The following is a 56799-nucleotide window of genomic DNA, read 5'->3' on the forward strand; positions in this document are numbered from 1 at the left end:
GCTGGCCGAGCTGGTCGAGAACGCGGTCTCGTTCTCCTCGCGGGACACCAAGGTCGTCATCTCCAGCAGCCGCATCGACACCGGCTCGCTGATGTTGTCGGTCACCGACCACGGGATCGGCATGAGCGCCGAGGAGCTGGCCGAGGCCAACTGGCGGCTGGCGAATCCGCCCGTCGTGGACGTGTCGGTGTCGCGGCGCATGGGCCTGTTCGTGGTCGGCCGGCTGGCGCTGCGGCACAGCATCCGGGTCCAGCTGCGCATGCAGGACATCGGCGGGCTGACCGCCATGGTGCTGATCCCGCCCGCGCTGCTCACGGCGGTGTCGGGCGCGGTGCCGGGCGCGGTGCCCGTGCCGGCGCGCATCCCGGTGCCCAGGCAGGCCCACCCGCCGACGCCGGCCGCGCCCTTCCCGGGGCATCCGTCCTTCGGGACCCTGCCGCCCGCCGACCCCTTCCCGGGGCATCCCTCGCTGGACATCGTGCCCGCGGCGCCGGAGCCGTCGTCCTGGTTCAGGTCGTCGCACACGCACTCGGTCGAGCAACTGCCACCTGACCTGGGTGGACCGGCGGACTCCTACCCTTCGTTCGCCACCCCGCCGGCGCCGTCCAAGGACGAGGAGTTCCTGCCCATCTACTCCGCCGTCGAGGAGAGCAGCTGGTTCACCAAGTCCACGCCCACGGCCGACCATCGCGACCCGGCCTGGTCCTCGCCCGCCGATCAGGGCTGGCATGCGGCAGGCGCGGCCGCGGAACCGGCGCAGAACGGCACGACCAACTCCGGCTTGCCGAAGCGGACCCCGAGAGCGAACCTGGTACCGGGCACCGCGAGTCCGAAACCCCCGCCCGCTCCCGCTCCTCCGGTGTCGCCTGATCGGCTGCGCAACAGGCTGGCCAGCTACCAGCAGGGCGTGCGCAAGGGTCGCGCCGAGCTGGAGGAGGACTCATGAAGGAGCTCAGCCAGGCAGCCAGGGACATGAACTGGCTGGTCAGCAGCTTCGTCGACGAGGTCCCAGGGGTGGCGCACGCCGTGGTGGTGTCCGCCGACGGGCTGCCGATGGCGTACTCCAAGGGCTTCCCACAAGACCGCGCCGACCAGCTCGCCGCGATCGCGGCCGGGCTCGTCAGCCTCACGCAGGGATCGGCGCGGGTGTTCGAGGGCGGAGGGGTCACTCAGACACTGGTTGAGATGCAACGCGGCCTGCTGCTGGTCATGTCGATCAGCGACGGATCCTGCCTGGCGGTGCTGGCCGCGCCCGACTGCGACATGGGCCTGGTGGCCTACCAGATGACGATCCTGGTCGAGCGCGCCGGGCAGGTGCTCACACCTGCCGTGCGGGCGGAACTGTCGGCGGCGCGTCCGTGATGGATCCCGCTGTGGCCGGACAGACAGGGTGATGGGAGTAGACGTTGGCATCGTGGCACAACGATGAGCCGGAGCGCAGCTCGCTCGTCCGGATGTACGCCGTCACCGGTGGCAGGACGACTCCTCGTACGGAGCTCGCCATGGAGGCCCTGGTATCGTCGGCCACCTCGGCACGACTCGGCATGACGTACACCCGTGAATATCGCGCGATCAGCGAGCTGTGCCGGCAGGTGCGCTCCGTGGCGGAGATCTCCGCGCTGCTGAGCGTTCCTCTCGGAGTGGCGAGGGTGCTGGTCGCCGACATGGAGGCGGACGGGCTGGTCAGGGTGTACCAGCCGCAGCTGGACGCGGGCCTCCCCGACAGGGGCCTGCTCGAAAGGGTATTGAGTGGACTTCGCAGGCTCTAGCCGGCTCACCTCGACGAAGATCGTCGTGGCGGGTGGGTTCGGTGTAGGGAAGACCACGTTCGTGGGCTCCGTGTCCGAGATCATGCCGCTGACCACGGAGGCGGTGATGACGGACGCGTCCGAGGGCATCGACGACCTCGGGCTCACGCCGGGCAAGACCACCACCACCGTGGCCATGGACTTCGGGCGGCTCTCGCTGGACCAGGATCTGATCCTCTATCTGTTCGGCACGCCGGGGCAGCACCGGTTCTGGTTCATGTGGGACGACCTCGTGCGCGGCGCCATCGGGGCCGTGGTGCTGGTGGACTCGCGGCGGCTGGCCGACAGCTTCCCGGCCATCGACTACTTCGAGGAGTCCGGAATCCCGTTCGTCATCGGGCTCAACGGCTGGGACGGGGTGTTCCCGCACAGCGAGAGCGAGGTGCGGGAGGCGCTCACGCTCTCCCCGCACATTCCGATCATCCCCACCGACGCGCGGGCGCGGCCGGCGGTCAAGAACACCCTCATCTCGCTCGTCGAGCACGCGCTCGCCGCGCGGGCCCACTGACCCCTATCGGGCGGCCCACCACTTCCCGGCGACCAGCTCGGCCACCAGCGTCTCGGTGAGCAGGGCGACGTCCGGGTCGTCGTCGTGCGCGTACCTGACGGCGGCCCTGGCGTCCTTGACCTCCGCGCCCACGGTGACCACCGTGGAGCCGCGTTCGCGCACCCAGTCCATGGCCTGCTCGGTGTAGCGGGAGCCGGGGTAGAGCAGGGCGCGGTAGTCGAGGGTCTTGGTGAGGTAGACGTCCACGTGTGACCAGTCGCCCGTCTCGCACGCGTCGGCGGGGCGGCGCGGGCCCTCGCGGAACATCAGCGCCGACTGCTCGGCCGACGACAGCCGCTCGGCGGGGGCGATGGTGTAGACGCCGCGGTCGCCGTCCAGCAGCTCCATGGTCATCGGCAGCCATTCGTCCCTCCTGTCCAGGAGGTCCGTCGTGGCCTCGGCGGCCCGCTCCAGCAGCTCCGGCAGGTCGCGGCCCGTCCCGGTGAGGTGGGCCTCCAGGGCCAGGAGGAGGGCCAGGGTGTGCTGGAACGTACGGCAGGCGACGCCGCCGCGCTCCTCGCCCGCGCGCATGTCGACCACCAGGTCGGCCTGCTCGGCGAGAGGGGAGCCCTGGACGTTGGTGAGCGCCGCCAGGTAGGACGGGCCGCCCGTGTAGCGTTCCACGGCGTCGAGGGTCTCCCTGCTCGACCCACTGGCCGAGATGGGGACGACCAGGGTGTCCGCGGCGGCCGGGTAGGTGGCCTCCGCCGAGGCGTAGTCCGCGTACGCGTCCACGCCCGCCCGGCGCAGGCGCAGCGCCGCCACGCCCGCGGCGTACCGGGAGCTGCCCATGCCCAGGAAGAGCACCCTGGTCAGGCCCGAGGGGAGCGCCGCGAACGGGTTCTCCTCCCTCAGGGCGGCGGCCAGGCCCCTGAGCGCCGCCGGCTTGGCCTCCAGGTCGGACAGGTAGAGCTCGGAATTCACGTGATGTTCTCCTCTTGGTACCAGGTACGCAGGACGCCCATGGGGGCGTAGCGCCAGCGGGGCAGGTGGCGGGCGGCGTAGATGAGCTCGCGGCACTCCTGCTCCACCTCGAACGGACGGACCAGCCTCTCGTCCAGCAGGTCCGGCCGGTCCTTCTCGGCCAGGCGGGCCTTGTAGGCGGCCAGCAGCCCGGCGCGGGCCTTCGCGGCCCAGGCCGCCGCCGCGCCGGGGTCGGCGTCCCTCCGCTTGATCGCGACCTGGGCGACGTGCTCGATGCTCGTGGTGAGCTGGGCCACGTCCCTGGCGGCCGGCTGGCACGGGTCGGCGTCGGTGACGGTGGGGTTGCCGTCGAAGTCGATCACCGCGTAGCCGTTCCGCCATTTGAGGATCTGGCCCACGTGGAGGTCGCCGTGGATCCTGATGAGGGGTCCGGTGATCGGCTCCCGGAGGGAGGCCAGCTCGCGCCGGATCGCCGGGGTCCGCGTCGCCAGCCACGCGCCGTCCTCGCCGTCCGTGAGCTCGAGGGCCTCCGCGAGCGCGGCCTGCGCCCTGGCCGCCGTACCCGCGGCACCGGGCGCCGGCACGGGGAGCGTGGCAAGGGCGAGGTGCAGGTCGGCGGCGAGGCGGCCGAGCACGGGGGCGAAGTCCGTGGCGCCGGCCTCGGCGTCGTCGACGCACCACTCCCAGCCGTCGCGGGCCTGCGGAAGATAGCCCGTCACCAGGGCCAGGAGCTGCTCGTTCCCCTCCACCGCACGGGTCAGGGCCGCGTAAGGGGGCGCTGTGTCGTTGAACCCCGCCTCAACGAGGTGAGCGAAGACCTCTGGGGTGGGGTGGGGCAGCGGGACGGGAGGGGTGAGCCACTTGACGACCACCTTCTCGTCCACGACCACCGAGTAGTTCGTCTGGTCCACGTGCGGGCCGAAATCCCGCTCACCTGGGGCCCCAGTGTGGAGATCTCCAAGGCTGTACGAGAGGGTTGGCAGCGGGAGGAAGCGCCGCACCGCGAACGGCTGTGGCACCTCACCCTCCAGCAGCGCGAGGAGTGCGGCGCTGACACCCCGGTCTCGGGCCGTGAGGGGCCTCTCACCGAGAGAGAGCAGCCGATCAGCTATTGAATCCCAATTCAACTCGTAGACCAAACTTCCTGGTAGCAATGTCATCAAAAGTCTTGCTCATGTTGATTTACCCTGCAACACTCCTGCTCTGGTCTGCTGTGTCCGGTAAGGTCGCGCGACCCCTCAAACTGCACAAATTTCAGAAGGAGTAGCGGCCGTGCCCCGTATCCGGTTCACCCGTCGTCTCCCGGCTGCCCTCACGGCGGCCGGCCTCGCGCTCGCCGTCGCGGCGTGCGGCGGTGAGTCGTCGACCAGCTCAGAAGGCACGGCCCCCGCGGCGGCCGACCAGCTCAAGCCGAACGCGGACCTGTCGCAGCAGTCGCTCCAGATCACCGTGTGGGCCGACTACACGCCCAAGGAGCTGCCGGAGAAGGTCAAGGCGAAGCTCAAGGTCAAGGACGTCAAGGTCGCCCTGCACGACACCAACGAGGTCGCGATGACCAAGCTCACCGCCCCCGGTGACAGCGGCATCGACGTGGCGTTCGTGTCGGGCCAGTACGCCCAGGCCCTCAACGCGGCCGGCCTGCTGGAGCCGATCCACCCCGAGCTGATCCCCAACCTGGCCAACCTCTACCCGGAGGCCACGCAGCTCTCCTACGACAAGGGCAACAAGTACTCGGTGCCCTACACCTGGGGCACGACCGGCATCTGCTACCGCTCCGACCTGGTGAAGTCCGAGCCGACGAGTTGGAACGATCTGCTCAAGCCCCCGGCCTGGGCCGACAAGAAGGTCACCATGATGACCACCGAGCGCTGGCTCGCGCTGCCCGCGCTCAAGGCGCTCGGCTACTCGGTCAACACCGACAAGGACGACGAGATCGCGAAGGTCAAGGACCTCCTCGTCGCGCAGAAGCCCCACCTGCTCACCTACGACGACACCACCTTCGGCGACAAGCTGAAGTCCGGCGAGGCCGTCATGGTCGAGGCGTGGGACGGCTGGTGCCCGACCACGGATCCGAAGAACAACATCAAGTTCGTGGTGCCGAAGGAGGGCAGCGACCTCTGGGTGGACACCATGGTGATCATGAAGTCCTCCAAGAACAAGGAGGCCGCGCACGCCCTGATCAACTACATCCTCGACCCCGAGATCCACAGCTGGGCCGCCGAGAACATCAACTACAAGGTCCCGAACAAGGCGGCCATGGACCGGGTGCAGGTGCCCAAGGGCTCGCTGCTCGGCATCAAGCCCGCCGAGCTGCTCGACGGTGAGTCGATCATCGACCTGGGTCAGGCGTCGACCAAGTACACGCGCCTGTCGACCGAAATCACGGCACAGCAGTAAACAGTGAAGTCTGAGGTCAAGGCCCGGTCGGCGTCCACTTCCAGAGGACGCCGGCTGGGCGCGTTCGTTTTCCTGTCACCCGGTGTGACGTACCTGATCGTGCTGCTGCTGGTGCCGCTCGTGCTGGTGCTCAGCAACACGGTGTTCCAGCGCGGCCGCTTCGGCGGCGTCGTCTACGAGTTCACCACCGAGAACTTCGAGCGCCTGGTCGATCCGCTCTACCTCGGCGTGGTGGTCACCTCGCTGAAGATCGCGACCCTGACGACGCTGATCGCGCTGCTGATCGGCTATCCGACGGCCTACCTGATCGCCCAGCTGCCGCCGAAGTGGAAGACGGTGGCGCTGGTCGCCATCGTGCTGCCGTTCTGGACGAACTTCATCATCCGCGTGTACGCCTGGATCATCCTGCTGAGCGGCCCCGGCGTGATCAACTCGCTGCTGGGCACGGACATGGAGCTGCTGTACAAGCAGGGCACGATCGTCACCGGGCTGCTCTACTCGTACCTGCCGCTCATGGTGCTGCCGCTCTACTCCGCCATCGAGCGGCTCGACCCGCAGCTCAGGGAGGCCTCGGCCAACCTGGGGGCCTCGGCGTTCACCACGTTCAGGAAGGTCACGCTGCCGCTGACGGTCCCGGGGGTGATGACCGGGTGCCTGTTCGTGTTCGTGCCGAGCTTCGGCAACTTCGTCATCCCCGAGATACTCGGCGGCAGCAAGTCGATCATGGTGGGCAACCTGATCCGCGACCAGTTCCTGAAGGCGCGCGACTGGCCGTTCGGCTCGACGCTCGCGCTGGCGCTCATCGCCGTGCTGATCGTGCTGCTCCTCGTCCAGGCCAGGGTGGCGCGCCGTGCGTAGGTCAAAGCTCCTGTACGTCCCGTTCTGGGCCACGTACGTCTTCCTCTACCTGCCGATCGTCGTGCTCGTCGTCATGTCGTTCAACTCCGGCAAGTCGGCGTACACGTACGAGGGCTTCAGCTTCAAGTGGTACGGCGAGCTGATCAACGACGAGCGGGTCAGGGACGGCCTGGTCAACACGCTGATCGTGGCCACCGGCTCCACCGCGATCGCCACCGTGCTCGGCACGCTGCTGGCCGTCGGGCTGGCCCGGCACACCAGGTCCAAGACCCTGGACGCCATCGCGCTCATGCCGGCGGTGCTGCCCGACCTGGTGCTCGCGATCGGCCTGCTGCTGTTCTACGGCCTGATCCAGCTCACGCTCGGCCTGTACTCGGTGATCCTCGCCCACGGCCTGTTCGCGATGGCGTTCGTGGCCGCGGTGGTGCGCACCAGGCTGACCAACTCCGACACCTCGCTGGAGGAGGCCTCGCGGGATCTGGGCGCGGGGCCGGTCACCACGTTCATGAAGATCACGCTTCCGCAGCTGGCGCCGGGCATCGTCGCCGGCGCGCTGCTGGCGTTCACGCTGTCGCTGGACGAGTTCGTGATCGCCTTCTTCACGATCGGCAACAGCGACCAGACGCTGCCGATCGTGATCTATTCGATGATCCGTTTCGGGGTCACCCCGAAGATCAACGCGCTGGCCGCGATCCTGCTCCTCGTGAGCTTCACGGCGGTGATCGCCGGGCAGCGCATGACGAAGATCGGGGAGAGACGTGCTCAGGATTGACGGGATCACCCGCAGGTTCGGGGAGGTCACGGCGCTCGACGAGGTGTCGCTGGAGATCGGCCAGGGTGAGTTCTTCGCCCTGCTCGGCCCTTCGGGCTGCGGCAAGACCACGTTGCTGCGCATCATCGCCGGGTTCGAGACGCCCGACCGCGGCACGGTGACGCTGGACGGCGAGAACCTGCTGGCCAAGCAGCCGAACCGGCGGCCGATCAGCCTCATGTTCCAGTCGTACGCGCTGTTCCCCCACATGACCGTGGCCAAGAACGTGGCCTACGGCCTGGAGCGCGAACGCCTGCCCCGCCAGGAGGTGAAGCAGCGCGTCGGCGAGGTGCTGGAGACCGTCGGGCTGTCGGCGCACGCGGGCCGCAAGCCCGCCCAGCTCTCCGGCGGCCAGCGGCAGCGGGTCGCACTGGCGCGTTCCATCGTCAAGCGGCCCCGCCTGCTGCTGCTCGACGAGCCGCTGTCGGCCCTGGACAAGAAGGTCCGCGCCGACATGCAGCTGGAGCTCAAGCGGCTGCAGCACGAGGTGGGCATCACGTTCGTGGTGGTCACGCACGACCAGGAGGAGGCCATGTCGCTGGCCGACCGCATCGCGGTCTTCGACAGCGGCAAGGTGCGGCAGGTGGACGAGCCGATCGCGCTCTACGAGCGGCCCCGCACGCCGTTCGTGGCCGACTTCGTCGGCGCCAACAACCTCTTCCACGGCACCGCCAGCGGTCTCGACGGCATCAAGACCGACGACTTCGGCATGCTGGCCGGCGCCCCGCTCGAAGAGATCGAGGCGGGCGCCAAGGCGCTGCTGGCGATCCGGCCCGAGAAGGTCGAGCTGGCCGGCGAGAGCGCCACCCGCGGCCTCAAGGGCAGCGTCCTGGACGTCAGCTTCTACGGAGGCGTGTCGCACATCTCCGTGGAGGTGCCGGGCCACGCCAAGCCGGTGCTGGTCGCCGTGCAGGGCGCGAGCACGGTGAAGGCCGGCGCGAAGGTCAAGGTGCGCTGGAAGGCCGAGGACGCGGTCATCATGGCGGTCGACCGGTGAGCTCAGTGGGCCAGGTCGTTGCCCGTGGCAGCGCGGGCGTACGAGAGGATCAGCTCGGCCGCCTCGGCCGGGCCGATCACCGGGTGCCTGGCCGTGATGCGGTAGCCGTAGGCGTCCTCCAGCGCCACCAGGTTGCGGGCGATCGTCAGCGAGTCGGCGCTAAGCCTGAACACCCCGAGCGCGGCGCCGGTGTCCAGGACCGCCTGGTACATCGAGACCTGGCGATCGTAGAGGGAGGTGAGCAGCACGCCGTAGACCCGGTTGCGGCCCGCGGCCCCGCCCAGCTCGTTGAGCAGGCGGACATCGGGGTCGAGCGACCCGGTGGGCAGTCCCGACTTGATCGTGAGGACCAGCTTCTCGACCGGATTGGTGAGGGTGGCGAGCTGCCGCACGCGCTGCTCGTAGAAGCGCTCCATGCCCGCGTGCTGCGCCTCGACCAGCAGTTCGCTGAGGTCGGGGTAGTGATAGAGCACCGCGCCGGAGGTCAGACCGGCCTCCTCGGCGACGTGCGAGAGCTGTACGCCGTCGATGCCGTGACGGATGATGGCCCTGCGCGCGGCCTCGATCAAGTCGATGCGCCGGTCACTACGGCTCTTACGCTGAGCCACCCCCACCGCCTTCACTCGTTTGGCTGCTGTTCAGTTAGCCGTGACCATAGTGCCCGTTACTTGACCTTCACGCTAGATGAGTTCTTGAATTCCTCTTCAAATTGATGAGTTTCCCCGGAGTCTCGATGTCTCTCACCATCCTGTTCATGCCTGAAAGCGCCTACGGGCCGACCAACAACTCGATCGGCATCGGCGACATCCTCCGCCGCCGCGGCCACCGCGTCGTCTTCGCCGCGGAGGCGTCGTGGAAGGGCAAGCTCGAAGCGCTCGGCTTCGAGGAGGACCTCGTCGACCTCGCCCCGCCGGCCGAGGACGCCGAGGAGGAGCAGGACCCGGGGCAGTTCTGGAAGGACTTCATCCGCGAGACCGCCCCCGAGTACCGCAAGAGCACTCTGGAGCAGCTCGACACCGTCACCAAGCCGATCTGGGACTCGCTGATCGACGGCGTCAAGTACTGCGAGCCGCAGCTCAAGGCGATCATCGAGCGCGTCAACCCCGACGTGATCGTCGAGGACAACGTGATCACCTTCCCGGCGCTGCTCACCGCCGGCAAGAAGTTCGTCCGCATCGTCTCCTGCAACCCGCTGGAGGTGCGCGGCGAGAACATCGCGCCGGTCTTCTCGGGCCTGCCGGCCGACGACCGCTCGGAGTGGGAGGCCTTCCGCGCCGAGTACGACCGCACCCACCGCGAGGTCTGGACCGCCTTCAACGAGTGGTGCGTCGAGCAGGGCACCGAGCCGCTGCCCGACCTCGACTTCATCCACGAGGGCGACCTCAACCTCTACGTCTACCCCGAGATCCTCGACTACGCCGACGCCCGCCCGCTCGGCGACTCCTGGCACCGGCTCGACTCGTCCGTCCGGGAGACGGATGACGCCTTCACGCTGCCCTTCGAGCGCGGGGAGGGCTCGCTGGTCTACTTCTCGCTCGGCTCGCTGGGCTCCTCCGACGTGGAGCTGATGCAGCGGGTCATCGACGTGCTGGCCACCACGCCGCACCAGTACATCGTCTCCAAGGGCCCGCTGCACGAGGAGATCAAGCTCGCCGACAACATGTGGGGCGCGGAGTTCCTCCCGCAGACCAAGATCATCCCACTGTGTGACCTGGTCATCACGCACGGCGGCAACAACACGACCACCGAGGCGCTGCACTTCGGCAAGCCGATGATCCTGCTGCCGCTCTTCTGGGACCAGTACGACAATGCCCAGCGGGTCGACGAGCTGGGCTATGGTGTCAGGCTCTCCACCTACACCTTCACCGACGACGAACTGAAGGGGGCGGTCGAGCGGCTGCTCGGGGACACCGAGCTGCGCGCCCGGCTCGCCGCCGCGGGCGAGGAGATCAGGCGTCGCGACGGTCTGCGCAAGGCCGCCGACCTGATCGAGCAGCTCGGCCAGTGAGGACATGACTTTCCATGCGTGAACTGATCAACCCCGCCACCGGGCTCCCGTGCGCCGAAATCCCTGACACGCCGGTGGAGGGCGTGGCGGCGGCCGTCGATCGGGCCCGCACGGCCTTCGAGGAGTGGTCGCAGACCACCCCGGCCGACCGGGCGCGGCTGCTGCTGCGGGTGGCCGACCTGGTGGAGGCCGACGCCGAGGAGCTGACCAGGCTCGAGGTGGAGGAGACGGGCAAGCCCGCGGCGGTGTTCAGGGACGGCGAGCTGCCGTTCGCCGCCGACAACCTGCGCTTCTTCGCCGGGGCCGCCCGTTCTCTCGAAGGCTCGGGCGCCGGTGTCTTCAGCCCCGGCTACACCTCGGTCCTGCTGCGCCGTCCCGTCGGGGTGGTGGGGTCGATCGCGCCGTGGAACTTCCCGTTCGTCATGGCCGTCTGGAAGGTCGGCCCGGCGGTGGCCGCGGGCAATGCCGTGGTGATCAAGCCGGCGCCCCAGACCCCGCGTACGACGTTGCGGCTGGCCGAGCTGTTCGCCAAGGCGGGCGCGCCCGACGGGCTCGTCCAGGCGATCACCGGGGACGCCGAGGCCGGTCAGGCGCTGGTCACCCACCCGGGCGTGGACATGGTCAGCGTCACCGGCTCCACCGAGACCGGCCGGTCGGTCATGACCGGGGCCGCGGCCACGCTCAAGCGGGTGCACCTCGAGCTCGGAGGCAAGGCGCCCGCGCTGGTCTTCGAGGACGCCGACCTCGCGGAGATGGCCCACGGGGTGGCGATGGGGGCGACGTACAACACGGGGCAGGACTGCACGGCCGCCACCCGCGTCTACGTAGCCCGCGAGGTGTACGCGGACGCGATCGAGGCACTGCGGGCAACTCTTGCCAAAATTACCGTCGGTGACCCCTGGGACCCGGCCACGGACATCGGCCCGCTGATCTCGGCCGCGCACCGGGACCGGGTGCACGGGTTCGTCTCCAGGGCCGGCGGGCGCGTGCTCCACGGAGGCGCGCCGATCGAGGGCCCCGGTTTCTTCTACCCGCCCACGCTCGTGACCGACGTGGCCCAGGACAGCGAGATCGTCCAGGGGGAGCTTTTCGGACCCGTACTCGTGGCGCTACCGTTCGACGGCGAGGACGAGGCGGTCAAACTGGCCAACGACACGCGGTACGGTCTGGCTTCGTCGGTGTGGTCGCGTGACGTCTCCAGGGCCATGCGCGTGTCGCACCGGCTCGATGTGGGCGTGACCTGGGTGAACGACCACCTGCCCATCGCCAGCGAGGCGCCGCACGGCGGGGTGAAGGGCAGCGGGTTTGGCAAGGACATGAGCCAGGAGGCGGTGCAGGAGTATTCGGTGACGCGGCACCTGATGGTGAAGCACGCGGCACCCGCTGAGCGGGATTCGTTCCGGCCCGCCTGAAGACGTGTACGGCGCTATGTTGCCCAAAGTGACCCTTTGGGCACGTGTGATGGGATATGTTCGGTTGGCCGATCTGGTACGGGTTGTGTTCCAATTACCCAGCCGGAACGAATCCCATGCGCCACACGCGTGTCTGATTTCTTTCGAGCACGTACCGGCGAGAGGTTGCGAGACTCAGTGAGGACGAAAGACCCCAGGCACACGAGGTCAGGGGAGTACACAGGCGGACGTTTCCGGCTGGGGAACTGGCGTGTGCGCTCTAGGCTGGTCGCGCTCATCCTCATCCCCACGGTGGTGGGTGTGCTGCTCGCCGGCGTGCAGCTGGCCAACGCCATCGGCACCAGCGCCGAATACCGCCGGCTCACCCAGGTCGCCGAGCTGGTGCAGCGCATCGGCGCGCTCAACCACGAGCTCGGCAAGGAGCGCACGCTCACCGCGTGGTACGTCGCCGACCGCAGCAGAGGCCAGCGCCTCGTCCAGCTCAAGACGCAGCGGCAGGCGACGGACACGGCCAAGAAGCAGGTGCTGAGCGCGGCCAACTCCATCGACGCCGCGCACTCCGCACGTGTGCGTGAGGGCGTCCTGAACATGCGCCGGTGGCTCGACGGTCTCGACAGCCTCCGCGAGTCGATGGTCTCGAACGTGCCGCCGCGTGCCGCCATCAGCACGTACACGACGATGATCGGCATCTTCTCCGCGATCGAGGCCGACCTGGGCGACGGCGTCAACGACGACACCCTCCAGGGTGACGTGGCCGCGCTCGGCTCGCTGCAGCGGGTCAAGGAGGAGATCTCGCGCCAGCAGATCATCCTCATCGTGGCGCTCGTCCAGCGGAAGCTGGACAACGACGACCTGTCGGACTTCCTGGGCTCCTGGAACAGGCAGCAGGCCGAGCTGGCCGCCTTCGAGCAGGAGGCCGACGCCAAGGACCTGGCCGCGTACCAGAAGGGCGTCAAGGGCCTGCAGATCGACCTCGCCGACGCCATGCGCCAGCGCGCGCTCGCCCAGATGCGCGAGTACAACGAGATCCGGGACCTCGACGTCACCACGCGCCGCGACCTCGGCAACTGGTACGAGTCGACCACCCTGTCCGGCAACGCCATGCGCAAGGTCGAGGACGGCCTGGCCACCAGGATCGTGGCCAGGACCCGGGAACTGAGCGACACCGAGCAGCGCAGCGCGATCATCTCCGGTGCGGTGATCCTGGTCCTGCTGCTCCTCGTCCTGGTCTTCACCACCCGCGTGGCCGGTTCGCTGGTCCGCCCGCTGCGCCGGCTGCGTGCCGAGGCGCTCCAGGTCGCCACGACCCGGCTGCCCGAGACCGTCCGCGTGCTGCGCGAGTCCGGCGAGGGCGCGCAGGTGCCCGAGACGCCTTCGGTCGGCATCAACACCCGCGACGAGATCGGTGAGGTCGCCCAGGCCTTCGACGAGGTCCACCGCGAGGCGATCCGGCTGGCCGGCGACGAGGCCAAGCTGCGGGCGAACGTCAACGCCATGTTCGTCAACCTCTCCCGCCGCAGCCAGACGCTGGTCGAGCGGCAGCTGCAGCTCATCGAGGGCCTGGAGCAGGGCGAGGAGGACGAGCAGCGGCTCGCGAACCTGTTCCGGCTCGACCACCTGGCCACCCGCATGCGCCGCAACAGCGAGAACCTCCTGGTCCTCGCCGGCCAGGAGGCCGCGCGCAAGTGGAGCGAGCCGGTGCCGCTGGTCGACATCGCCCGCGCCTCGCTGTCCGAGGTCGAGAACTACGAGCGGGTCCAGATCCAGATCCCGTCCGGCACGCTGATCGTCGGCCCGGCCGTCACCGACGCCGTCCACCTGCTCGCCGAGCTGATCGAGAACGCGATCTCGTTCTCCCCCCGCGAGAGCAAGGTCCACGTCACCAGCACCCCCGCCGAGGGCGGCGTGCTCGTGTCGATCAACGACCTGGGCATCGGGATGAACCAGGAGGAGCTGTCCGAGGCCAACTGGCGCCTGGCGAACCCGCCCGTCGTGGACGTGTCGGTCTCGCGGCGCATGGGCCTGTTCGTGGTCGGCCGCCTGGCCCTGCGCCACGGCATCCGCGTGCAGCTCAGCCCCCGGGAGACGGGCGGCCTGAGCGCGCTGGTGTTCATGCCGGACATGCTGATCAGCAACGGCCTCGGCGTGCCGCAGCAGGGCGGGCAGTACGAGGCGTTCACGGACTTCGACCCGAGCATGTTCGCCGAGCCGTCGCGGAACGGGTCCGGCTCCTACGGGGCGAATCCCTCCGGTGACGGTCCCGAGCACGTGGTGGACACGCAGTGGCCGGGGTCGCTGCCGGTGCCGGGGAGCGGCAACTGGGCTCCCTTCGGCGGTGACCAGCAGGCGCCGTTCAATGACCAGCCCGCGCCGTACAACGAGCAGCCCCCCGCGTACAACGAGCAGCCTGCCGCGTTCAACGACCGGCCCGCCGGGGACCGCCCGTTCGGTGAGCAGCCCTTCGGGGACCAGCCCTTCGGCGAGCAGCCTTTCGGGGAGCGGCAGTCGCCCTTCTCCGAGCAGCCGCAGAGCTCGCAGAACGGTGACCAGCCGCGCTGGCCGTCCTTCTCCGAGGAGCCCCCTCCGCCCGCGCAGCAGCCGTTCGGGGAGCAGCGCTGGCCGTCGTTCGCCGAGGAGACGCCGCCTCCCGCGCCGCAGTCCCAGTCGTTCGCGGAGAACCGGTGGCCTTCCTTCGCGGAGCAGCCGCCGCCCCTGCAGGAGGAGGAGCCGCGCTGGCCGTCGTTCGCGACCGAGCCGCCCAAGCAGCCGCAGGAGGAGCCGCGGTGGTCGTCCTTCGCCGACCCGATGCCGCGCAGGTCGCTGTTCGAGTCCGAGGACCGTCCGCAGCCGCAGTTCGGGGAGTCGTACCGCTCGCCGTTCGCGGATGATCCCAAGCCCGCCGACCAGTTCCAGCAGAACGGGCACGCCAACTACGACAGGTTCGGGCCCGGCGACTACTCCTCGCAGGACATGACCGGCCCGCTCCCCGTGGTGCGCAACTCGCCCATGGAGGAGCAGGGCGACGAGTTCCTGCCGATCTTCTCGTCGGTCGGGTCCGACTGGTTCCGGCGGCCGGAGCCCGAGGTGCTGCAGCAGCCCAGCGAGCCCGCTCCCTACGAGGCCGAGCCGGAGATCACGGCCGTGCACCCGGCCGTGCCCGCCGACCCGGCCCCGGCCGCTCCCGCGCAGTCCCCGTCGGGGCTGCCGCGGCGCACGCCCGGCGCGTCGGGGGCGGGGGCGACGTGGTCCTCGCCGGCGGACTCCGGCTTCCAGGCCGCGCAGGCCGCCGCGCAGCCCGCGCAGGGCGGCATGACGTCCTCGGGCCTGCCCCGTCGCGTGCCCAAGGCCAACCTGGTGCCCGGTACGGCCAGCCTCGCCGAGCCCCAGGCTTCGTCACCGGCACCGCAGATCTCACCCGAGCGGCTGCGCAGCCGGCTCTCCAGCTTCCAGCAGGGCGTCCGCCAGGGCCGAGCGTTCACCCGGGGCGAAGAGAATGAGGAGGACAAATGAGAGAAATGAGCCAGGGAGCGCGCGGCATCAGCTGGTTGATCACGGACTTCGTGAACAACGTGCCGGGCGTCGCCCACACGGTCGTGGTGTCGTCCGACGGTTTGCCGCTGGCCTTCTCCGAGGGTTTTCCCAAGGACCGGGCCGACCAGCTCGCCGCGGTGGCCTCCGGCGTGATCAGCCTGACCCAGGGCGCCGCGCGGGTCTTCGAGGGCGGTATGGTGACCCAGACCGTAATCGAGATGCAGCGCGGGCTCTTGATGATCATGTCCATCAGTGATGGGTCCTGTTTGGCGGTCCTGGCGGCTCCCGACTGTGACATGGGCCTGGTGGCATACCAGATGACCCTGCTGGTCGAGCGGGCGGGCCAGGTGCTGACGCCGGCCGTACGCGCCGAGCTGCAAGCGGCCCGCCCCCGCTAGCGGGGCGGTGACAGGAGATCATGGTGTCAGGTCAGGGTTGGGCTGGTGATAGCACTCCGCCGCATCCGGCGGCTCCCCGTCCGCAGAAGCAGAGCTCCCTGGTACGGCCCTATGCCGTGACCGGGGGGCGCACCGCTCCGCGGATGAAGTTCGCCATGGAGGCATTGGTGTCCTCCGTGACGTCGGAATACCAAGACATTTCCCTACTTAGTCCGGAGTATCAGGCGATTATTCAACTGACCCGGAACGTCCGGTCGGTTGCCGAGATCTCCGCCCTTTTACGCCAGCCCCTTGGCGTGGTCCGGGTGCTGATCGCCGACATGGCGTCCGAGGGCCTGATCCGCGTGCACCAGCCTGCGCTGGACGCCGGAAAGCCGGACCTCAACTTGCTCGAAAGGGTGCTCAGTGGACTTCGCAGGCTCTAGCCCCGGCCTAACCTCGACGAAGATCGTCGTGGCCGGGGGCTTCGGCGTGGGGAAGACGACGTTCGTGGGTGCGGTCTCGGAGATCCTGCCGCTCACCACCGAAGCGGTCATGACGGACGCCTCCGCGCACGTGGACGACGTCTCCCTCACACCGAACAAGACCACCACGACCGTGGCCATGGACTTCGGCCGGGTCTCGCTCGACCGCGATCTGATCCTCTACCTGTTCGGCACGCCCGGACAGCACCGCTTCTGGTTCATGTGGGACGACCTGGTACGCGGCGCCATCGGCGCGGTCGTCCTCGTGGACACGCGGCGCCTGGCGGACAGCTTCCCCGCGATCGACTATTTCGAAGAGGCGAAACTGCCGTTCGTGATCGGCATCAACGGCTGGGACGGGCAGTTCGGGCACGCGGAGGACGAGATCCGCGAGGCCCTGTCGATCGGCGGCCACATCCCGATCGTGCGCCTGGACGCCAGGCAGCGGGAGTCGGTGAAATCCACCCTGATCACCCTGGTGGAACACGCCCTGACCCGCCACATGCACAGCCCGGTGTAGGTGGGCCAGGCTCACCCACCCGTTGCCCATCTGGGTGGTTGACCCGCTGGACCCCGCCCCGAAATGCCTTCGCAATGGGGCGCTTCGCGCCGAAGGGCTCAGACGTTCTTGTCCTGGGCGCCTTCGGCGCACCCCACGCCTCCGGCGACTGGTAGGCCCACCCCTTGACCGACGAGGCGGTGGGCCGACTTCTGCCCACCTGTCTACTGGATCCGGCGAGCTTCGTTAGGTGATCGCGGTTGGGAGCCCTGCGAAACCCGCCAGGTCAATCGACGTGCTGAGTATCGCCCCTGACAACGAGTTCCAGTACGGGTGCAGGATCTCCTTGGTTGAGGGCCTGACACCTGACCAGAGACAGCCGCTCTCCGTATGCTCAGGCCCCGGCATGGCCCAGCGTGTACTTCGGAGTGTCCAGCCAGATCTGTTGGCCCTCCCGCGTGATGGCCATGCCGAACCGTTCCCGGCCTGGCTCGCCCCAGGAAACCCACTGTGCGAAAGCGTCGGTGATCTCATCCCACAGCGACCGATCGCCGAGCTGATATACGAGATGATCGCCGTCCGGGTCGTGAACCGCCGCCGCCCAGTGGGCAGGGTCGGCCGGATCGACCACGTACAGCACGAAACGGTCCCCCTCGTCAGCCTCGCGGATGTGCAGGCCGGTGAGAGCCGACATGGCCAGCCCCGCCCCCGCCGGCGCGTGCGCGATCGTGCGCGGGTCCACCCGGGTCGTGGACCGTCGGCCGCCGCCATCGTCGTCGGAGACAGGGGATCCGTCCTGCGAGCGCATCATCATGTACGACGTGTAGCCGGGGAACCGGCCAACCGCGACCCCGTCCGGCATGACCACGAGCCGGACGGACAAGTCGACGTCGAAGCCGGGCGAGAACGGCGCCGCGATCACGCCGCCCGGCCGGGTCTGCTCGACCCATGCATACGGGACGGTGTGGACGGCGCAGGTGACGTGGACCCGGTCGTACGGTGCTCCCTCGGCCCACCCGTCCGCCCCGTCACCGACGATCAGATGCGGGCGCACGCCGGCCGCGGCCAGCGTCCTTTCCGCCTGCTCGGCGACGGCCTGATCGACCTCGATCGACGTCACGATGCCGTGCTCGCCGACCAGGTGGGACAGCAGCGCCGCGGTCCAGCCCGTACCCGTGCCGATCTCCAGCACCCGATCACCCGGCTCCGGATCGAGGAGGGTGAGCAGATCGACGACGGTCCCCGGGGCGGAGCTGGAGGAGGTGGAGCGCCCGTCCATCTCGCGGATGTCGGTCGTGCCCCGGTCGAGTTGCGTCACGATGGCGTCCGGCCCGTACACCGTGGCCCACCAGGTGTCCGGGTCGGCGTCCTGGTCGATGAGGCGGGGGACGCCTCCGGTGAGAACGACCCCGATGGGGGGCACGAACCGATGCCGGGGCACGGCCCGCAACGCCTTGTCGATGGCGCCGCTGACCGGGCGGCGCTCGCTGATGGCGTCGATGAGGCCATCAATACGGGCACCCAGGTCGAAGGTCACTTGCCGTCCTTCTTGTCCTCGTTACCGCTGCCGCGCTTGCCCTCGCTGCCGTCTCCGTCGTTCTGGCTCTTCCTCTCCTTCGGGGGAGTGAACGGCTTCAGGCTGGGCTCCTCGCCCTTGTGCTTTCCCAAGCCGGCCTCCTTCGTCTAGACGAGTCGCTTTCCGTAATCATATGAATACGATCCGGGATGGGTACGGTGTAATGCCGGTTCCAGCCTTCGCCGATAGGCGACTGTCACCCCAAGGTGGTGGGCCGACTTCTGCTCACCCTCCTGCTGGACCAGACAGACTTCGTTGGACAGGGGCCGCAGGATGCGCTCCAGACCTCGCCGTCAGGTCAATCGACGTGCGGATAAGCGCCCTTCGGATAGTCGTTGAGCTGCCGCCATTGCGCGAGGTGGGTGTCCATCGCGTGAAGATCGTCCGGTTTCACCCATCGAACGTCGTTGGCCTCCGACCTGCCCCCCTATCGGCCGGCCGATCGGCATCGCCTCGTACTCCTGCCGGATCTCGCCGTCGCTGTAGGCGCCAATGTGGCCAGGGCCGGCGTAGATCCCCAGGATGCTCATCGGCTCGACTCGGACGCCTGTCCTTTCCACGGCTGCCCGCACGGCGCAGTGCGACGGCGTCTCCCCGATCTCATCAGGTAGAGCCGTCCAGGGATTGATGTTCACACGGGAACGACGGTGACCAAGCTTTCCAGTCCGACGAAGTCGTCGGTGTTGCGGGTGAAGAGCGGCAACCCTCTGCTGGAGGCGACTGCGGCGATCATGAGGTCCATTCGGCGAGGTCGCGGGTCACGCTTCGCCGCGAGCGTCAGTGCGACAAGGCTGCCGTAGCGAGCCGCCGCGTCGGCATCGAAGGGCAGAGGCTCGAAGTCGGTCACCGCAGCGCCCAGCTTCTCCATGCGCGCGACTCGGGTGGCCTGATCCTTGGCCATGGCCACACCTTGGTGAAGTTCGGCAAGCGTGATGGCTGTGAGCTCGGGATAAGCCGGCAAATCAGCGGGAGGGATCTCGGCGAGATCAATGTAAACGCACGTGTCTATCACTCCGGCACTGTGCCGCTCAGGCATCACGGCCCTCCCACGGGTCGTCGTCGATGCGGTCTTCGGAGCCGAAGAACTCGTCGGCCTCTCGACGCATCGCCGCGTAGTCCACGACTGGAAGTCTGCGATGCCTGGCGACGAGTTCTTCAGCACTCAAGCGCCGTCGGCGTGGAATCGGTCGCAACTCCGCGATCTCGACTCCGTTGCGGGTGATGTGAAAGACCTCGCCTGCCTCAACCTGATCCATGACAGCGGCGGAGTTATTGCGGAACTCCCGTTGGGTGATGATCTTCATCATGCGTCTATCGTAGCCTGACGTAGCCCCCTGTGCTACAAGCACCCACCGAATGTCGCCGGCCTCATCGTTGGCCTCCGGCTGCCCACCTATGGGGCGCGCGATCAGCATCACCTCGTAGTCCTGCCGGATCTCCCCGTCGCTGTAGGCGACGATGTGACCGGGATCGGAGCAGATCCCTAGGATGCCCACCGGCTCGACTCGGACGCCTGTCTCTTCCTCGGTCTCCCGCACGGCGCACTGGGAGGGCGTCTCCCCGATCTCCATCTTGCCCATCGGCAGAGCCCATTGGCCGGTGTCTCGCCGGCGCTGCATGAGGATGCGTCCCGCGTCGTCCACGGTCACCGTGCCACAGACCGGCACCAGGCTGTTCGCCTTCCGGGGCGCCCGGGTCGTTCCAGTACTCGACTCGTCCCATGAGCTGCCTTTCAGATCTCGACGCCGAGCCAGGGCACGGCCCCAGCCCAATCGCGCTCGAACGATGACATGTAATGGTCCGCTATCGTCCCGCCATCCAGGCGGCGGAAGAGAGAACCACCCAGCGCCGCCCAAGACGGTCATGGCCGTTAAAGGGTCTTCACGGTGCCGCCGTCGATGACGTGGTCCGCGCCCGTGATGTTGCCCGCCACCTCCGACAGCAAAAACGCGATCAGCGCCGCCACCTCCCGCGGCTCGGTGATGCGGCCCGTCGTGATGCCGAACGCCGCCGGGAGCCCCTCCAGGAACGTCGCGTGGTCCGCGCCCGCCAGGGCGGCCACCTTGCCGCCGAAGCCGTCGGGGTCGTCCCAGATCGCGGTACGGACGACACCGGGCGAGACGGTGTTGACCCGGACGCCCAGGGGGCCGAACTCCTCGGCGAGGGACTTGCCGAGTGCGGTCAGGGCGGCCTTGGCGGCGCTGTAGGCGACGGGGCCGGCGGCCGGCAGCCGGGAGTTGATGGACGAGACGTTCACCACCGAGCCGCGCCGCTCGATGAGGCTGGGCAGGGCGGCCCTGGTGGCGCGGACGGCGCTGAGCAGGTTGACGTCGAAGACGGCGGCCCACTCCGCGTCGCCGGTGTCGAGGAAGCCGACCGGCTCCACGGCGTCGCCGCCGCCGACGTTGTTGACCAGCAGGTCGATGCCGCCCAGCTCGGCGAGCGCGGTGTCCATGAAGGTGGAGACCCCGGCGGGGGTGCTCAGGTCGGCCGGCACCGCGATGGCGCCCGACTTCTCCAGCTCGGGCGTGATGGTGCGGGCGGCACCGACCACGCGTACCCCCTCGTCGATCAGGGTCTGTACGGTGGCTAGGCCGATGCCCCGGCTGGCGCCGGTGACGACGGCGGTCTTGGAGTCGAGTCCGAGCTTCATGATCTCTCCAATTTTCTTGAACTCAAGGTACAAAATGCGGGTGCGGTGAACCCCCGAAAAGGGGGTTGAGGTCAGAGGGAGTCGATGACCGCGTCGATCACCCTGGTGAGGCGGTCGGGGCTGTCGGCGACGCGCGCCAGCAGGCGCATGCCGACGACGGTGTTCAGCAGCAGGCTCCCGGCCGCCCGGGCGTCCCGGTCGGCGGCGATCTCGCCCGTGCGCCGGCCCTCCTCGACCAGCGCGCGGAAGGCGTCCTCGGTGCGCTCGAACATCCGCCGGACGAGCCGCGCCGCGCTCTCGTCCGCCCGGCCGAGCTCGGCCGCGGTGTTCACGGCCATGCAGCCGCGCCGGTCGGGGTCGGCCAGGTCCATCTCGGACAGGAGGCGCAGTGCCCTGCGCAACCTGTCCTTGACGGGGCCCGGCTCCTCCAGCATCTCGATCAGCGCGGCCGCCTGGTTGTCGCGATAGCGGCTCAGCGCCGCCTCGAACAGCGCGTGCTTGCTGCCGAAGGTGTTGTAGAGGCTGCCCTTGCCGATGCCGAGCTCGTCCACCAGATCCTGCGGCGTGGTGGCCGCATAGCCCTTGCGCCAGAACACTTGCATAGCGTGTTCGACGGCCACGTCCGGATCGAACTGCTTCGGCCTCCCCATGGCGGCGACGCTAGCAGTTTCTGGACCTGGAGGTCAAAATCAGTCGGCGGCCGGCAGCTCCGGCGGCGCGCCCGTCGCCAGCCATTGAGCGCGCCGCGTGATCGCGGCCGGCCAGCCGTCCGGCACCACGGTGAAGGCGCCCGCCCGCACCGCCGCGAGGGCCTGGTCCGCGATGTCGGCGGGGTCCTCGCCGTCGGGCGACATGCCGGTGCGGACCAGGGCCGGGCACAGCATCGTCACGCCGATCGGCGTGCCGGCCAGCGACAGCGCCGCCTGCTCGGCGAGGGCGACGACGGCGTGCTTGGAGGCCGCGTACGCGCCACCGGCGGGGAACGTGACGAGCCCCGCCAGCGAAGCCGTGATCAGGATGTGCGCGGGCCGGCCGGACGAGAGCAGCCGCGGGACGAACGCGCGCAACCCGTTGACCACGCCGCCGACGTTCACCGCGAAGACCCGCTCCCAGTCCTGCGGGCTCACCTCCCACGGCGCGCCGAGGTCCCGGCCGACGATGCCCGCGTTCAGGCAGACCAGGTCGGCCTCCGGTGCGGCGGCGGCCAGCGCCTCCATCTGCGCGGCGTCCGAGACGTCGGTCCGGATGGCCTCGGCCCCCAGCTCGGCCGCGGCTTCGGCGAGCGCCGTCTCGTTGACGTCGGCGAGCACGACCCGCGCCCCGTCCGAGCGGAGGCGGGTGGCCAGGGCCCTGCCGATCCCGCCGGCGGCGCCGGTGACGACGGCGTTGGTGAGGTTCATGAAGATGCTCCAAACATGGTCGACGAGTCCGCCGTCGCGGTGGGGGTGCACACGACCGCGTCGAAGGCCTGGTGCAGCGGGGTGTCCACGGTTGCGCTCTGCGACCGGATGCGGTCCAGCGGCGGCCCCGAACGCAGGTCGGTCAGGGTGACGACCCCGCCGAGCCCGGCGTCGACGAGGGCCCCTTCCACGCTGCCGGGAGCCGGGGCGTCGAGGCTGACGACGTTGAGCGTGAATCCGACCGGCGAGCCCTCGGCGGGGACGATCATCTCCGGCACCTGGCCGGCCGTGTGGGTCAGCGCCACGGCGCGGTAGCGCGGGCCGAGGTCACGCGCCAGGTAGTGGCCCATCGGCAGGGCGGCCAGGTGCCCGCCGAAGGTGACGGGGGTCTTCTGGATGTGGTTGTTGTGGGCCACCAGCACGACGCGCGCGCCGGTGCCGGCCCTGTCCAGCTGCCACCGTACGGCCGAGGCCATGTAGTGGTCGCGAGCCGACGTGTCGCCCGGCCGGCCCGCGCCGGCGAACAGGTCGTTCATCGCCCGCAGCATGTAGTCGGTGTGGCAGGCGGCATCCAGGTGACGGCGGGCGGTGTCGTATCGTTGCCGGTCGCCGCGGGAGACGTAGAGCGGTTCGAGCGCCCGCAGCCGCAGCGACAGCCGGGACAGGCCCGCCGTGAGGGAGTCCCGGAACGCCGGGTCGAGAGTGCCCCACGCGGGTGCCGACACGGCGGCCGAGCCGCCGGTGATCTCGCCGGCCGCGCGCAGGACGCCGGCCACGAAGTCGTCGAGGTCCGGGTCGACCTGCCGCAGGTACTCGGCGACCGGGTCGAGGTCCGGTCGCAGGGTGAGCGTGTTGGGCAGGTCGATCCCCACGATCCGGACGGGCCGCGACCTGCTCCGGTTGTAGTGGCGCAACCAGGTCAGCAGCTGGCCGAACACGCCGCGGGTGAGGGGCCCGGCCAGCCGGGAGAGGTCTCCCTCGTCGCCCTCGCCGGCGAGCCAGGCGTTGACGGCGGCGGCGTCCGCGGCCCCGAGCTCGAACGCCACGTCGGTGAACCCGCAGCGTTCGAGGAGGAAGCGCAGCAGTCGCGCGCGGGCGAGGTTGAACTCGCGGACGAAATGGGCGCCCTCGCCGACGGCCACGACCTGGGCGTCGCCGACCACGCCGCGCAGCGGTTCGAGATCGTCGAGGACGGGGTCGGCGGGGTCGAGGGTGTTGAGGACGGTCGTGTGCCCTGACAGGGGACGGGAAGTCATGGAAATGCACTCGTTTCTCGGTGGGTGCCGGAAGCCGGCGGTCAACGCGTCGAAGCACGCGGAACAGAGCGCTCGGCCGGCCCCGTGCCGACGGGTCGCCGGAAGCGCTGCTGCGTCCGCTTACGGACGCGGATCAGAGAAACAAGGTGCCCGGAACCATGCGGCCGATCATAGCGGAGCCGCAACACGCTCCGTCACCGCCGGCGTCGGTGCGTACGTTCATACTCAACCTCTTGACCTTGTCAGACGGGGTCGGTAATGATCAACCGCGACTCCCGCCGAAAGGTGCACACGTGCGATTCATCGCAGCCAAGACCGCGGTCTTATCCGCCGTCCTGACAGCAGTCCTCGTCGTTCCCCAGCCCGCCTCAGCCGCCGCCCAGCTCATCGGGAACGGCACCTTCGACAGCTCCACCGCCCCCTGGGCCGCGATCGGCCAGACGACCGTCGCGCTCGACGCCAAGCGGCTTCGGGTGGACGTGAAGGCCGTCGTCGCCAACCCCTGGGACGCGATGGTGGCCGCCCCGACCACCGCCGCCCTGAACCCGGGCAAGAGCTACACTCTCTCTTTCGACGCCTACTCCACCGTCGCCTTCAAGGCCACCGCGACGGTGCAGTACAAGGCCACGCCCAGCAGCAACCAGTCGCTGGCCACGGGCGTGCAGCTCACCACGTCGAGCAAGCGCTACAGCATCCCCTTCACGGCCGCGACGGCCGCGGACACGGCGGCCGAGGTGACGTTCCAGCTCGGCGGGTCCGGCGGGACGCCCGTGGTCCGGTTCGACAACGTGTCGCTGATGGAGACGCAGACGACGCGCCCGACCGCCCTGTTCGTGTGGAACCAGTCCAACCCGGCTAAATGGGTCACGGCCAATCCGAACGCCGCGCAGGCCGGACCCATCGGCTCGAACATCGCCAACAAGCCGATCTTCGAGTGGTTCGGCGGCTGGTTCGGTGACATCACCCAGGCCGTGGACACCTACGTCGGCGCGGCGCAGGCCCAGGACAAGCTGCCGATGCTGGTCGCGTACAACATCCCCAACCGGGACGCGTGCGCCGACCAATCGGGCGGCGGCGCGGGCGACGCGGCCGGCTACCACAACTGGATCACCGAGTTCGCCAAGGCCATCGGCACCAGGCACGCGATCGTCGTGCTGGAGCCCGACGCGGTCGCCGCCGCCGGTTGCGTGACCAAGGTCGGCAAGGACCCCGAGGACCAGTACAAGATGCTGCTGGACGCCACGCAGGTGCTCAAGGCCCAGGCACCCAACGCGTGGGTCTACCTGGACGCGGCCAACGCCACCTGGCACGCGCCCGAGGTCATCGCGCCGCTGCTGGTCAAGTCGGGCATCGCCAACACCCGCGGCTTCTCCGTGAACGTGTCCAACTACTTCTACACCGCCGACTCCGAGAGGTACGCCGTCGCGGTCAACGGTCAGCTGTCGGGCACCGTGGGCGGCAAGAAGTACGTGATCGACACCAGCCGCAACGGCAAGGGCCCCTACTCCGACAACACGCCCGAGGACAACTGGTGCAACCCGCCCGGCCGCCAGCTCGGCACCCCGCCGGCCAAGCAGACGAGCGGCGCCGAGTACGTCTTCTGGGTCAAGGTGCCCGGTGACTCCGACGGCGTGTGCAACGCCTCCACCAAGCCGGCCGGGCAGTTCGACCCCGATCTGGCGGTTGCCCTGATCAACGGCTGATTCCCGGTGGCCGGGCCTCTCGGGGAGGGGCCCGGCCGCTCGCTCATGCGCGCTGCAGCAGCAGGGTGACGAAGCCGAGCGCGTCCCGGTAGCCGTTGAGCCACAGCTCGCGGTGCTCCCGCGCGACGGCGAGGGCCTGGTCGCCGTCGGGGCCCGGGTTGGCGGCGGCCCATCGGGCCAGGGTGCCGGTCCACGACCACTCGTACTCGTCCCACTCGGCGAGGGTGCTCACGTGGCCGTAGACGGCCAGCCAGCCCTCGGACTCGGCGGCGGCCACCGTGCCCGCCAGGTCGGGGTAGGCGCCGATGGCCTCGACGACCTCGGGAGCCGGAGCCTTCTCCCAGAAGCCCTCCCCGATCAGTGCCAGCCCGCCGGGCCGGACGAACCCGGCGACCGCGTCCAGCGTGCCCTTCAACCCCTGGAACGCGTGCGTCGAGCCCACGCAGAGCACCAGGTCGTACGGCTGCTCAGAGGAGAACTCGGTCGCGGGCATCTCGTACAGCGACAGCCGGTCGGACAGGCCGCGCGCGGCCGCCGCCCGCCCCGCCGAGACCACGGCCTCCTCGGAGATGTCCACGCCGTCGGCCGTCGCCGAGGGGACGAGCTCGAGCGCGCGGAGCGACCATTCGCCTTCGCCGCATCCCAGGTCGAGGACGCGGGCCCCCTCCGGCAGGGCCGCCCGGCGCAGCAGGCGGTCGAGATTGCCGGGCGTGATGGGCGCGGCGATCGGATGGTCACGGTGGGCGATGGCGCTGAGCAGCTTTCGTTCCATGCCGTTCAGTCTCGCGGCGCCCGCAACCGGTTTATCGGCCGTACCGATCGAGGGCGGCCCGTGCCGTGGCGGCCATGGCCTCGTCCACCATCTCGCCCTCGAACGTCACCGCGCCCGACCCGCCGGCCTGGGCCGCCTCCACCGCCGCGATGAGCCGGGCGTAGCGGGCCAGCTCGTCGGGGGAGGGGGAGAAGGCCGCGTTGATGACGGGGACATGGGAGGGGTGGATCGCCATCATGCCCTCGTAGCCGAGCGAGCGGTTCTGCTCGGCGAAGGAGCGCAGCCCGTCCAGGTCGCCGATGCCGGTCCACAGGCCCGCGACCGGGTTGGGGATCCCGGCGGCGCGTACGTCGAGGAGCACGCGGGAGCGCAGGCCGAGCGTGCTCTCCGGCGTCCAGCGGTAGCCGACGGCCCGGGCGACGTCGCCGCCCGGGGCGGTGACGGCGCCGAGGTAGGCGATCCGGGACGGGGCCGCCATGGCGACGTCGTACGCCGCGCGCAGCGCGGAGGCCGTCTCCAGCAGCGGCACCAGGGCGAGGTGGCCCTGCGGCAGGCCGCGCTCGCGCTCGCACCAGGCCAGCAGCCGGTCGGCGAGGCGCACGTCCTCCGGGCCGCTCACCTTGGGCAGCACGACCCCGGCGAGCCGCTCGTGGGCGACGGCTCGCAGCTCCTCGGCCCCCGCCCAGCCGTCCAGCGGGTTCACGCGGACGAGCAGGGCCAGGCGCCCCGCGTAGCCGGCCACCGCTTCGGCCACTTCGCGGCGGGCCTGCGACTTGCCACCGGCGGGGACCGCGTCCTCGAGGTCGAGGATGGCCGCGTCGGCCCCCGCCGCCTCCGCCTTGGCCAGCCACTCCGTCCTGGTGCCCGGGACGAAGAGCAGGGAACGGAGCAGGGGGCGCTCAGATGACACCGTGCTGCTCCAGCTCCGTCAGCTCCTCCTCGGCGAGCCCCAGCCACTCGTGGTAGACGAGGCGGTTGTCCTGCCCGAGCGCGGGGCCGGTGCGCCAGACCTTCCCGGGCCGCCGGTGGAAGTGGGGGATCACGCCCTGCATGCGCACGGGGCCGAGGTCGGCGTCGTCGACGGTGATGATGTCGCCGCGCTCGGCGTAGACCGGGTCGGCGGCGATGTCGGCGGCGGTGAACACCCGCGAGGCCACCACCTCCGCCCGGGCGAACTCCGCCAGGCACTCGTTCGTGCTCCGCGCGGCCACCCATTCCCGCAGGCCCTTGTCCAGGGTCTCGCGGCCCTCGTGCTGCTGCGCCGACGTGGCGAAGTCCTCCTCGGGCAGGCCGAGCAGGCGGGCCACGTTGCGAACCGAGCGCAGGGTCGCGGACGTCACGGTGATCCATTCGCCGTCGCCGGAGCGGTAGGTGTTGATCACCGCGGCGGGCGCGACGGCGAGCTGGTTGCCCGCCCGTTCGGGTACGGTGCCGAGCTGGTCGTACGCGATGATCTGCCATTCGATCAGCCGGTAGAGCGGCTCGAAGAGGGCCAGGTCGATCCACTCGCCGTCGAAGCCGGGGTCGCCCGCGCGGCGGTGGAGGGCGGCGAGCACGGCGTAGGCGCCCATCAGCCCCGTGACCGCGTCCCCATGAGAGAACCCCGTGTGCACGGGCGGCCCGTCGGGGAACCCGGTCAGGTGCACCACCCCGCTCCTGGCCTCGCCCATCTTGCCGAAGCCCGGCTCGTTCGCCCGCGAGGACGTCGCCCCGAACCCGGAGATCTGCAGCAGGATCGCCTTCGGGTTGATCCGGTGCACGGCCTCCCAGTCCAGCTCCCAGTCGCGCAGCCGCCCGGCCCGCAGGGTGACGATCACGACGTCCGCCCAGGCGACCAGCCGGTGGGCGATCTCGCGTCCGGCGGCGTGGTGCAGGTCTAGGGTGACCGAACGCTTGTTGCGGCCGGCGACCTTGAACCACAGGGGAACGCCGTCCCGTGCCGGACCCATCGCGCGGGCCGCGTCGCCGGCGCCGGGGGCCTCCACGTGCACCACGTCCGCACCCTGGTCGGCGAGCATGGAGCCGGCCATCGGCCCGGCCACCACGTGCGCGAACTCCACCACCTTCAGCCCGCGCAGCTGCCCCTGGCCGCTCCCGCCCGTGTCCTGACCCGTGCCTGTCACCCGCGCTCCTTCGCCTCCCGACCGTGACCCGGTCGTTTCATCCTGCCGAGGCGGTGAAATGCGTGTCCAGCACAAGAAACCCATCATTCAATGCGCTTTGCGCATGAATTCCAGGGGACCTCAGTCGCGGTTCCAGGAGACGCCCTCGGGCAGGGCCCGCAGCTCGCGGCGGAACCCGTCCAGCAGGTCCAGGAACGCGCTCGTCGCCAGCGGCAGCGTGCGGCGGGCCCGGACCACGACGTCCAGCCGGCGGTCCACGACGGGCTCGGCGAGCGGCCGGTAGGCCAGCCGCCCCGCCCCCATCAGCGGCAGCACCAGGGCGGGCATCGCCGAGACGCCCAGCCCGGCCGTCACCAGCCCGCCCACCGTCGCCACGCTCCCCGCCTCGGCCGCCAGCGTCGGGACCGCCCCGGCCTGCGCGAACGCCGCGTCCGTGAGCCGCCGCACGCTCGACTCCGGCCCGATCGCGAGGAACGGCTCCCGGGCCAGCTCCTCCCAGGTGATCTCCATGAGCTCGGTGAGCGGGTGGTCCTCGGGCAGCACGGCGTGGAAGCGGTCCTTGATCAGCGGGCGGTGTTCGAGCTGCTCGGGGGCGGCGCCGACGGTGGAGATCGCGAAGTCGGCGTCGCCGGAGAGCACCCGGCCGAGCACCACCTGCTCCAGGCCGTCCATGATCCGCAACCCGGCCATCGGCCGCCGCAGCCGGAACTCGGAGATCACCCGGGGCAGCAGCACCGCGGCCACCGACGGCAGCGTGGCCACGGCCACCACGCCCGACTCGCCGAGCAGGTAGCGCTCCAGCTCCTTCATGCCCGACCGGTGCGCGGACACGATCTGCTCGGCGACCCGCAGCGTCTCCACCCCGGCCGCCGTCAGCTGCACGTTGCGGGTGTCGCGCTCCAGCAACTGCGCGCCGAGCAGCCGCTCCAACTCTGCCACCGCGCGGCTGAGCGACGACTGCGACACGTGCATCTCGGCCGCCGCCGCCGTGAAGCTCGCCGCTCTGGCCACGGCGGCGTACGCGGCCAGCAGCCGCAGGTTCGCCTCCATGGCGCGAGCATAGACCCGAACTTTTGCGCAGAACGCATGGATAAATGTTGCTTTGATGCTGGACCTGAGATTTCCCCGCTCGGAAACTCTTCCGTAACACTCCGGCACGTACCCCCCGCGAGCCGGGCGAGGAAGAAGGCGAACACCGATGCTGGCAGCCCTGGGATTCACCACGATCGTTCTGTTCCTGCTGCTCACCATGACCAAGCGCGTGTCGGTCCTGATCGCGCTGGTGCTGATCCCGGTCCTGGCGGCGCTGGCCGGGGGCTTCGGCGGCGAGCTGGGGAAGATGATCCTCGACGGGCTGACCAAGGTCGCGCCGACCGGCATCATGATCGCGTTCGCGGTCCTGTACTTCAGCCTGATGATCGACGCCGGTCTCTTCGATCCGCTCATCCGCGGGATCCTGCGCGTGGCCAAGGGCGATCCGCTCCGCATCGCCGTGGGCACCGCCGTACTGACCATGTGCGTGGCCCTCGACGGCGACGGCGCCTCGACGTTCCTGATCACGGTCTCGGCGCTGCTGCCGGTCTACCGGCGGCTCGGCATGAGCCCGCTCGTCCTGTCCGGCGTCGTCTGCCTGGGGGCCGGAGTCATGAACCTCATCCCCTGGGGCGGGCCCACCGCCCGCGCGATGGCGGCGCTGAAGCTGGACAGCTCCCAGGTGTTCACGCCGGTCCTGCCCGCGATGGCGGCGGGCATCGCGTGGGTGCTGGTGGCGTCGTACCTGATCGGGCTCAAGGAGCGCCGCCGCCTCGGCACGATCGCCGCCCCCGAGCTGCCCGAGGAGCGGCTGGTCGGCGAGGGGCCCGGCACTCAGCGGGCGCCCGTCCACCCCGCTCTGACGGTCTTCAACCTGGTTCTCACGGTCGCCCTGCTGGTCGGGCTCGTGCTGCAGGTGATGCCGCTGCCGGTGCTGTTCGTGGTCGGGTTCGCGATCGCGCTGCTGGTCAACCACCCGACCTGGGAACGCCAGCAGGAGCTCCTGGAGAAGCACGGCAAGAGCGTCGTCCTGGTCACCACGATGATCTTCGCGGCCGGCGTGTTCACCGGCGTCCTCACCGGCACCAAGATGATCAGCAGCATGGCGTCGGCGTTCGTGAGCGTCATCCCCGACTCCCTCGGCGGGCACCTGCCGGTCCTCGTGGCCCTCACCGGCATGCCGCTCAGCCTCGTCTTCACCCCCGACGCCTACTACTTCGGCGTCCTGCCCGTGCTCGCCGAGACCGTCAGCGGCTTCGGCGGCGCCCCGGCCGAGGTGGCCAGGGCCGCCATCCTCGGCCAGATGACCACCGGGTTCCCGCTGAGCCCGCTCACCGCCTCCACGTTCATCCTGGTCGGGATGAGCGGCGTGCAACTGGGCGAGCACCAGCGCTTCATCTTCAAGTGGGCCTTCGCCACCACGCTTGTGATGACCGTGGTCGCGCTGCTCACGGGCGCGTTCTCCCTTTAACCCCTCTGGAGAGTGACATGAGCTGGCGCGAGCTTGCCCTCATACCGGCGCTTGCGGCGCTGCCGCTGTTCCCGTCGCAGCCGGATCTCGACGTCGAAGTGCTCTCCAACCGGGCCGACCTGGTCTCGGGAGGTGACGCGCTGGTCAGGGTCACCGGCTCTTCGCGGGTACGGGTCGAGCTCAACGGCGCCGACGTCACCTCCCGCTTCGCACCCGGGCCGGACGGCACGCTGACCGGGCTGGTCGACGGCCTCTCGCCCGGCGAGAACGTCCTGACCGTCCGGCCGCCGCGAGGACGGGCCGAGCGGCTGACCATCACCGACCACCCGCCGGGCGGCCCGGTGTTCTCGGGCCCGCAGGTGCGGCCGTGGCAGTGCCAGACGACCGAGAACGGCCTCGGCCCCGCGCTGAACGACCGGTGCGACGCCGCGCCGGTCCGCAGCGAGATCACCCTCGCCAACGGCGTCAAGGCCACCCTCGAACGCGGCACCGTCAACCGCGGGATCTACGACGTGCTCGTGCCGGCGAACTGGAACCACAAGCTGGTGTGGGTGTTCGGGGCAGGCACGGGCCAGCAGTACCGGCAGGGCGTCTCCCGCGGGCTGACCATGCCGGAGGCGCAGGAGGCGGCCGCCAAGGGGTTCGCGGTGGCGTCGTCCACGATGACCGACAACTCCCTGCACAGCAACGACGTCACCTCCGCCGAGACCGTCATGATGGTCAAGGAGCACGTCGTCGAGACGTACGGCGAGATCCGCTACACCATCGGCCGCGGCGGCTCGGGCGGGGCGCTCCAGCAGTACCTCGTCGCCGACGCCTACCCGGGCCTGCTGGACGGCCTCCTGCCGACCCAGGACTGGCCGGACCAGATCGTCGGGGCCTACCGCGAGTTCGGCGACTGCGCCGCGCTGGTCCGCGCCATGGACGCCTCGCCGCTGTGGACCGACCCCGACGACAGGACCGCCGTCTTCGGGCACGGCGGCACCGGAGTCTGCGCCACCTCCGCGGGCCGCGCGCCCGACTACATGAAGCCCGACGACGGCACGTCCTGCGCGGGCGAGGCGAGCTACGACCCGGCACGCAACCCCGGCGGCGTCCGCTGCACGCTCCAGGACTTCATGATCTCCATCTACGGCGCCCGTCCGCAGGGGTGCGCCGGCGTCCCGTGCGCCCGGCGGCCGTGGGACAACGTCGGCGTGCAGTACGGTCTGACCGCGCTCCGCGACGGCCGCATCAGCGCCGAACAGTTCGTCGACCTCAACCGGCGGGTCGGCGGTTTCGACATCGACATGACCTGGACTCCTTCGCGGAGCGAGGCCGACGTCGAAGCCGTCGAGATCGCGCACCGCACCGGACGCGTCGTCTTCGGCCGGGGGCTGGCCCGGGTGCCGATCCTGGTGGTCCGCGGCACCGACAACAACGACTACCACTACCCCTGGCGCAGCCTCGTGCTCCGCAACCGGCTCGACCGGGCCAACGGTCACCACCGCAACCAGGTGCTCTGGACGAACGGCAGCGACGGCTCACCCCTGGACGTCATGGACCGCTGGCTCGCCGCCGTCCAGGCCGACCACCGGCCGAGCCCGCTGCCCGCCAAGGTCGTACGCCACCGGCCCGCCGAGGCCGTGGACGCCTGCTGGATCTCCGGCGCCAAGGTCACCGACCAGGCCGCCTGCGACCAGGCGTACCCGCACAAGGCCGACACCCGGGTCGCGGCCGGTGAGGGGCCGACCAGCGACCTGCTGAAATGCCGCCTCAAGCCGCTACGGCGCGGGGACTACGACGGCGTCGCGTTCACGGGGGAGCAGTGGGCGCGCCTGCGCTCGGCCTTCCCCGCGGGGGTGTGCGACTACTCCCGCCCCGGAGCCGGCCAGACGGACCCGGCCACCGGCCGCCTGCGCCCGCCCCAGCCCTGGCTCACCTTCACCACGGGCCCCGGCGGCACGCCCCTCGGCCCCCCTCCGTCCTCCCGCCCCGTCTAACCAACCCCCTCAGAGGACCGGCAGATGAAACCCCTCAAGATGTTGGCCGCCCTGTCCGCCGCTCTGGGCCTGACCTGCGGCCCCGCCCTCCCTGCGACAGCCGAACCCGCTCCCCCTGCGACCACCGCCATGTCCCTCCCTCCCGACCCGTTCTTCGCCTACGACCGCCCCGCCGAGTACGGCGTCCACCGGGAGCGCGTCACCGTGCCCCTGCGCGACGGCAGCCACCTGGCCTGCGACCTGCACCGTCCCGCCGCCCCCGACGGCACCCCCGCCCCCGGCCGCTTCCCCGGCATCGTCTACGACTACAACGCCTACAACCAGCTCGCTCCGCAGGGCCAGGCCGCCGCGTACTTCGTCACCCGGGGCTACGTCGCGGCCGTGTGCAACGTCCGGGGCTCAGGCGACTCGCCGGGCCACCTCGACCCCTTCAGCGGCCAGGAGCAGCGCGACAACTACGACCTCATCGAGTGGCTGGCCGCCCAGCCCTGGTCCACGGGCCGGATCGGGCAGACGGGCGTCAGTTACGGCGGGCACTCCTCCCTCCTCGTCGCCGTCAACAAGCCACCCCACCTGGCCGCCATCATCCCGGTGGACGGCATCAGCGACTGGTACGAGAACACCATCTACCGGGGCGGCATCTACTCGGCCAGGATCCGCGACTGGCAGCGCGCCGTCGCCCCCGACACCCTCGTGACGTACGCCCAGCATCCCCTCTACGACGACTTCTGGCGCGAACGCAGCGTCAAGTCCCGCTGGAAGAACCTCGACGTGCCCGTCCTGGAGATCGCCGGCTGGTACGACCGCTACCGCCAGGGCATGGTGGAGAACCTTCAGGCGCGCGGGCGCAACGTCTGGCTGGTGTCCGGCCCCTGGGTGCACGGCTGGCCGGCCGGGCAGCCCGCCGACATCGGCAACGGCGCCTACCTCGCCTGGTGGGACCGCTGGCTGGCCCGCCGCCCCGGCACCCCGCTGCCCGCCGCCAGGGTGACCTCGTACGAGGTGCCGGGCACGGGCTGGCAGCAGTTCGACAGCTGGCCCCCGGCGGGGACGCGGCCCGTGCGGCTCGGCCTCGGAGCCGACGGCACCCTGGCCGCCGACCCCGGCAGTTCCGCCACCCGCACGTTCGAGGTCAACACCGAGCCGGCAGCGGGCGGGCCGGGTCAGCGGCTGTCGTTCGCGACCCAGCCGCTCCAGCGCGACCTGGTCCTCGCGGGGGAGGTCCAGGCCAGGGTACGGGCCTCGTTCACGGCGGCCGACGGCAACATCGCGGTCGTGGTGCAGGACGTCGCCCCCGACGGCACGGCCACCCGCGTCACCCAGGGCTGGCTGAAGGCGAGCCACCGCTTCGGTCACGAGCGCGCGGTCCCGGTACGCCCCGGCAAGACGTACGACCTGGACATCCGTACCTGGCCCACGCACTACCGCGTCGCAGCCGGGCACAGCGTCAGCGTCACGGTGTCGAGCGACGACTACCCGGAGATCGACTCCGACGCCCCGGCGGGACAGGTGTCGCTGAGGCTCGGCCACGGCGGCTCGAACATCCGCCTGACCGCTCTCTGACCTGGTCGGTCTTCTTCGCCGGGAACTCCTCCTCCCCTCTCCGGGGCGGACACCACTCCTCCAGCGCGCGCTACGTCTCTTGGCCCTGCGGACGATGCCGCGGCGGCGGTCCTCGACCATGGCGAGGACCGCCGCCACGACATTCCCGCTAGTCCCCGGCCATCACGATGAAGGTGAACCCGGCGCTCACCGGACGCCGCAGCGGAATGTCGCACTTGATCCGGCGCAGCACCTCGTTCCTGCTGAGGCCGAGCCCTTGCGCGATGAGCCGATCCGGGCGCATCGGCACCGGATCCTCGAAGACGACCTCCACCCGGACCGGCCACGCCTCGTCGAGCCATGCCGACGGGGTGTCCAGCCGCCAGGCCCCCTTCCAGTCCAGGGTGAAGTGGTTGCGCCGGGCGAGCAGCGGATCCAACAGCGTGGCCGCCACCAGCTCCGGATCGTTGGCGTGGTAGCCGTCGAGCTCGGCCGGATCGATGGATCTGACCGGCGCTCGCTCGTGCACGGCGAGCTTGATCGTCCGGTTACAGGAGACGCAACGGACCAGCAGCCACACGTCCAGCAGCTTGCCGTTGGCGTTGACGCGGAACCTGCCCTCGCCGGTGGTGGCCGACTCCGACCGGCAGTCCACGCACCGCAACGACAGCAGAGGCAGCCTGGTCCGGCGAACGACCCAGGGCAGCACAGTATGAGGTTGTGAAGACATGATCTCTCTAGACCTGACACGAGGCCGATTGCGCGCGGCCTCAAACGCTGTATGACCGGGCGCACATGGGCAGCCCGGCAGAGCCGACGAGAGGGTCGGCTTGAAGGTGAGCGGAAGGTGTCAGGTCTAAAGAGCAGGCGGGGTCACGCGGTTTTGTCCTCTGTCCTCACTGCGGCGGGGTCGCAGACAACCTACGGGCCCGCGGAAGGAAGGCTCAAACGGTTTTCCGGCGGCGGTCCCTGTCACTTGAGGGGCCCGCCCGGCGAGTGTGCATTTCGGCCTCGGCCTGCGCACCATGGCGGTCGGCGCCGACGGTGAGTTCGGCCGGCAGACGAGGTGCGCCTGATGGTCGATCCGATCATCATGGGCGGAGGGCGGCGAGCGTCGACCGCGGACAGGAGGACGAGATGATCGAGCTGGACGTCCAGGTGGGTGCAGGCCGCACGCTGCACGTCTACGACACCGCTTCGAAAGGGAGCGGGCGGTTGCCGGTCATGTGGCATCACGGCACGCCCAACGTGGGGGCGCCTCCGGAGCCGCTCTTCGCCGCGGCCGACAGGCTGGGGTTGCGCTGGGTGTCGTTCGATCGGCCGGGCTACGGTGGCTCCAGCGTCGTACCGGGGCGCACCATCGCGTCGGTCGCCGCCGACGCGGCAGCCGTCGCGGACGCACTCGGCATCGATCGGTTCGCCGTCGTGGGGTACTCCGGCGGCGGGTCCTATGCTCTGGGATGCGCCGCCGTACTGGGTGATCGCGTCCAGGCGGTGCTGAGTTTGGCCGGCATCGCCCCGTACGGCGCGGACGGACTGGACTGGTTCGCCGGGATGATCCCGTCCGGGGTGGCGGCGCTGGGGACGGCGGCGGCGGGGCGCGAGGCGAGGGCGGCGCTGGAGGCGTCGGGCTTCGCCTACGACTGCGAGTTCACCGCGGCTGATCTGGCCGTGTTCGAGGGGCCGTGGGGGTGGCTGGGAAAGGTCGGAGAACCGGCTCTCGCGGCCGGCCCGTACGGCCAGATCGACGACGACGTCTCCTACAGCCTCGACTGGGGCTGTGATCCCGGCACCATCGGCGCCCCCGTCCTGCTCCTGCACGGCAGCGCGGATCGGATCATCCCCGCCACGCACGGGTCATGGCTGGCGGCCCACTGCCCGACCGCCGAGCTGCGGCTCCGCACGGGCGACAGCCATTTCACCATCGTCAACCACGCCGAAGAAGGCCTGGAGTGGCTCCGCCGGCAGATCTGACAAGTGACAGCAGGCTTACCGTCGCCCCGACCCGGGTGGAGGGCCTGGAACGGCCCGGGTCCACGTGGATGGACCGGGGCCGTTCGTCGTCACCGAGCTTGGTATGCCTCTCCTTCGGAGGCTGCCGGTCACAGGCTGCGGGCGGTGATGTCGCCGTGGGAGGTGGTGGCGTGGATGTCGAGTTCGGCGGTGCCGTCGTTCTTGAGGGCGTTGGTGATGCGGCCGTGGGTGGTGCCGGCGTCCAGGGCGGCCGAGACGCCGCCGGCGGCGGCGATCGAGATGTCGCCGGACTGGGTGCGGAGCACGACCTTGCCGCCGGTGGCCTCGGCGATCCGGATGTCGCCCCGTTCGGTGCTGATCTCTGCCGGGCCGCCCAGTCGGCCGACCTCGACGTCACCGTCGGTCGCGGTGAGGCGCAGGCTCGCGGTCTCCTCGAGCGTGATCTGGCGGTAGGCGCCGTCGAAGGCGACGTCGCCGAGACGGCCGGCGGTCCGGAGTTCGGCGCTGGCCGTCTTCGCCTGGATGCGGGAGCCGGTGGGCAGCTTGACGGTCACGTCGATGGATCCGGACGGGCCGAGGTACTGGTTCTTGGCCGAAGTGTCGATCCGCAGGACGCCGTCGGTGTATGCGATCGTGGTCTGCTCGGCCGCCTTCACGTCGCGGCTCTTGGAGGTGTTCGTGGGCCGGATCTCGACCGCGGTGTGGGCCTGGTCGGCGGCGATGAAGTGGACGCGCCCGGCGGGGATGTCCAGGACGGCGGAGATCGGGGCGGGGGTGTCGAACTTCTGCATCGTGTGCTCCTTGTGCGGCGTTCTTTCGATGCCCCTACGATCGCCGACCGCTCTGATACCGGGCTGTCGCCGTCCTGACGCCGCCGCTGACATCCGGCGGACAGCCGCCGGCCGCGGTCCAGTCCGGCCGGGCCTCGGGGTCTATCCCGCCACGTCCGGGCCGAAAGCCGGCTCGACACCGTTGGTCGTGCACCGCCCTGACCTGCGGGACGGCTCAGCGCCAGGTGGTCGGGCCCCCGTGTCGACCGCGGGGTGCAACTGGTCGTCGTAGCACTAGACCGTGCGCGGGAGGGACACGGCGGCGCCGCCGTCGGCGTCGAAGGCCTGGCGGGCCGCCTCGCGCAGCGTCGCCGGCCTGACGCCGAGTTTCCGCTCGGCCACCAGCGCGAGCCGTTCAGGACGTGGTGGGCTAGGAAGCTGTCGCAGGTGAGGCTGAAGACCTGGTCGCGCGGGATCCTGATGTCGCTGGGCCGGCCAGGTGGCGGCGTTGTGCACCGGCGGCAGGAGGAGGTCGTCCGGGCAGTGCCGCAACCGGATCAGTCGAGCCACAGCCGGGCCAGGCAGCGGCTCTGGCCGGAGGCGCCGGAGTCGGTGAACGCGGTCCGGCCGTGCAGGATCACGGTGTTGTCCGGGAGCAGGAGGTCGCCCGGGCGCAGCCGGAAGCGCAGCACCACCGCCGGATCGGACAAGACCGCCTCGAAAGCCTCCAGCGCGGCGAGCGCACCGGCGGTCAGCGGCTTTCCGGCCTCCTGCTGGCTCCGCTCGATCCACAGCCGGTTGTAGTGCACGCGCAGCCGGCCCTGGCGCCACTGGAACACCGGGTACACCCGGTCGAAGGTGCTCCCGGCCCCGAAGTGGAAGTCCCGCCGGAGCTCGTCGACGACGTGGGGACACTGCGCCAGCAGGCGGTTGTACACGGTGTGCCCGCTGGCCAGAAGAGAGTGCCCACCGTACGCCGCCGCCCGCAGGCACAACAGCCCCAGCAGCCGCGGCGGCCCGGGCGCGCCCGCCCTGTCGGTGTGCAGGGCCAGCTCCTGATCGGTCATGCCACGGCGTGCCGCGGCTCCGGTCATGGGACGTACCAGATTGACAGCGCCTCGCGGAGCTCCCAGCAACGGACCGAGCCCCCCGCACAGCAGATCGACCCCGTCAGCGGGCCATCCCCGCACGACCACCAGCCCCGGCCCCTGGCCCAGAGCGAGCGCGACGCGTTCGGCCAGGACGCCCGGACTCGCCCGATGCTCATCGGCGAAGTCGATCAGCCAGTCCTCGTCGCGCAGGGTGTCCCGCGTCCATGCCGTCGGGCCAACCACCGTGTGATCCATCGCTGCCCCAAGGTCGCGCCTGGCTGCATCACTCAAAGCTATGTAAATTGATCAAGGAGCAATCGAAGCCGCTTGTCGCCTCCAGAAACAACACGACCGCCACCGGCCGTCAAGGGTCTCGTTCGCGGCCTCCCGCCGCCCGGCGGCACCGGCGCGACCTGGCTCGGCGCCGGGATCATCGACGCTGAGATGGCTGGTCGCGCCGTGCGGCGGATCAAGGACTACCTCATGCGGTATCCCGAGCAGACGACCATTCGTGTCGCAGGCGAGCATGGCGATGAGGGTCCGCTGATCTTGCCTCGTGAGGCTGTGAGCCTGCTCGCCTTCATCCTCGCTCAGGCGGCTGAAGGGCGGGGAGTAACAGGCATTCCATCTCATGCGGAACTGACGACGCAGCAAGCGGCAGACATGCTGAACGTCTCACGCCCTTACCTAATCAAACTTCTTGAGACGGGAGAATCCCCTTCCGGTTCATCGGCAAGCATCGGCGCATCACGTACGAGGATCTTCAGGAGTACAAACGTCGTGATGTCAAGTGAGTCGCCGTGCAGGGCTTGGGTCGAGTCGGGGAGGCCTTGGCGGAGTTTCTCAAGCGGTCCGCTGATGGGGCTGCTCGGCCGTTACTGTGAACACGTCGTCGAGGGTCCGGGCGGTTACCGCGCGGGCGGCCCAGGCTTCGAGTTGGCCGAGGTCGGTGCAGGCAGTGATGCGGGTGCGGGCGTCGTCGGAAACGTCGAGACCACGAGTGGCCAGCACGAGCAGCACCATCCTGGCAGCCTCTTCTGCCTTGCCTTCTGCCTTGCCTTCTGCTTTGCCTTCTGCCTTGCCGCGGCCGAAATGCTCTTTGGCGAAAGGACTGTAGACGGGCCAGGTGGTGGACGTCATGATCTCCTCCATGAGGCGGCGGATGTCGGGCGTGGACATGTTGTAAGCGTATTCATGGTAATGCAGAGCGTGTTCGCCGCGGGTGTCGGCAAGAGCGGCGGCGAACGCCTCGATGACCTTGCGATTACGGCCATGGACCATGACCGACATGGTCGACAGTTCCAGGTGGGTGGTGGCCTGCTGAGCGTCGGTGATGACAGGGATGTCGTCAGGTCCCAGCACCCGGGCTTGCAGGCGGTAGCCGGTCAGGGTGGGCATCAGTCGGCCCACCGCCTCGTCGGTCAAGGGGTGGGCCCGATGGCGCCGGAGGCGCGTGGGGTTGCGCCGGAGGCGCCCGGGTGAAGACAGCCCGAGCGGAGCGAGGTCCTTTGGTTCGGGGCGGGTGTCAGCAGGCCCACCACTTAGATGGGCAACGGGGGGAGCCCCGGCCCGGCTACACGGTGGCGTGGCTGCCGCGGACCAGGCGGCCGACCTCGGCGCGGAGGTGGACGAAGTCCGGGTGTTCGCGGGTCGTGATCTGGTCGCGCGGCCCGGGCAGTTCCACCTTGAGGTCGCCGACCACGTGGGCCGGGGCCTTGGACAGGACCACCACGCGGTCGCCCACGTAGACGCTCTCGTCGATGTCGTGCGTGATGAGCACGATCGTCATCTGGTGGTGGCCGCGTACCTTGAGGACGAGGTCCTCCAGGTCCTCGCGGGTCTGGGCGTCCACCGAGCCGAAGGGCTCGTCCATGAGCATCAGCGACGGACGGTAGGCCAGCGCCCGCGCGATCGCCACCCGCTGCTGCATGCCCCCCGACAGCTGGAACGGGTATTTGCGCTCGGCGCCCGACAGGCCGACCGACTCCAGGGCCTCTTGGGCGGCCTCGCGGCGCTGGCGCTTGTCCATGTTCTTGCGGCGCAGCGGCAGCGCCACGTTGTCGGCCACCGACATCCACGGGAACAGGGAGCGGCTGTAGTCCTGGAAGACCACGGCCAGGTTGTCGGGCGTCTGGCGTACGACGTTGCCCTCGACCTTGATCTGGCCGCCCGTCGGCGTGAGCAGCCCGGCGATCGAGCGCAGCAGGGTCGACTTGCCCGCTCCGGAGGGGCCGACGATGCACAGCAGCTCGCCCTCGGCGACGCTCAGGTTGAGGCCCTCGATGGCGTGGTGCGCGTTGGGGGTACCGCCGCCGTAGACGTGGGAGAGGTTGTCTATCTCGAGCAATGGAGTTCCTCAGGGGGCGAGACCATGGACAACACGGAGCCGGAAATACTCTATCCGAGCGGGAATCGGCATACTTGTAAACGCGTGGGATCTTACTCTTACGTGCTGGAGAGTTGCTGGGCGGCGTGATGCCAGGCCAGCACCCGTCGCTCGAGCACCAGGAAGAGCTCGTTGAGGGCGTAACCCAGCACTCCGAGCAGCACGATCCCACCCCACATGGCGGGCAGGTCGAAGGTCTGGTACGCGGACGTGAGCTGGAACCCGATGCCGTTCACGGTGCCCGGCAGCAGCTCGGAGAAGACCATGACGATCAAGGAGAGCGACAGCGCGAGCCGCAGCCCCGCGAACATCTTGGGCAGCGCCGACGGCAGGATCACCCGGAACAGCCGATCGGCCCTGGACAGCCGGAACACCTGGCCGGTCTGCAGGTGCAGCGGTTCGACCGAGCGGGCGCCGTCGGCGGTGTTGAGCAGCACCGGCCAGACGATGCTGAAGACGATGAACGTCAGCTGCATCCGCAGCCCGAACCCGAAGACGACCACGAAGACCGTGACCAACGCGGGCGGCGGGATGGCCCGCAGGAACTGCAGCACCCCGTCGAGATAGTCGTACGCCCGCGCGGACAGCCCCAGCGCGAGCCCGAGCCCGACCCCGGCCAGCGCGCCTCCCGCGAACCCGGCGGCCATCCGGCCGAGGCTCGGCAGGATGTTCCCGATGGCCTCCTCGGTGAGGAACAGCGTGCCCGGCGGCCCCGAGAACCACATCGCGTGCATCCTGACCACGATCGTGCTGGGCGGCGGGAAGAACGTGCTGCCCGTCAGCCGCGTGGCCGTCTCCCAGGCGAGGATCAGCCCGACCAGCACCAGCGACCGGAACGCCGTCCCTCGCATGCCCCTGGTCCTCATGCCGTCTCTCCCAGGCGCGCGTGGTGCCAGCGGAACGCCCGCCGTTCGGCGGCCACCAGCAGCGCGTTCACCAGCACCCCGAACAGCCCGACCCAGAACACCGCGGCCAGGATGTCGGTCATCCGCGCGGGCACGGCGATGCCGGCGAAGAAGATGAACACGCCGATGCCCTCGCCCCGCCCGGCGACGATCTCGGTGCTGACGATCAGGATGAGCGCCACTCCGGCGGCCAGCCTGAACCCGGTGGTGATGAAGGGCGCCGACGACGGCAGCGACACGCGCAGCAGCACCGCCAGGGGCCCGAAGCCGTACGACCGCAGCGACTCCTTGGCGATCGGGTCGACGCCGCGCAGGCCGTACATCGTGTTGTAGAGGATCGGCCACAACGAGGCGTAGACCGCGAGCGTGATGCGTACCTGCAGTCCTGTGCCGATCAGGAGGGACACCAGGGGGATCAGCGCCACCGACGGGATCGGCCGCAGGAACTCCACGACCGAGCGCGTGGCGGCGTCGACGATCGGCACGCTGCCGAGCAGCAGCCCGAGCGGCACCGCGATCACCGCGGCGAGGCAGAGCCCGATCGCCCAGGCGAGCAGGCTCGTCAGGGCGTGCGCGCGGAAGGCGGGATCGGCCATCAGCGTCACCGCCCGCCCGAGTATCGCCGTCGCGGGCGGCAGGTTCTCCGGGTCCACCAGCCGGGTCCGGCTGAGGAGTTCGATCAGGGCGGCGAAGGCGAGGGCTCCGCCCGCCCGGCGTGACCAGCGTGTGGCGGCGGACGCCGGGCGGGCGGGGGCCAGGGTCTGAGCGCTCACCCGGACGTGGTGGGCGACATCAGCGACTTGACGTCGATCGCCTTCGTGAGCCACTTGGCCTCCAGCATCCAGTCGGCCACCCGCTGGAGGCGGACCGGGTTGTCGTTGCTGGAGAAGTACGGGAACGTGACGGTGGCCGCGGTGGCCGCGTCGATCTGGGTGAAGTTCGGCAGCACCTTGGCCACCACTTCGCGGTTGTTCTCCATGAGCTTGGCCGCGTTATGGATGGCCCGCTGGAACGCGGCCGCCGTCTTCGGGTTCTTGTCGTACCAGTCCTGCGTGCTGACGTAGCCGGAGATCGGGAACTCGGCGGCGGGACCCGACGCCGGGTCGAGGATCTTGCGGGCGCCCATCGCGGACGTGGCCGCCGTGACCATGGGCTCGCCCAGGTACGCGGCGTCGATCTGGCCGCCCTTCCACGAGGGCATGATGTTCTGGAACGTCACCTGGACATACTTGATCTTGGACGGGTCGACGTTGTTGGCCTTGAGCACCTGCGTCAGTGCCAGCTCCTGGAAGTTGTGCAGGACGTTCACGTTGATCGTCTTGCCTTCGAGGTCCTTGGCGGTCTTGATGGGGGAGTTCGGCAGGGCCATGATGCTGAGCGAGTCGGGGGCCGCGCGAGAGCCCTCGGCCAGGACGCGCAGCTTCAACGCCTGCTTGTCGTGCGCCTGGAACATCGACACGTAGTTGCCGAACATGGCGTCGATCTCCCCCTTGACCAGCATGGGGATGGCCTCCGGGGCGGCCTGGACCACCTGCGGGGTGACCTCCAGCCCTTCCTTCTCGAAGAGCTTCTGGTCGATGGCGACGTAGATGGCGGCACTGTCGATGGCGGGCAGGGTGGCGACCTTGATCTTCGTCTTCTCCAGGCCGCCGGCGGATGCGGACGGTGCCGCGCTGGGTGTCGTGGAGCCGCCCGTGCTGCACGCAACGGCGCCGAGTGTCAAAGCTAACCCGATGATGGCGGCCCTGGCGGGACGGCCAAGCCTCATGTCAGGGACTCCCTTCAGATGGAGCCAGGCGGGGGGACCGGGTGGCTTCTGCTCCCGGGGGGCTGTGTGCCTGACGCACAACAGGGATAGACCGTAACACCAAATCCGTAGTCATTATCGCGAAAACGATGCCTGTGGTTGCAATGTCGGGTTCTCGTTCTATCGTGAAAATTTGATGAGCGGTAAGAGATCGGTGTTTGTCCGGTTTGTGAAAGGAGGGGATTGGCGGGACGACTGTTACTGATGGGGCCGGTCAGTCGAATATTCCACGAGTCCGGAGGAGGCTCGCTGGACACCCTTCTGTTGCCTGTTTCACCAGCTAGAGGGCAGCCTTACCGATTCTGCCGAAATTTTTGGACAATCGGGGATAAATGCCCCAATGGGGCACTAGTAGTGGTTGGCCCGCGCCAACTGCTGTGCTCAAATGACGCGTATCTAGACGTACATATTGCCCCACGTGCATTTACCTGCATGGTCACCGAGAATTCCCCTCCAGGGGCGAGAGGTTGCGAAGGCAAGTGAGAACGCAGAGCGCTGAAGCTTCCGCCGACCGCGAGCCGCACGGGCATCAGAAGCGACGGCTGCCCAACCCTCCTTCACGCAGGTTCGGGCTGGGCAACTGGCACGTGCGATCGCGCCTTATCGCGCTGATCGTCGTCCCCACGGCCGTGGCCGTGGGTCTGGGCGGACTGAACGTGTTCACCTCGCTCAGGGACGCCAACACCTATCAGACCCTCAGAGAGGTGGCCGAGCTCAGCCAGCAGCTCGGCGCCGTCACCCATGAGCTGTCCTTCGAACGCGACCAGACCGCCCTCTACATCGCCCAGGGCCGCCCGGGCAACCGCGAGACCCAGCTCCGTACGACCTACAGCGGTGTCAACAACCTCATCGACGAGGCCAAGCGGCGGGCGCAGGCGCTCTCGGACACCCATGCCGAGGCCGTACGGCCCGTGCTCCGGCGCCTGGACGAGATCCCGACGCTTCGTGAGACGGCCGTCAAGGGGAAGATCCAGCCCCTCCCGATGATCCAGAAGTATTCACAGATCATCGCGGCCCTGCTCCAGTTCCACGACCAGGTCGGCCAGGTGGCGGTGGACGACGAGGTCTCGCACAGCGCCAGCGCGATGGCCGCCATCGCCCGGGGCAAGGAGCAGGCCTCCAAGCAGCGCGGCGTCCTGGCCAGCGCGCTGGACAAGCAGGGCTTCGACAGCGGCGAGCTCGACGCGCTCACCGACGCCAAGTCGCGTGAGGAGAGCGAGGAGACGCTGTTCGCGACCCTGGCCACCCTCGACCAGCTCGAGCTCTACCGCAACACGGTCGTGGGCAGGGACGTCGACCAGACCGACCTGTTCAGGCTGCGGGCCATGGCGCAGTCCGCCGAGGGCAAGGAGCTGAGCATCGGCATACGGCCGGACAAGGACGTCGCGACCTGGTTCGACGTCAGCACCGGCAAGATCGACGCTCTGCGCAGCGTGGAGAAGGACCTGTCCTCCTCCGTCATCCTGCGCGCCCGCGCCCTGGAGGAAGCCGCCAACCGCTCGGCGCTGATCTCCGGCGGCCTCATCCTGCTCCTGCTCGTCGTGGTCACCGCGATCATCTCGCTCATCGCCCGTTCGCTCATCAGGCCGCTGCGCAAGCTGCGCGGTGAGGCCCTCGACATCGCCGGCCACCGCCTGCCGGAGACCGTGCAGCAGCTGCGCGAGAGCGGCGACGGCGCGGCCGGCCCCGTCCTCCCCATCGGCGTGGACACCCACGACGAGATCGGCGAGGTCGCGCGCGCGTTCGACGAGGTGCACCGCGAGGCGGTCCGGCTGGCGGGCGAGGAGGCCCGCCTGCGTAGCAACGTCAACGCGATGTTCGTGAACCTGTCGCGGCGCAGCCAGACGCTGGTCGAGCGGCAGATCACCCTGATCGACGGTCTGGAGCAGGGCGAGCAGGACGAGCTGCGGCTCGGCAACCTGTTCAAGCTGGACCACCTGGCCACCCGCATGCGGCGCAACAGCGAGAATTTGCTGGTGCTGGCCGGCCAGGACCCGCCGCGCCGCTGGAGCCAGCCGGTCAAGCTGGTGGACGTGGCCCGCGCCTCCCTCTCTGAGGTGGAGAACTACGAGCGGGTCGTGCTCCAGGTGCCCGACGGCGTCTCGGTGGCCGGTCAGGCCGTCAACGACGTCATCCACCTGCTGGCCGAGCTCGTCGAGAACGCCCTGTCGTTCTCGCCGCGCGAGACCAGGGTGACCGTCTCCGGCAGCCGGATCGACGGCGGCGGCGTGATGCTGTCGATCATCGACGCCGGGATCGGCATGACCCAGGAGGAGCTGGCCCAGGCCAACGACCGCCTCACGGACGCGCCGAGCGTGGACGTGTCGGTGTCGCGCCGCATGGGCCTGTTCGTGGTCGCGAGGCTGGCGCACCGGCACGGCATCCGGGTGCAGCTGCGCCCGCACAGCTCGGGCGGGCTGACCGCGATGGTGCTCATCCCGGAGAACATGCTCGGCTCCCAGGCCCCCAACTTCTCCGGCATGCCGTCCTTCTCGGGCAACCAGCCTCCCGCCCTCGCGGGGGCGGGGAGCGGCGGTCCCGGCGAGCAGCCGTACTCGGGGCCGCACCCCGCTCCTCCGGCCACGGACTGGCCACAGCCCGCCCCGCCGGCCACGGACTGGCCGCAGCCCACGTACCAGATGGGGCCCGGCCAGATGGGACCGGGCCACCCGTCCTTCCCGTCGCACCCGGAGATGGGCGGCAACTGGCCGCCGACGCAGCAGTGGCAGCCGGACGCCAACGCGTGGCCGTCGGAGCCGCGCATCGGCAGCGGCTACGACAGCTCCGACGTGTGGACCCCGCCCCGCAGCCCGTCCTGGAACGGCGACCGCGCACTGCCCAGGCGGCCCGTGCCCGAGCCCCCGCCGGGTGGCTGGGGCCGCGACACCATGCCGCCGCAGCGGCCCGGGTTCGACTTCCCCGAGACCGAGTCCGCCAACCCGGGATCCATCCCGGCCGCCCCACCCGCCTCGGCGGGAGACGACTACTTACCCATCTTCGCCGCGGTGGAGTCGGCCTGGTTCGGCCGCAACAACGGGGCGAGCTGGGGTTCGAGCAAGGCCGACGAAGGATGGAGCGCCGCGGAGGCAGTGGTGGAACCGGTACGTGACGGCCAGACGGCGGCGGGCCTGCCCAAGCGGGTGCCCAAGGCCAACCTGGTGCCCGGCTCGGCCGACACCTCGGCTCCCAAGGGCGTGACACCGATGCCGTCGGTGTCGCCGGACCGGATCCGCAACCGGCTCTCGAGCTTCCAGCAGGGCTTCCGGGCGGCGCGTGACGACATCACCGAGGGCAGGGCGTTCCCCTCTGGCCCCAGGAACAATGACAGGGAGGAGGGAGCATGAGTGATTTGAGCCATGCGGCACGTGGTGTCGACTGGCTGATCACTGACTTCGTCAGTACGGTCCCGGGCGTCGCGCACGCCGTGGTCGTCTCGTCCGACGGGCTGCCGCTGGCGGCCTCGTCGGGCTTTCCGGCCGACCGGGCCGATCAGCTGGCGGCGATCGCGTCGGGTCTGGTGAGCCTGACGCAGGGTGCGGCCAGGGTGTTCGAGGGTGGTGCGGTCAATCAGACGATCGTGGAGATGCAGCGCGGGCTGATGTTGATCATGTCGATCAGCGACGGCTCGTGCCTGGCGGTGCTGGCTGCTCCGGACTGTGACATGGGTCTGGTGGCGTACCAGATGACGCTGATGGTTGATCGCGCCGGCCAGGTGCTGACCCCGGCTGTGCGCGCAGAGTTGCGCGCCAGCCAGACCAGGTGATGTAGGTGTCAGACCCGAGATGGAACAGCGGCGGTTGGGCGCCCCCGCCTGTGCCCCAGTCCCAGTCGCAGCTGAATCCCGACCCCGCATCGCCCGTCCGTCCTTACGCCGTGACAGGTGGACGGACGGCGCCGCGGGTCAAGCTGGCGATGGAGGCCCTGGTGTCCTCGGCGACCGCCGAGCACCGGGAGTTCTCGCATATCACGCCGGAGTACCAGGCGATCAGTCAACTGTGCCGGCAGGTGCGGTCCGTGGCAGAGGTGTCCGCCCTGCTGCGGATCCCCCTCGGCGTGGTGCGCGTGCTGATCGCTGATATGGCTGCCGAAGGTCTTGTCCGTGTGCATCAGCCACAGCTGGACGAGGGCAGGCCGGACGTCAATCTGCTCGAAAGGGTGCTCAGTGGACTTCGCAGGCTCTAGCCCCGGTCTCACCTCGACGAAGATCGTGGTGGCTGGAGGTTTCGGGGTGGGCAAGACGACTTTCGTCGGCGCGGTGTCGGAGATCATGCCGTTGACCACCGAGGCCGTCATGACCGACGCCTCCGTGGGGATCGACGATCTGGGCATGACGCCGCTGAAGTCGACCACGACCGTCGCCATGGACTTCGGCCGGGTCTCCCTGGACCGTGATCTGATCCTCTACCTGTTCGGGACGCCCGGGCAGCACCGGTTCTGGTTCATGTGGGACGACCTGGTACGCGGCGCCATCGGCGCGGTCGTGCTCGTGGACACGCGCCGGCTCTCCGACAGTTTTCCGGCGATCGACTACTTCGAGGAGGCCCAGCTGCCGTTCGTGGTGGGCGTCAACGGCTGGGACGGTGAATATCCGCACAGCGACGCAGAGGTACGCGACGCCCTGACGCTGGCGCCGCACATCCCGTTGGTGCGCCTGGACGCCCGCTCCAAGGACTCGGTCAAGGCCGCGCTGATCAACCTGGTCGAACACGCGCTCTCGGTCCGCATGGCCGTACCGGGCTGGGGTGGTTAGCTCCACTTTCGCGCCGCTTTCGCCCGCGTGGGCGCGTTGACAGCCGCGGCACTCTCCTGATCACAATGGCTCCCGCCGAGCATCGCAGGAGCATCATGTCCCGTGACCGCACCACATGAACGTGAGGAACCCGATCACCGGGCAGGCCGACAGGCCGCTCGCCCCTGTCCCGCCCGACCGGCTCGCCGCCCTGGCGGCCGGTCTGCGCGAAAGGCAGCGCAGCCGGTCGGCCGCCGACCGCGGCGAGATCCTCTCCAGGTTCGCCGCCGCGCTGGCCGCTGACGAGGAGCTGCTCGCCGCGCTGGTGGCCGACACCGGCCGGGTGGGGGAGTCGGTCCTGGAGCGGCAGATCGTCGCCGGTCTCATCGACCGGTGGGTACGCCAGGCCCCCGCCCTCCTCGCGCCCCCGGCCGAGACCCCCGCCTCCCTGCCGGGCGTCTTCGTCGGCGGCGACGTGGTGCCGTACGAGCTGGTCGGGGTGATCAGCCCGTGGAACTTCCCGCTGCTGCTGGGCCTCATCGACGCCGTGCCCGCGCTGGCCGCCGGCTGCGCAGTGCTGGTCAAGCCGAGCGAGGTGACGCCCAGGTTCATCGAGCCGCTGATGCGGCTGGTCCCGGACGAGCTGCCGCTGGAGGTCGTCGAGGGCGACGGCGAGACCGGCGCGGCCCTGGTGGACCTGGTGGACGCCGTGGTCTTCACCGGCAGCGTGGAGACGGGACAGGTGGTCGCCGAGGCGGCGGCCCGCGCCTTCGTGCCCGCGTTCCTGGAGCTGGGCGGCAAGGATCCGGCGATCGTGCTGGCCGGGGCCGACCTGGAGCGGGCCGCGTCGGCCGTCCTGTGGGGCGGCACCGCCAACGCGGGGCAGTCGTGCCAGTCGATCGAGCGCGTCTACGTGGCCCGCGAGGTCCACGACGAGTTTCTCGCGCTGCTGGTGGACCGGGCCGGCAAGGTGGGCCTGACCTGCGAGGGCGGCCCGATCGGGCCGATCATCGGCCCGGGCCAGGAGGACGTGATCGCCGCGCACCTGGCCGACGCCGTCGCCAAGGGCGCGACCGTGCACACGGGAGGCCGGATCGAGCGGCACGGCGGCGGCCACTGGTGCCGCCCGACCGTGCTGTCCGGCGTCGACCACGGCATGCTGGTGATGACGGAGGAGACGTTCGGCCCGGTGCTGCCGGTCATGGCCGTGGACGGGCCCGACGAGGCGGTCGCGATGGCCAACGACTCGGTCTACGGGCTGTCGGCCGCCGTCTTCGCCGCCACGGAGGAGCAGGCCATGGCCGTGGCGGCCCGGCTGCGCGCCGGCGCGATCAGCGTCAACGACGCCTCGCTGACCGCGCTCGTGCACGAGGGCGAGAAGCACTCCTTCCGCCTGTCGGGGCTCGGCGGTTCGCGGATGGGCGCCGCCTCCATCCGCCGGTTCGTACGCCGCAGGGCCTTCCTGATCAACCGTTCCGACGCCGCCGACCCCTGGTGGCACTCGACGAAGGAGTAGCTCCGGATGGGACTTCGCGCGGACATGCCGCTGCTGGCCCGCCACGAGGGCGAGTGGGAGGGCGAGTACCTCCACCTCGACCGGGAGGGAAACCCGATCGACCGGCACCGTGTCCAGATGACCTGCGCGATCCTGGACGACGCCGTCTACCACCAGACCAACCGCTATGTCTGGGACGACGGGCGCGCCGAGGTGCACGAGTTCCCGGGCACCTACCTCGGCGGCGGGCGCTGCGGGTTCGACACCGAGCGGATCAGGGGCGAGTTCTGGGAGCTGGACGGCAGCACCATCTACCTCAGCTGGCAGTACAAGGCCGAGGGTGAGGACCTGCGGCTCTACGAGATGATCGTGCTGAGCGAGGACGGCAAGTCCCGCAGCCGCGTCTGGCAGTGGATCAAGGACGGCGTGTGCGTGAAGCGCACCCTGATCAACGAGCGCCGCGTGAGCTGACTCAGCCTCTCGCCCCTCGATGCCACGACAGCACCACGCGCTCGAACCCCAGGAACGCGGCGTTGAGCAGGATGCCCAGCAGCCCGAGCAGCACGATCCCCGCCCACATGGCCGGGATGTCGAACTGGCTCTGCGCTTCCAGCATCCGGTGCCCGATGCCCTCGGTGCTGCCGACCAGCTCCGAGATGATCATCATGATCAGGGCCAGCGACACGCTCAGCCGCAGCCCGGCGAAGATCTTGGGTGAGGCGCCGGGCAGGATGATCCGGGTGAGCCGCTGCCAGGGGCCGAGCCGGTAGACGACCCCGGTCTCGATGTACTGCCGGTCCACGTGGCGGGCGCCGTCCATGGAGTTGATCAGTACGGGCCAGACGACGCCGTACACGATCGCGGCCAGCTGCATCGGGGTGCCGATCTTGAACAGCGCGATGAAGACCGGCACCAGCGTGGTGGGCGGCACCGAGCGGCCGACGTGCAGCAGCGGCTCCACCAGGGCCGACAACCAGCGCGAACGGCCGAGCGCGACCCCGATCGCCATCCCGGCCGCGCAGGCCACCGCCCAGCCCGCGAACAGCCTGGCCAGGCTGGGCAGCAGGTCGGCGACGGCCTCGTCGGTCAGGAACGCCCGCGTCCACGGGCCCGAGAACCACAGCTCGTGCAGCCTGGCCACGATCCGCGACGGCGGCGGGAAGTACGCGGCCTGCGCGGACCGCGTGGCCAGCTCCCAGCAGAGCACGGCCACGGGGAGCAACCAGTACCACATGAGCCTGCGCAGAGAATTCACGAGGCGTCCCCCGTCCGTTCCCGGTGCCAGCGGAACACGCGCCGTTCGGCGGCGGTGAACAGCAGGTTGGCGGCCAGCCCGATCAGCCCCGCCCACAGCGGCGCCGCCAGCATGCGGTCGAGCCGGTTCGCGCTGCCCGCCAGCGACAGGAACGCGCCGATCCCGCCTCCGCCCGGCGCCAGCAGCTCCGCGCTGACGGCCACGATCAGGGTGACCGACACCGCGATCCGCACGCCGGTGGCGATGAAGGGCGCCGCGCTCGGCAGGCCCACCCGCAGCGCCACGGCGACCGGCCCGAAGCCGAAGCTCCGCAGCGTGTCCTTGGCCAGCGGATCGACGTCGGTCAGGCCGTACAGGGTGTTGATCAGCACCGGCCACGTGCAGGTGTAGACGACCAGCGCCGTTTTGGCGTCCTGGCTCTCGGTCCACAGGAACATCGCGATCGGGATCAGCGACACCGACGGGATCGGCCGCAGGAACTCCACCAGCGGCCGCACCGAGCGCTCCACGAACGGGACCGTGCCGAGCAGCAGCCCCGCGGGCACGGCGACCGCGACCGCGATGACCAGCCCGCTCGCGCACGCGGCCAGCGTGGCCAGCACGTCGGCCCTGAACTGCGGCTCCAGCGGCAGTTCTGCCGCCGTGACGAGCACGGATGACACGTACGGCCATCCGGCCGGGGTCAGCCCGAGCCGCCCGGCCACCTCGGCGAGGGCGATGAACACGGCGATCCCGAGCCCCCCGAGCACCGCCCGGCCGATCCGGTGTTCGGTCATCCGCTCACAGGCGCGAACAGCTGAGCCACGTCCACCTTGGCCTTGAGGTAGCCGTAGCCGTGCAGCAGGTCGGCCAGCTTCTGGACACTGGCCTTGTCGGCCTCCATCGAGAACTTGCCGAGCGTCATCGCCGCCGCCGCGTCCGCCGGGATCTGCGTGTACGTCGGCACCACCTCGTCGATCGCCTTCCTGTCGGAGCCCGCGATCTGCTGGGCCTTGGCCAGGGCGCGGTGGAAGGCGGCGGCCGTCTTCGGGTTCTTGGCCAGCCAGTCCTCCGTGACGCCCCACCCGTCGATCGGCACGCCGGCCGTCACGCCGTCGGTGGTGTCGATGAGCTGCGTGGCGCCGCTCTTCTTCGCCGCGGTCAGGAACGGCTCGACCAGCCAGGCCGCGTCCACCTTCCCCGAGCCCAGCGCGGCGATCTGGTCGGCGAACGGCACCTGGACGTACTTGACGTCCTCGGGCTTGAGCCCGGCCTCCTGCAGGTGGGCGTTGGTCAGCGTCTGGCCGAGCGCTTTGAGCACGTTGACCGCGATGGTCTTGCCCTTGAGTTCGGCGGGCGTCTTGACGGGGGAGCCCTTGGCCACGACGACACCGGCGATGTTGGGGGCGGCCTCCTGGCTGTGCTGGAAGAGCTTGAGCTTGGCGGCGCCCGAGTCGTTGATGGCCATCAGCGACACGTAGCTCGTGAGGAACGCGTCCATGCTGCCGTTGAGGATCTTCGGCATGACCGCCTGCGGCGCCTGGATGATCTCCGTCTTGACGGTCAGGCCCTCCTCCTTGAAGAAGCCGCGCTTCTCCGCGATGAACAGCGGCGCCGACGACGGGACCGGCACCACGCCGACCAGCAGCTGGGTCTTCTCCAGCCCACCTGCGGCCGAGGTGCTGCTTGTGCCCGTCTGGCTCCCTCCTCCTCCGCCGCACGCGCTGAGCGTCAGCGCGATCGCCATACCCGCGACTACGAACCTGGCCAGCTTCATCGCCAATGCCTTTCTCGGTCCTGAGAGTTCACGAATTACCGGTGGCCTGCCTGTGCCAGACGAGCGCCCGGCGCTCGGCCAGCACGAACAGGGAGTTAACGACATAGCCGAGGACGCCCAGCAGGGCGATCGCCGCCCACACCCCGGCGCCGTCGAAGCTGCGCATGGCTGTCAGCAACTGGTAGCCGATGCCGTCCGTGCCACCGACGAGCTCGGAGATCACCATGAGGATCAACGCCAGCGACAGGCTCAGCCGCAGCCCGGCGAAGATCTTGGGAGCGGCGGCGGGCAGGACGACCAGGCCCAGGCGCTGCGGCCGCGACAGGTTGAAGACCGTGGCCGTGTCGGTGTAGGTGCGATCGACGGACCTGACACCGTCGATCGTGTTGAGCAGCACCGGCCAGATCACTCCGAACACGATAGTGGCCAGCTGAGTGGTCAGGCCCGCCCGGAACAACACGAGGAACAGCGGCAGCAGCAGCGGAGGCGGGATGGCCCGGCCGAACTCGATCAGCGGGTCCACGTAGTCGGTCGCCGAGCGCGAACGCCCGAGCAGCATGCCCGCCACGATCCCGATCAGCGCGGCCAGCAGCCAGCCGCCGAACATGCGGCCGAGGCTGGGCAGGATGTTCGCGATCGCGTCGTTCGTCAGGAAGCCACGAGCGGGCGGGCCGGAGAACCACAGCTCGCGCATGCGCGCCATGATCGTCGTGGGCGGCGGGAAATCGGTGTCCCCGATCGCGCGCCCGGCGATCTCCCAGACGGCCAGCACCACGGGGATCACCCAGAGCCGGGCGAGCGCCTTCACGAAAGCGCCCCGGTCCGCGCGTGGTGCCAGTGGAACAGGCGGCGCTCGCCGGCGAGCAGCACCATGTTCGCGAGCACGCCGAAGAGACCGGCCCAGAACGTCGCCGCCATCATGAGGTCGGTCCGGTTGCCGTTGCCGGCCACCGTCACGTAGACGCCGATCCCGTTCACGCCGCCGGCCACCAGCTCGGCGCTGACGGCCAGGACCAGCGCGATCCCGGCGGCGATCCGGACGCCGGTCGTCACGAACGGGGCCGCGCTGGGCAGGCTCACCCTGACGAGCACGGCCGCCGGGCCGAACCCGAAGCTGCGCAGGGACTCCTTGGCCAGCGGGTCCACGTCGCGCATGCCGTACAGAGTGTTGATCAGGATCGGCCAGACGGACGCGTACACGATGACGGAGACCTTCATCAGCTCGTCTGCCGGGACCAGCAGGATCGCGAGCGGGATGATGGCCACCGAGGGGATCGGCCGCATGAACTCGAGCACGGGCCTGATCGCCCGCTCCACCGGCGCCAGCGCGCCGAGCAGCACGCCCGCGGGCACGGCCACCGCGACGGCGGTGAGCAGGCCGAGCGCCCAGTTCGTGAGGGTGGCGCCCACTCCAGCCAGGAACGTGACGTCGGCCGGGAGGCGCACGGCTTCGTACAGGACGGTCGAAGGTGGCGGGAAGAGGAGGTTCTCGCCCAGGCCGAAGCGGATGACCAGCTCTCCGGCCAGGAGGAACCCCGCGGCGCCGATGGCGCCTCGGAGCAGGCGGGCACCCGTCATCCGCCCGGGCTCGCAGCGATGAGCGACTTCACGTCGATCGGGCCGTTGATGTACTTGTACTCGAGCATGAGGTCGGCCACCTTCTGCAGCCGGGCCGCCTCCAGGGCGCTCGGGTAGGTGCCCAGGGTGATCGCCGCGGCGGTCTTGGCGTCGATCTTCGTGTACGTCGGCAGCGTCGCCTCGATCTCCTTGCGGTCGCCGGAGGCGAGTTGCTGCGCCTTGGAGATCGCCCGCTGGAAGGCGGCCAGCGTCTTCGGGTTCTGCCGCACCCATTCGTCGGTGGCCATCCAGCCCGCGATGGGCAGGTCGGCGGTCTGGCCCGTCATGGTGTCGGCGATCGTGCGGAAGCCGAGCGCGTTCTTGTTGGCCGTGATGAACGGCTCGGTGATCCAGCCCGCGTCACCCTGCCCCGCGGTGATCGCGTTGCCCATCTCGGGGAACGGCTTCTCGGCGAACTTGACGTCCGCCTCGCTGAGCCCGGCCGCCTTGAGCTGGGTCGTGACCGCCAGCGTGGCGATGTTCCTGAGGTTGTTGACCAGGACCGTCTTGCCCTTCAGGTCCGCGACCTTCTGGATCGGCGAGTCCTTGGGAACCATGATCTCGAAGGTGTTGGGGGCCGCCCGGTACATGTCGGCAACCAGCTTGATCTTCTTGCCCTGGCTGGCGGCCAGGATCGAGGACACGTAGTTGGTCTGCGTGATGTCCAGGGCGCCGCTCTCGATCTGCGGCAGCGCGGCGGCGCCGCCGGTGATCGTGACCGGCTCCACCGTCAGGCCCTCTTCCTTGAAGAAGCCCTTGACCTGGGCGATGTAGAGCGCGACCGGGTCGGGAATGGGCAGCGCCCCGACCTTGATGGTGGCCTTCTCCAAGCCGTTGGGTCCTATCGCGGCCGGGGACGCGCCGCCCCCGCTGCAGCCGGTGAGCGCGAGGGCGGCGACGGCGGCGAGCGTGAGTACGTGACAGCGCAGTTTGCGTGTCATGGGGGGTCTCCTACGTGTAGTTGGGAGAGCGAGACACGTTACTTTGCGTGAGCGTACCCGAGGAATGATCGACTTTGCAGGCGCATGCGCTTTCAGGCGGGCCGGGACACGTAGCGGCCCACCGGCCTGCCCACGATCTTGCCGGCGTCGAGCACGTGGTTGCCGCGCACGAACGTGTCGGTGACCTTGGCGGTCAGCTCGAACCCCTCGAATGGCGTGTACTCCTGCGTCGACTCCGAGTCCTGCGCGCGTACCGTCCAGGTCTGCCCGGGGTCGACCAGGCAGATGTCGGCGTCGAAGCCGGGGGCCAGGGTGCCCTTGGTGCGCAGGCCGTACCGCTTGGCGGGGTTCCACGAGGTCAGCGCGGCGATCCTGCCGTACGGCAGCCCCCTGCGGCGGCCTTCGGTGATCAGCCCGGGCAGCAGGTACTCGGCGCCGCCGAACCCGGCCTTGGCCACGAAGACGTCGTCGCTCGGTTCGCCGAACTTGAGCTCCTCGCGGCAGCAGGCGTGGTCGCTGACCACCCAGTCCACGGTGCCGTCGAGCACGTGCCCCCACAGCGCCTCGACGTCCTCGCGCGGCCTGATCGGCGGGTTGACCTTGGCCCCGATACCGCTGGCCGTGTCGATGTCGGCGAGCAGGTGACCGATCGTGACCTCGCGGCGGAAGTCGATGTGGGGGAACGTCGCCGCCATGCGGACGGCGGCGTCCAGGGCCTTGGCGGAGGAAAGGTGCAGCAGGTTGATGTTGGCCAGGCCCGTCTCGTGGGCGAGGTAGGAGGCGATGAAGACGGCCAGCCCCTCGGAGTGCGGCGGGCGCGAGGCGCTGTAGGCGGCCAGGCCGCTCAGGTCTCCGGCCTCCTCCACGAGCTTCGTGTACGCGGTCATGATCTCGGCCGTCTCGCAGTGCAGCGACAACGAGATCTCGCCCGCCAGCTCGGGCAGCCGCTCGCGGGCCGCCTGCACACCGCGCATCACGAACTCGAAGTGCGCGTAGTCGTAGCGCTCGCCCTCGGGCAGCATGAGGAAGGCCCGCTGGTCGTCGGAGCGCCCGTGCAGCCCGTGCCCGCCGTAGAACATGAAGATCTTGAACGACGGCACCCCGAACCGCTCGACCAGGTCGGGCAGCTCGCCGATGTGCCCCTTCGACATGGGCGCCAGGTGGAAGCCGTAATCGACGTAGGCCCGGCCCTCGGCCTGCTTGAGCACCTCCGGGAAGAACTCGGCGTAGGGACCGCCCCTGTTGAGGTAGTACTGGCCGGTCCGCATGTAGGTGAGCGCCGTCGTCACGCCGCCCTGGGCGCTGGCCCGGCTCTCCGACTCGGTGTCCTCGGGCAGCGGGTTGTAGATGCCCCAGTGCTGGTGGGCGTCGACGACTCCGGGGAAGGCCAGCTTGCCGCCGCCGTCGATCACCTCGCCGGCGGCGGACTGGCCGGGCTCCACCCGTACGATGCGGCCGTCCGCGATGGCGATGTCCGCCTCCACGGGGTCGTCGTGTTCGTGGGTGACAACCTTCACGTTCTTCAACAACAGGTCGGTCACAGCAGTGGTCTTTCCTAAGCGAGGCGGTGGGCGTGGCGGTGCCAGGTCAGCACGCGCCGCTCCACCGTGAGGAACAGTGAGTTGAGTGCGAAGCCCAGCACGCCGAGCAGCACCACGTTGGCCCAGATGGCGGGCATGTCGGCGGCGCTGACGGCCATGTTGAGGAGATAGCCGAATCCCTCGGTGCTGGCCTTGAGCTCGGAGATGACCATGAGGATCAGCGCCAGGGAGACGCTCAGGCGCAGGCCCGCGAAGATCTTCGGTGCCGCGGCGGGCAGGATGATCCGGAAGAACCGCAGGTGGGCGGGCACGCCGAAGACGGCCGCGGTCTCGACCTTCAGCATGTCGAGGTTGCGCGCGCCGTCGAT

At 69.8% G+C, this 56799-nt stretch carries 56 protein-coding genes (2 of these 56 running past the window's edge); 25 read left to right on the top strand and 31 right to left on the bottom strand.

Translation table 11 applies throughout. The features are described 5' to 3' along the window. The 4 genes from ACFKCF_RS20670 to ACFKCF_RS20685 all read left to right on the top strand — a co-directional run. Positions 1–946, top strand: partial view of a nitrate- and nitrite sensing domain-containing protein gene (locus tag ACFKCF_RS20670; protein WP_394495767.1) — the final stretch only. It extends 1634 nt beyond the left edge of the window; 946 of the gene's 2580 nt are visible here — the last part of the coding sequence; its start codon lies off the left edge, out of view; its stop codon occupies positions 944–946. Then, on the top strand, positions 943–1362 hold the full coding sequence (locus ACFKCF_RS20675; RefSeq protein ID WP_394495769.1) for a roadblock/LC7 domain-containing protein: 420 nt from the start codon (positions 943–945) through the stop codon (positions 1360–1362). Before ACFKCF_RS20670 ends, ACFKCF_RS20675 begins: the two co-directional genes overlap by 4 nt. 92 nt (positions 1363–1454) lie before the next feature. Then, positions 1455–1769 carry a DUF742 domain-containing protein gene (locus tag ACFKCF_RS20680; protein WP_246556553.1) on the top strand — a complete coding sequence of 105 codons (315 nt, stop codon included), beginning with the start codon at positions 1455–1457 and terminating at the stop codon, positions 1767–1769. After that, positions 1750–2316, top strand: coding sequence for an ATP/GTP-binding protein (locus tag ACFKCF_RS20685; RefSeq protein WP_394495770.1), 567 nt, complete (start codon positions 1750–1752; stop codon positions 2314–2316). Before ACFKCF_RS20680 ends, ACFKCF_RS20685 begins: the two co-directional genes overlap by 20 nt. Positions 2317–2319: 3 nt before the next feature. Here ACFKCF_RS20685 and ACFKCF_RS20690 read toward each other — a convergent pair whose 3' ends face one another. Next, entirely contained in the window at positions 2320–3279 is a 960-nt protein-coding gene (locus ACFKCF_RS20690; protein ID WP_394495772.1) for an SIS domain-containing protein, read from the bottom strand. Next, positions 3276–4190 (bottom strand): hypothetical protein, encoded by a 915-nt coding sequence (locus ACFKCF_RS20695; protein ID WP_394495774.1) that lies wholly within the window; start codon positions 4188–4190, stop codon positions 3276–3278. Before ACFKCF_RS20695 ends, ACFKCF_RS20690 begins: the two co-directional genes overlap by 4 nt. A gap of 361 nt (positions 4191–4551) precedes the next feature. Here ACFKCF_RS20695 and ACFKCF_RS20700 point away from each other — a divergent pair, with 361 nt between their 5' ends. From ACFKCF_RS20700 to ACFKCF_RS20715, 4 genes are all read left to right on the top strand, one after another. Next, positions 4552–5676, top strand: a complete 1125-nt coding sequence (locus ACFKCF_RS20700) for a spermidine/putrescine ABC transporter substrate-binding protein (protein WP_394495776.1) — start codon at positions 4552–4554, stop codon at positions 5674–5676. 84 nt (positions 5677–5760) lie between these two features. After that, positions 5761–6534, top strand: coding sequence for an ABC transporter permease (locus ACFKCF_RS20705; RefSeq protein ID WP_394495778.1), 774 nt, complete (start codon positions 5761–5763; stop codon positions 6532–6534). Next, complete coding sequence (locus tag ACFKCF_RS20710; protein ID WP_394495779.1) at positions 6527–7306, top strand: ABC transporter permease; 780 nt, start codon at positions 6527–6529, stop codon at positions 7304–7306. The genes ACFKCF_RS20705 and ACFKCF_RS20710 overlap by 8 nt, the downstream gene beginning before the upstream one ends. After that, positions 7293–8342: an ABC transporter ATP-binding protein gene (locus ACFKCF_RS20715; RefSeq protein WP_394495781.1), complete on the top strand. Its 1050-nt coding sequence runs from the start codon at positions 7293–7295 to the stop codon at positions 8340–8342. The genes ACFKCF_RS20710 and ACFKCF_RS20715 overlap by 14 nt, the downstream gene beginning before the upstream one ends. A gap of 2 nt (positions 8343–8344) precedes the next feature. Here the strand turns inward: ACFKCF_RS20715 and ACFKCF_RS20720 are convergent, their stop codons facing one another. Then, complete coding sequence (locus ACFKCF_RS20720; protein WP_394495783.1) at positions 8345–8950, bottom strand: TetR/AcrR family transcriptional regulator; 606 nt, start codon at positions 8948–8950, stop codon at positions 8345–8347. Positions 8951–9096: 146 nt separating this feature from the next. Here ACFKCF_RS20720 and ACFKCF_RS20725 point away from each other — a divergent pair, with 146 nt between their 5' ends. The 6 genes from ACFKCF_RS20725 to ACFKCF_RS20750 all read left to right on the top strand — a co-directional run bounded on the left by ACFKCF_RS20725 (position 9097) and on the right by ACFKCF_RS20750 (position 16675). Further along, positions 9097–10350, top strand: coding sequence for a nucleotide disphospho-sugar-binding domain-containing protein (locus ACFKCF_RS20725; RefSeq protein WP_394495784.1), 1254 nt, complete (start codon positions 9097–9099; stop codon positions 10348–10350). Positions 10351–10364: 14 nt separating this feature from the next. Beyond that, on the top strand, positions 10365–11762 hold the full coding sequence (locus ACFKCF_RS20730; RefSeq protein WP_394495785.1) for an aminobutyraldehyde dehydrogenase: 1398 nt from the start codon (positions 10365–10367) through the stop codon (positions 11760–11762). A gap of 252 nt (positions 11763–12014) precedes the next feature. Continuing rightward, positions 12015–15272: a nitrate- and nitrite sensing domain-containing protein gene (locus ACFKCF_RS20735; RefSeq protein ID WP_394495787.1), complete on the top strand. Its 3258-nt coding sequence runs from the start codon at positions 12015–12017 to the stop codon at positions 15270–15272. A 5-nt stretch (positions 15273–15277) separates the two neighbouring features. After that, the gene (locus tag ACFKCF_RS20740; protein ID WP_201760494.1) at positions 15278–15691 is read left to right on the top strand and encodes a roadblock/LC7 domain-containing protein; all 414 of its coding nucleotides are present in this window, start codon (positions 15278–15280) and stop codon (positions 15689–15691) included. A gap of 20 nt (positions 15692–15711) precedes the next feature. Beyond that, the gene (locus ACFKCF_RS20745; protein WP_225964010.1) at positions 15712–16116 is read left to right on the top strand and encodes a DUF742 domain-containing protein; all 405 of its coding nucleotides are present in this window, start codon (positions 15712–15714) and stop codon (positions 16114–16116) included. Then, positions 16097–16675, top strand: coding sequence for an ATP/GTP-binding protein (locus ACFKCF_RS20750; protein ID WP_394495788.1), 579 nt, complete (start codon positions 16097–16099; stop codon positions 16673–16675). The genes ACFKCF_RS20745 and ACFKCF_RS20750 overlap by 20 nt, the downstream gene beginning before the upstream one ends. A 373-nt stretch (positions 16676–17048) precedes the next feature. Here ACFKCF_RS20750 and ACFKCF_RS20755 read toward each other — a convergent pair whose 3' ends face one another. The 8 genes from ACFKCF_RS20755 to ACFKCF_RS20790 all read right to left on the bottom strand — a co-directional run bounded on the left by ACFKCF_RS20755 (position 17049) and on the right by ACFKCF_RS20790 (position 23539). Further along, on the bottom strand, positions 17049–18191 hold the full coding sequence (locus ACFKCF_RS20755; RefSeq protein ID WP_394495790.1) for a methyltransferase domain-containing protein: 1143 nt from the start codon (positions 18189–18191) through the stop codon (positions 17049–17051). After that, positions 18188–18322: a hypothetical protein gene (locus ACFKCF_RS20760; protein ID WP_394495792.1), complete on the bottom strand. Its 135-nt coding sequence runs from the start codon at positions 18320–18322 to the stop codon at positions 18188–18190. The genes ACFKCF_RS20755 and ACFKCF_RS20760 overlap by 4 nt, the downstream gene beginning before the upstream one ends. Positions 18323–18861: 539 nt before the next feature. Next, positions 18862–19266 (bottom strand): type II toxin-antitoxin system VapC family toxin, encoded by a 405-nt coding sequence (locus ACFKCF_RS20765; protein WP_394495794.1) that lies wholly within the window; start codon positions 19264–19266, stop codon positions 18862–18864. Continuing rightward, positions 19259–19879 (bottom strand): type II toxin-antitoxin system prevent-host-death family antitoxin, encoded by a 621-nt coding sequence (locus tag ACFKCF_RS20770; protein WP_394495796.1) that lies wholly within the window; start codon positions 19877–19879, stop codon positions 19259–19261. Before ACFKCF_RS20770 ends, ACFKCF_RS20765 begins: the two co-directional genes overlap by 8 nt. Positions 19880–20100: 221 nt before the next feature. After that, entirely contained in the window at positions 20101–20883 is a 783-nt protein-coding gene (locus ACFKCF_RS20775) for an oxidoreductase (protein ID WP_394495797.1), read from the bottom strand. Positions 20884–20954: 71 nt separating this feature from the next. Next, positions 20955–21533: a TetR/AcrR family transcriptional regulator gene (locus ACFKCF_RS20780; RefSeq protein WP_394495799.1), complete on the bottom strand. Its 579-nt coding sequence runs from the start codon at positions 21531–21533 to the stop codon at positions 20955–20957. Positions 21534–21572: 39 nt separating this feature from the next. After that, the gene (locus ACFKCF_RS20785; RefSeq protein ID WP_394495801.1) at positions 21573–22283 is read right to left on the bottom strand and encodes an SDR family NAD(P)-dependent oxidoreductase; all 711 of its coding nucleotides are present in this window, start codon (positions 22281–22283) and stop codon (positions 21573–21575) included. Further along, positions 22280–23539: an erythromycin esterase family protein gene (locus ACFKCF_RS20790; protein ID WP_394495803.1), complete on the bottom strand. Its 1260-nt coding sequence runs from the start codon at positions 23537–23539 to the stop codon at positions 22280–22282. Before ACFKCF_RS20790 ends, ACFKCF_RS20785 begins: the two co-directional genes overlap by 4 nt. Positions 23540–23832: 293 nt before the next feature. On the opposite strand from ACFKCF_RS20790, the gene ACFKCF_RS20795 reads away from it, so the two are divergent. Next, the gene (locus tag ACFKCF_RS20795) at positions 23833–25242 is read left to right on the top strand and encodes a glycoside hydrolase family 6 protein (RefSeq protein WP_394495805.1); all 1410 of its coding nucleotides are present in this window, start codon (positions 23833–23835) and stop codon (positions 25240–25242) included. Positions 25243–25285: 43 nt separating this feature from the next. Here the strand turns inward: ACFKCF_RS20795 and ACFKCF_RS20800 are convergent, their stop codons facing one another. The 4 genes from ACFKCF_RS20800 to ACFKCF_RS20815 all read right to left on the bottom strand — a co-directional run bounded on the left by ACFKCF_RS20800 (position 25286) and on the right by ACFKCF_RS20815 (position 29187). Continuing rightward, the gene (locus ACFKCF_RS20800) at positions 25286–26014 is read right to left on the bottom strand and encodes an SAM-dependent methyltransferase (RefSeq protein ID WP_394495807.1); all 729 of its coding nucleotides are present in this window, start codon (positions 26012–26014) and stop codon (positions 25286–25288) included. A gap of 31 nt (positions 26015–26045) precedes the next feature. After that, the gene (locus ACFKCF_RS20805; protein WP_394495809.1) at positions 26046–26924 is read right to left on the bottom strand and encodes an HpcH/HpaI aldolase/citrate lyase family protein; all 879 of its coding nucleotides are present in this window, start codon (positions 26922–26924) and stop codon (positions 26046–26048) included. Next, positions 26914–28137, bottom strand: a complete 1224-nt coding sequence (locus ACFKCF_RS20810; protein ID WP_394495811.1) for a CaiB/BaiF CoA transferase family protein — start codon at positions 28135–28137, stop codon at positions 26914–26916. The genes ACFKCF_RS20805 and ACFKCF_RS20810 overlap by 11 nt, the downstream gene beginning before the upstream one ends. Positions 28138–28257: 120 nt before the next feature. Beyond that, on the bottom strand, positions 28258–29187 hold the full coding sequence (locus tag ACFKCF_RS20815; protein WP_394495813.1) for a LysR family transcriptional regulator: 930 nt from the start codon (positions 29185–29187) through the stop codon (positions 28258–28260). Positions 29188–29335: 148 nt separating this feature from the next. Between ACFKCF_RS20815 and ACFKCF_RS20820 the strand changes: the two genes are divergently transcribed. The 3 genes from ACFKCF_RS20820 to ACFKCF_RS20830 are packed head-to-tail and all read left to right on the top strand — an operon-like array spanning position 29336 to position 34185. After that, a complete protein-coding gene (locus tag ACFKCF_RS20820) occupies positions 29336–30640 on the top strand; it encodes a CitMHS family transporter (protein ID WP_394495815.1) in 1305 nt (434 codons plus the stop codon). A 17-nt stretch (positions 30641–30657) separates the two neighbouring features. Beyond that, entirely contained in the window at positions 30658–32622 is a 1965-nt protein-coding gene (locus ACFKCF_RS20825) for a DUF6351 family protein (protein ID WP_394495817.1), read from the top strand. A gap of 24 nt (positions 32623–32646) precedes the next feature. Continuing rightward, positions 32647–34185: a CocE/NonD family hydrolase gene (locus ACFKCF_RS20830; RefSeq protein WP_394495819.1), complete on the top strand. Its 1539-nt coding sequence runs from the start codon at positions 32647–32649 to the stop codon at positions 34183–34185. Positions 34186–34333: 148 nt separating this feature from the next. Here ACFKCF_RS20830 and ACFKCF_RS20835 read toward each other — a convergent pair whose 3' ends face one another. Continuing rightward, a complete protein-coding gene (locus tag ACFKCF_RS20835) occupies positions 34334–34873 on the bottom strand; it encodes a DUF1062 domain-containing protein (RefSeq protein ID WP_394495821.1) in 540 nt (179 codons plus the stop codon). Between the two features lie 428 nt (positions 34874–35301). On the opposite strand from ACFKCF_RS20835, the gene ACFKCF_RS20840 reads away from it, so the two are divergent. Continuing rightward, positions 35302–36138: an alpha/beta fold hydrolase gene (locus tag ACFKCF_RS20840; RefSeq protein WP_394495823.1), complete on the top strand. Its 837-nt coding sequence runs from the start codon at positions 35302–35304 to the stop codon at positions 36136–36138. A 128-nt stretch (positions 36139–36266) separates the two neighbouring features. On the opposite strand, the gene ACFKCF_RS20845 is transcribed toward ACFKCF_RS20840, so the two are convergent. From ACFKCF_RS20845 to ACFKCF_RS20875, 7 genes are all read right to left on the bottom strand, one after another. Continuing rightward, positions 36267–36929, bottom strand: a complete 663-nt coding sequence (locus ACFKCF_RS20845) for a DUF4097 family beta strand repeat-containing protein (protein ID WP_394495825.1) — start codon at positions 36927–36929, stop codon at positions 36267–36269. Positions 36930–37465: 536 nt separating this feature from the next. After that, a complete protein-coding gene (locus tag ACFKCF_RS20850; protein WP_394495826.1) occupies positions 37466–38242 on the bottom strand; it encodes a TauD/TfdA family dioxygenase in 777 nt (258 codons plus the stop codon). A 600-nt stretch (positions 38243–38842) separates the two neighbouring features. After that, the gene (locus ACFKCF_RS20855; protein WP_394495828.1) at positions 38843–39424 is read right to left on the bottom strand and encodes a hypothetical protein; all 582 of its coding nucleotides are present in this window, start codon (positions 39422–39424) and stop codon (positions 38843–38845) included. A gap of 148 nt (positions 39425–39572) precedes the next feature. Next, positions 39573–40346 carry an ABC transporter ATP-binding protein gene (locus tag ACFKCF_RS20860; protein ID WP_394495829.1) on the bottom strand — a complete coding sequence of 258 codons (774 nt, stop codon included), beginning with the start codon at positions 40344–40346 and terminating at the stop codon, positions 39573–39575. A 98-nt stretch (positions 40347–40444) separates the two neighbouring features. Beyond that, positions 40445–41236 (bottom strand): ABC transporter permease, encoded by a 792-nt coding sequence (locus tag ACFKCF_RS20865; protein ID WP_394495831.1) that lies wholly within the window; start codon positions 41234–41236, stop codon positions 40445–40447. 11 nt (positions 41237–41247) lie between these two features. Beyond that, entirely contained in the window at positions 41248–42063 is an 816-nt protein-coding gene (locus tag ACFKCF_RS20870) for an ABC transporter permease (RefSeq protein ID WP_394495833.1), read from the bottom strand. After that, positions 42060–43058, bottom strand: coding sequence for an ABC transporter substrate-binding protein (locus tag ACFKCF_RS20875; protein WP_394495835.1), 999 nt, complete (start codon positions 43056–43058; stop codon positions 42060–42062). Before ACFKCF_RS20875 ends, ACFKCF_RS20870 begins: the two co-directional genes overlap by 4 nt. Positions 43059–43684: 626 nt before the next feature. Between ACFKCF_RS20875 and ACFKCF_RS20880 the strand changes: the two genes are divergently transcribed. From ACFKCF_RS20880 to ACFKCF_RS20905, 6 genes are all read left to right on the top strand, one after another. After that, on the top strand, positions 43685–46441 hold the full coding sequence (locus tag ACFKCF_RS20880; protein WP_394495837.1) for a nitrate- and nitrite sensing domain-containing protein: 2757 nt from the start codon (positions 43685–43687) through the stop codon (positions 46439–46441). Next, complete coding sequence (locus tag ACFKCF_RS20885; protein ID WP_387564126.1) at positions 46438–46860, top strand: roadblock/LC7 domain-containing protein; 423 nt, start codon at positions 46438–46440, stop codon at positions 46858–46860. The genes ACFKCF_RS20880 and ACFKCF_RS20885 overlap by 4 nt, the downstream gene beginning before the upstream one ends. Before the next feature lie 50 nt (positions 46861–46910). Then, positions 46911–47279, top strand: a complete 369-nt coding sequence (locus ACFKCF_RS20890) for a DUF742 domain-containing protein (protein ID WP_185078676.1) — start codon at positions 46911–46913, stop codon at positions 47277–47279. Beyond that, positions 47260–47847 carry an ATP/GTP-binding protein gene (locus tag ACFKCF_RS20895; RefSeq protein ID WP_364839647.1) on the top strand — a complete coding sequence of 196 codons (588 nt, stop codon included), beginning with the start codon at positions 47260–47262 and terminating at the stop codon, positions 47845–47847. Before ACFKCF_RS20890 ends, ACFKCF_RS20895 begins: the two co-directional genes overlap by 20 nt. A gap of 121 nt (positions 47848–47968) precedes the next feature. After that, a complete protein-coding gene (locus tag ACFKCF_RS20900; protein ID WP_394495839.1) occupies positions 47969–49342 on the top strand; it encodes an aldehyde dehydrogenase family protein in 1374 nt (457 codons plus the stop codon). 6 nt (positions 49343–49348) lie between these two features. Next, a complete protein-coding gene (locus ACFKCF_RS20905; protein WP_394495841.1) occupies positions 49349–49792 on the top strand; it encodes a hypothetical protein in 444 nt (147 codons plus the stop codon). Position 49793: 1 nt separating this feature from the next. Here the strand turns inward: ACFKCF_RS20905 and ACFKCF_RS20910 are convergent, their stop codons facing one another. The 8 genes from ACFKCF_RS20910 to ACFKCF_RS20945 form a co-directional block, all read right to left on the bottom strand. Beyond that, on the bottom strand, positions 49794–50576 hold the full coding sequence (locus tag ACFKCF_RS20910; protein ID WP_394495843.1) for an ABC transporter permease: 783 nt from the start codon (positions 50574–50576) through the stop codon (positions 49794–49796). Further along, complete coding sequence (locus ACFKCF_RS20915; protein WP_394495845.1) at positions 50573–51352, bottom strand: ABC transporter permease; 780 nt, start codon at positions 51350–51352, stop codon at positions 50573–50575. Before ACFKCF_RS20915 ends, ACFKCF_RS20910 begins: the two co-directional genes overlap by 4 nt. Beyond that, positions 51349–52302 carry an ABC transporter substrate-binding protein gene (locus ACFKCF_RS20920; protein ID WP_394495847.1) on the bottom strand — a complete coding sequence of 318 codons (954 nt, stop codon included), beginning with the start codon at positions 52300–52302 and terminating at the stop codon, positions 51349–51351. Before ACFKCF_RS20920 ends, ACFKCF_RS20915 begins: the two co-directional genes overlap by 4 nt. A gap of 58 nt (positions 52303–52360) precedes the next feature. Beyond that, complete coding sequence (locus ACFKCF_RS20925) at positions 52361–53140, bottom strand: ABC transporter permease (RefSeq protein ID WP_394495849.1); 780 nt, start codon at positions 53138–53140, stop codon at positions 52361–52363. Then, positions 53137–53910 (bottom strand): ABC transporter permease, encoded by a 774-nt coding sequence (locus ACFKCF_RS20930; protein ID WP_394495851.1) that lies wholly within the window; start codon positions 53908–53910, stop codon positions 53137–53139. Before ACFKCF_RS20930 ends, ACFKCF_RS20925 begins: the two co-directional genes overlap by 4 nt. Next, entirely contained in the window at positions 53907–54890 is a 984-nt protein-coding gene (locus ACFKCF_RS20935; RefSeq protein ID WP_394495853.1) for an ABC transporter substrate-binding protein, read from the bottom strand. The genes ACFKCF_RS20930 and ACFKCF_RS20935 overlap by 4 nt, the downstream gene beginning before the upstream one ends. Before the next feature lie 92 nt (positions 54891–54982). Beyond that, entirely contained in the window at positions 54983–56431 is a 1449-nt protein-coding gene (locus ACFKCF_RS20940; protein ID WP_394495855.1) for a dihydroorotase family protein, read from the bottom strand. A gap of 14 nt (positions 56432–56445) precedes the next feature. Further along, positions 56446–56799, bottom strand: partial view of an ABC transporter permease gene (locus ACFKCF_RS20945; protein ID WP_394495857.1) — the end only. The gene runs 423 nt beyond the window's last position; the window shows 354 of its 777 coding nt (coding positions 424–777); the start codon falls outside the window, past its right edge; its stop codon occupies positions 56446–56448.

It is taken from the genome of Nonomuraea sp. JJY05 (assembly GCF_043496855.1).
Classification (GTDB): Bacteria; Actinomycetota; Actinomycetes; order Streptosporangiales; family Streptosporangiaceae; genus Nonomuraea.

Bases quoted from the DNA above. Each gene is read 5' to 3' on its own strand.
- ACFKCF_RS20675 (WP_394495769.1), top strand. From the start codon at position 943: ATGAAGGAGCTCAGCCAGGCAGCCAGGGACATGAACTGGCTGGTCAGC.
- ACFKCF_RS20680 (WP_246556553.1), top strand. From the start codon at position 1,455: ATGTACGCCGTCACCGGTGGCAGGACGACTCCTCGTACGGAGCTCGCC.
- ACFKCF_RS20725 (WP_394495784.1), top strand. From the start codon at position 9,097: ATGCCTGAAAGCGCCTACGGGCCGACCAACAACTCGATCGGCATCGGC.
- ACFKCF_RS20730 (WP_394495785.1), top strand. From the start codon at position 10,365: ATGCGTGAACTGATCAACCCCGCCACCGGGCTCCCGTGCGCCGAAATC.
- ACFKCF_RS20740 (WP_201760494.1), top strand. From the start codon at position 15,278: ATGAGCCAGGGAGCGCGCGGCATCAGCTGGTTGATCACGGACTTCGTG.
- ACFKCF_RS20745 (WP_225964010.1), top strand. From the start codon at position 15,712: ATGGTGTCAGGTCAGGGTTGGGCTGGTGATAGCACTCCGCCGCATCCG.
- ACFKCF_RS20765 (WP_394495794.1), bottom strand. From the start codon at position 19,266: ATGCCTGAGCGGCACAGTGCCGGAGTGATAGACACGTGCGTTTACATT.
- ACFKCF_RS20775 (WP_394495797.1), bottom strand. From the start codon at position 20,883: ATGAAGCTCGGACTCGACTCCAAGACCGCCGTCGTCACCGGCGCCAGC.
- ACFKCF_RS20780 (WP_394495799.1), bottom strand. From the start codon at position 21,533: ATGGGGAGGCCGAAGCAGTTCGATCCGGACGTGGCCGTCGAACACGCT.
- ACFKCF_RS20785 (WP_394495801.1), bottom strand. From the start codon at position 22,283: ATGAACCTCACCAACGCCGTCGTCACCGGCGCCGCCGGCGGGATCGGC.
- ACFKCF_RS20790 (WP_394495803.1), bottom strand. From the start codon at position 23,539: ATGACTTCCCGTCCCCTGTCAGGGCACACGACCGTCCTCAACACCCTC.
- ACFKCF_RS20800 (WP_394495807.1), bottom strand. From the start codon at position 26,014: ATGGAACGAAAGCTGCTCAGCGCCATCGCCCACCGTGACCATCCGATC.
- ACFKCF_RS20815 (WP_394495813.1), bottom strand. From the start codon at position 29,187: ATGGAGGCGAACCTGCGGCTGCTGGCCGCGTACGCCGCCGTGGCCAGA.
- ACFKCF_RS20820 (WP_394495815.1), top strand. From the start codon at position 29,336: ATGCTGGCAGCCCTGGGATTCACCACGATCGTTCTGTTCCTGCTGCTC.
- ACFKCF_RS20825 (WP_394495817.1), top strand. From the start codon at position 30,658: ATGAGCTGGCGCGAGCTTGCCCTCATACCGGCGCTTGCGGCGCTGCCG.
- ACFKCF_RS20830 (WP_394495819.1), top strand. From the start codon at position 32,647: ATGAAACCCCTCAAGATGTTGGCCGCCCTGTCCGCCGCTCTGGGCCTG.
- ACFKCF_RS20840 (WP_394495823.1), top strand. From the start codon at position 35,302: ATGATCGAGCTGGACGTCCAGGTGGGTGCAGGCCGCACGCTGCACGTC.
- ACFKCF_RS20845 (WP_394495825.1), bottom strand. From the start codon at position 36,929: ATGCAGAAGTTCGACACCCCCGCCCCGATCTCCGCCGTCCTGGACATC.
- ACFKCF_RS20865 (WP_394495831.1), bottom strand. From the start codon at position 41,236: ATGCGAGGGACGGCGTTCCGGTCGCTGGTGCTGGTCGGGCTGATCCTC.
- ACFKCF_RS20875 (WP_394495835.1), bottom strand. From the start codon at position 43,058: ATGAGGCTTGGCCGTCCCGCCAGGGCCGCCATCATCGGGTTAGCTTTG.
- ACFKCF_RS20885 (WP_387564126.1), top strand. From the start codon at position 46,438: ATGAGTGATTTGAGCCATGCGGCACGTGGTGTCGACTGGCTGATCACT.
- ACFKCF_RS20905 (WP_394495841.1), top strand. From the start codon at position 49,349: ATGGGACTTCGCGCGGACATGCCGCTGCTGGCCCGCCACGAGGGCGAG.
- ACFKCF_RS20915 (WP_394495845.1), bottom strand. From the start codon at position 51,352: ATGACCGAACACCGGATCGGCCGGGCGGTGCTCGGGGGGCTCGGGATC.
- ACFKCF_RS20920 (WP_394495847.1), bottom strand. From the start codon at position 52,302: ATGGCGATCGCGCTGACGCTCAGCGCGTGCGGCGGAGGAGGAGGGAGC.
- ACFKCF_RS20930 (WP_394495851.1), bottom strand. From the start codon at position 53,910: ATGACGGGTGCCCGCCTGCTCCGAGGCGCCATCGGCGCCGCGGGGTTC.
- ACFKCF_RS20935 (WP_394495853.1), bottom strand. From the start codon at position 54,890: ATGACACGCAAACTGCGCTGTCACGTACTCACGCTCGCCGCCGTCGCC.